This window comes from Enterococcus sp. DIV0901a (assembly GCF_051711525.1).
Classification (GTDB): domain Bacteria; phylum Bacillota; class Bacilli; order Lactobacillales; family Enterococcaceae; genus Enterococcus_B; species Enterococcus_B faecium.
Window position 1 is genome coordinate 346,029 of the sequence record NZ_JBIOMW010000001.1, and the last position, 57,671, is coordinate 403,699.

General features: G+C 38.5%; 53 protein-coding genes and 1 other annotated feature (1 of these 54 only partly in view). Of the genes, 35 read left to right on the plus strand and 18 right to left on the minus strand.

Going from position 1 to position 57,671, the window contains the following annotated elements:
* Both IGL70_RS01685 and IGL70_RS01690 read left to right on the plus strand, forming a co-directional pair.
* Nucleotides 1-761: the final stretch of an endonuclease MutS2 gene (locus IGL70_RS01685; protein ID WP_104873775.1), read on the plus strand. 1,168 nt of this gene lie to the left of the window's left edge; 761 of the gene's 1,929 nt are visible here — the last part of the coding sequence; the start codon falls outside the window, past its left edge; its stop codon occupies nt 759-761.
* 125 nt (nt 762-886) lie between these two features.
* The gene (locus IGL70_RS01690) at nt 887-1,441 is read left to right on the plus strand and encodes a CDP-alcohol phosphatidyltransferase family protein (RefSeq protein WP_104857907.1); all 555 of its coding nucleotides are present in this window, start codon (nt 887-889) and stop codon (nt 1,439-1,441) included.
* A gap of 729 nt (nt 1,442-2,170) precedes the next feature.
* Here IGL70_RS01690 and IGL70_RS01695 read toward each other — a convergent pair.
* Together IGL70_RS01695 and IGL70_RS01700 are read right to left on the minus strand one after the other, a co-directional pair.
* The gene (locus tag IGL70_RS01695; RefSeq protein WP_002321527.1) at nt 2,171-2,485 is read right to left on the minus strand and encodes a DsrE family protein; all 315 of its coding nucleotides are present in this window, start codon (nt 2,483-2,485) and stop codon (nt 2,171-2,173) included.
* Nucleotides 2,486-2,498: 13 nt separating this feature from the next.
* Nucleotides 2,499-2,759, minus strand: coding sequence for a metal-sensitive transcriptional regulator (locus IGL70_RS01700; protein WP_002294653.1), 261 nt, complete (start codon nt 2,757-2,759; stop codon nt 2,499-2,501).
* 168 nt (nt 2,760-2,927) lie between these two features.
* Between IGL70_RS01700 and IGL70_RS01705 the strand changes: the two genes are divergently transcribed.
* From IGL70_RS01705 to IGL70_RS01730, 6 genes are all read left to right on the plus strand, one after another.
* On the plus strand, nt 2,928-3,242 hold the full coding sequence (locus tag IGL70_RS01705) for a rhodanese-like domain-containing protein (RefSeq protein WP_002294651.1): 315 nt from the start codon (nt 2,928-2,930) through the stop codon (nt 3,240-3,242).
* Nucleotide 3,243: 1 nt separating this feature from the next.
* Nucleotides 3,244-4,899 carry an FAD-dependent oxidoreductase gene (locus IGL70_RS01710; RefSeq protein ID WP_104857623.1) on the plus strand — a complete coding sequence of 552 codons (1,656 nt, stop codon included), beginning with the start codon at nt 3,244-3,246 and terminating at the stop codon, nt 4,897-4,899.
* 81 nt (nt 4,900-4,980) lie between these two features.
* Nucleotides 4,981-7,116, plus strand: coding sequence for a HelD family protein (locus IGL70_RS01715; protein ID WP_104873864.1), 2,136 nt, complete (start codon nt 4,981-4,983; stop codon nt 7,114-7,116).
* 174 nt (nt 7,117-7,290) lie between these two features.
* On the plus strand, nt 7,291-7,800 hold the full coding sequence (locus IGL70_RS01720; RefSeq protein ID WP_002294644.1) for a hypothetical protein: 510 nt from the start codon (nt 7,291-7,293) through the stop codon (nt 7,798-7,800).
* Nucleotides 7,797-9,101 carry a glycosyltransferase family 2 protein gene (locus tag IGL70_RS01725; protein WP_002294643.1) on the plus strand — a complete coding sequence of 435 codons (1,305 nt, stop codon included), beginning with the start codon at nt 7,797-7,799 and terminating at the stop codon, nt 9,099-9,101. Before IGL70_RS01720 ends, IGL70_RS01725 begins: the two co-directional genes overlap by 4 nt.
* Before the next feature lie 107 nt (nt 9,102-9,208).
* Nucleotides 9,209-10,066, plus strand: coding sequence for an LPXTG cell wall anchor domain-containing protein (locus tag IGL70_RS01730; protein ID WP_240186776.1), 858 nt, complete (start codon nt 9,209-9,211; stop codon nt 10,064-10,066).
* 111 nt (nt 10,067-10,177) lie between these two features.
* On the opposite strand, the gene IGL70_RS01735 is transcribed toward IGL70_RS01730, so the two are convergent.
* Nucleotides 10,178-10,498 (minus strand): heavy metal-binding domain-containing protein, encoded by a 321-nt coding sequence (locus tag IGL70_RS01735; protein WP_002289297.1) that lies wholly within the window; start codon nt 10,496-10,498, stop codon nt 10,178-10,180.
* Between the two features lie 153 nt (nt 10,499-10,651).
* Between IGL70_RS01735 and dhaM the strand changes: the two genes are divergently transcribed.
* The 5 genes from dhaM to IGL70_RS01760 all read left to right on the plus strand — a co-directional run bounded on the left by dhaM (nt 10,652) and on the right by IGL70_RS01760 (nt 14,419).
* On the plus strand, nt 10,652-11,047 hold the full coding sequence (gene dhaM, locus IGL70_RS01740) for a dihydroxyacetone kinase phosphoryl donor subunit DhaM (RefSeq protein WP_002304157.1): 396 nt from the start codon (nt 10,652-10,654) through the stop codon (nt 11,045-11,047).
* On the plus strand, nt 11,022-12,032 hold the full coding sequence (gene dhaK / locus IGL70_RS01745) for a dihydroxyacetone kinase subunit DhaK (RefSeq protein WP_179189797.1): 1,011 nt from the start codon (nt 11,022-11,024) through the stop codon (nt 12,030-12,032). Before dhaM ends, dhaK begins: the two co-directional genes overlap by 26 nt.
* Nucleotides 12,033-12,059: 27 nt before the next feature.
* Nucleotides 12,060-12,665 (plus strand): dihydroxyacetone kinase subunit DhaL, encoded by a 606-nt coding sequence (gene dhaL, locus IGL70_RS01750; protein ID WP_081156502.1) that lies wholly within the window; start codon nt 12,060-12,062, stop codon nt 12,663-12,665.
* Nucleotides 12,666-12,811: 146 nt separating this feature from the next.
* Nucleotides 12,812-13,477 (plus strand): glucose-6-phosphate 1-dehydrogenase family protein, encoded by a 666-nt coding sequence (locus IGL70_RS01755; protein ID WP_002289292.1) that lies wholly within the window; start codon nt 12,812-12,814, stop codon nt 13,475-13,477.
* 282 nt (nt 13,478-13,759) lie between these two features.
* The gene (locus IGL70_RS01760; protein WP_010718011.1) at nt 13,760-14,419 is read left to right on the plus strand and encodes a Crp/Fnr family transcriptional regulator; all 660 of its coding nucleotides are present in this window, start codon (nt 13,760-13,762) and stop codon (nt 14,417-14,419) included.
* A 76-nt stretch (nt 14,420-14,495) separates the two neighbouring features.
* Here IGL70_RS01760 and IGL70_RS01765 read toward each other — a convergent pair whose 3' ends face one another.
* Nucleotides 14,496-16,106: an ABC transporter permease gene (locus tag IGL70_RS01765; RefSeq protein ID WP_104857619.1), complete on the minus strand. Its 1,611-nt coding sequence runs from the start codon at nt 16,104-16,106 to the stop codon at nt 14,496-14,498.
* 12 nt (nt 16,107-16,118) lie between these two features.
* Complete coding sequence (locus tag IGL70_RS01770) at nt 16,119-17,000, minus strand: ABC transporter ATP-binding protein (protein WP_002294635.1); 882 nt, start codon at nt 16,998-17,000, stop codon at nt 16,119-16,121.
* A 253-nt stretch (nt 17,001-17,253) separates the two neighbouring features.
* Here IGL70_RS01770 and IGL70_RS01775 point away from each other — a divergent pair, with 253 nt between their 5' ends.
* Nucleotides 17,254-17,853, plus strand: coding sequence for a TetR/AcrR family transcriptional regulator (locus IGL70_RS01775; RefSeq protein WP_002294634.1), 600 nt, complete (start codon nt 17,254-17,256; stop codon nt 17,851-17,853).
* 68 nt (nt 17,854-17,921) lie between these two features.
* Here IGL70_RS01775 and IGL70_RS01780 read toward each other — a convergent pair whose 3' ends face one another.
* Entirely contained in the window at nt 17,922-19,223 is a 1,302-nt protein-coding gene (locus IGL70_RS01780; protein ID WP_002296829.1) for a polysaccharide deacetylase family protein, read from the minus strand.
* Nucleotides 19,224-19,485: 262 nt separating this feature from the next.
* Nucleotides 19,486-19,691: a binding site (T-box leader), on the plus strand.
* 111 nt (nt 19,692-19,802) lie between these two features.
* On the opposite strand from IGL70_RS01780, the gene tyrS reads away from it, so the two are divergent.
* From tyrS to nhaC, 4 genes are all read left to right on the plus strand, one after another.
* On the plus strand, nt 19,803-21,059 hold the full coding sequence (gene tyrS / locus IGL70_RS01785) for a tyrosine--tRNA ligase (protein WP_002286405.1): 1,257 nt from the start codon (nt 19,803-19,805) through the stop codon (nt 21,057-21,059).
* Between the two features lie 290 nt (nt 21,060-21,349).
* Entirely contained in the window at nt 21,350-23,227 is a 1,878-nt protein-coding gene (gene tdc, locus IGL70_RS01790) for a tyrosine decarboxylase (protein ID WP_002286400.1), read from the plus strand.
* Nucleotides 23,228-23,493: 266 nt separating this feature from the next.
* Nucleotides 23,494-24,891, plus strand: coding sequence for a tyrosine-tyramine antiporter (gene tyrP / locus IGL70_RS01795; protein WP_002316652.1), 1,398 nt, complete (start codon nt 23,494-23,496; stop codon nt 24,889-24,891).
* A 108-nt stretch (nt 24,892-24,999) separates the two neighbouring features.
* Complete coding sequence (gene nhaC / locus IGL70_RS01800) at nt 25,000-26,367, plus strand: Na+/H+ antiporter NhaC (RefSeq protein ID WP_002286385.1); 1,368 nt, start codon at nt 25,000-25,002, stop codon at nt 26,365-26,367.
* 280 nt (nt 26,368-26,647) lie between these two features.
* On the opposite strand, the gene IGL70_RS01805 is transcribed toward nhaC, so the two are convergent.
* The 4 genes from IGL70_RS01805 to IGL70_RS01820 are packed head-to-tail and all read right to left on the minus strand — an operon-like array spanning nt 26,648 to nt 31,641.
* Entirely contained in the window at nt 26,648-27,667 is a 1,020-nt protein-coding gene (locus IGL70_RS01805; RefSeq protein ID WP_002294628.1) for a LacI family DNA-binding transcriptional regulator, read from the minus strand.
* A 21-nt stretch (nt 27,668-27,688) separates the two neighbouring features.
* The gene (locus IGL70_RS01810) at nt 27,689-28,696 is read right to left on the minus strand and encodes an aldose epimerase family protein (RefSeq protein WP_002328285.1); all 1,008 of its coding nucleotides are present in this window, start codon (nt 28,694-28,696) and stop codon (nt 27,689-27,691) included.
* A complete protein-coding gene (pgmB, locus tag IGL70_RS01815; RefSeq protein ID WP_002307916.1) occupies nt 28,689-29,354 on the minus strand; it encodes a beta-phosphoglucomutase in 666 nt (221 codons plus the stop codon). Before pgmB ends, IGL70_RS01810 begins: the two co-directional genes overlap by 8 nt.
* A complete protein-coding gene (locus tag IGL70_RS01820; protein WP_002286373.1) occupies nt 29,347-31,641 on the minus strand; it encodes a glycoside hydrolase family 65 protein in 2,295 nt (764 codons plus the stop codon). The genes pgmB and IGL70_RS01820 overlap by 8 nt, the downstream gene beginning before the upstream one ends.
* A gap of 259 nt (nt 31,642-31,900) precedes the next feature.
* On the opposite strand from IGL70_RS01820, the gene IGL70_RS01825 reads away from it, so the two are divergent.
* Both IGL70_RS01825 and IGL70_RS01830 read left to right on the plus strand, forming a co-directional pair.
* Nucleotides 31,901-34,066 carry a PTS transporter subunit IIBC gene (locus IGL70_RS01825; RefSeq protein ID WP_002286368.1) on the plus strand — a complete coding sequence of 722 codons (2,166 nt, stop codon included), beginning with the start codon at nt 31,901-31,903 and terminating at the stop codon, nt 34,064-34,066.
* 427 nt (nt 34,067-34,493) lie between these two features.
* Complete coding sequence (locus IGL70_RS01830; protein WP_002297417.1) at nt 34,494-35,327, plus strand: endonuclease/exonuclease/phosphatase family protein; 834 nt, start codon at nt 34,494-34,496, stop codon at nt 35,325-35,327.
* Between the two features lie 101 nt (nt 35,328-35,428).
* Here the strand turns inward: IGL70_RS01830 and IGL70_RS01835 are convergent, their stop codons facing one another.
* On the minus strand, nt 35,429-37,129 hold the full coding sequence (locus tag IGL70_RS01835) for a hypothetical protein (RefSeq protein ID WP_002322202.1): 1,701 nt from the start codon (nt 37,127-37,129) through the stop codon (nt 35,429-35,431).
* Between the two features lie 506 nt (nt 37,130-37,635).
* Between IGL70_RS01835 and IGL70_RS01840 the strand changes: the two genes are divergently transcribed.
* Together IGL70_RS01840 and IGL70_RS01845 are read left to right on the plus strand one after the other, a co-directional pair.
* Entirely contained in the window at nt 37,636-38,796 is a 1,161-nt protein-coding gene (locus IGL70_RS01840; protein ID WP_002286364.1) for a class C sortase, read from the plus strand.
* A gap of 15 nt (nt 38,797-38,811) precedes the next feature.
* Nucleotides 38,812-39,255 carry a GNAT family N-acetyltransferase gene (locus IGL70_RS01845; RefSeq protein ID WP_002286361.1) on the plus strand — a complete coding sequence of 148 codons (444 nt, stop codon included), beginning with the start codon at nt 38,812-38,814 and terminating at the stop codon, nt 39,253-39,255.
* A 482-nt stretch (nt 39,256-39,737) separates the two neighbouring features.
* On the opposite strand, the gene IGL70_RS01850 is transcribed toward IGL70_RS01845, so the two are convergent.
* Nucleotides 39,738-40,268 carry a phenolic acid decarboxylase gene (locus tag IGL70_RS01850; protein WP_002286355.1) on the minus strand — a complete coding sequence of 177 codons (531 nt, stop codon included), beginning with the start codon at nt 40,266-40,268 and terminating at the stop codon, nt 39,738-39,740.
* A 104-nt stretch (nt 40,269-40,372) separates the two neighbouring features.
* Here IGL70_RS01850 and IGL70_RS01855 point away from each other — a divergent pair, with 104 nt between their 5' ends.
* Nucleotides 40,373-40,924 (plus strand): PadR family transcriptional regulator, encoded by a 552-nt coding sequence (locus IGL70_RS01855; RefSeq protein WP_002286354.1) that lies wholly within the window; start codon nt 40,373-40,375, stop codon nt 40,922-40,924.
* Nucleotides 40,925-41,076: 152 nt separating this feature from the next.
* On the opposite strand, the gene IGL70_RS01860 is transcribed toward IGL70_RS01855, so the two are convergent.
* Complete coding sequence (locus IGL70_RS01860) at nt 41,077-41,550, minus strand: MerR family transcriptional regulator (protein WP_002286344.1); 474 nt, start codon at nt 41,548-41,550, stop codon at nt 41,077-41,079.
* A 137-nt stretch (nt 41,551-41,687) separates the two neighbouring features.
* Here IGL70_RS01860 and IGL70_RS01865 point away from each other — a divergent pair, with 137 nt between their 5' ends.
* The 3 genes from IGL70_RS01865 (at nt 41,688) to IGL70_RS01875 (ending at nt 44,503) form a co-directional block, all read left to right on the plus strand.
* Complete coding sequence (locus tag IGL70_RS01865; protein ID WP_002293204.1) at nt 41,688-43,160, plus strand: MDR family MFS transporter; 1,473 nt, start codon at nt 41,688-41,690, stop codon at nt 43,158-43,160.
* Nucleotides 43,157-43,867 (plus strand): DUF4811 domain-containing protein, encoded by a 711-nt coding sequence (locus IGL70_RS01870; protein WP_002286342.1) that lies wholly within the window; start codon nt 43,157-43,159, stop codon nt 43,865-43,867. The genes IGL70_RS01865 and IGL70_RS01870 overlap by 4 nt, the downstream gene beginning before the upstream one ends.
* Nucleotides 43,868-44,218: 351 nt before the next feature.
* On the plus strand, nt 44,219-44,503 hold the full coding sequence (locus tag IGL70_RS01875; RefSeq protein WP_002286335.1) for a DUF1905 domain-containing protein: 285 nt from the start codon (nt 44,219-44,221) through the stop codon (nt 44,501-44,503).
* A 280-nt stretch (nt 44,504-44,783) separates the two neighbouring features.
* Here the strand turns inward: IGL70_RS01875 and IGL70_RS01880 are convergent, their stop codons facing one another.
* From IGL70_RS01880 to IGL70_RS01890, 3 genes are read right to left on the minus strand one after another with little or no spacing between them, the layout of a single operon-like run.
* Nucleotides 44,784-45,203 carry a hypothetical protein gene (locus tag IGL70_RS01880; protein WP_002286333.1) on the minus strand — a complete coding sequence of 140 codons (420 nt, stop codon included), beginning with the start codon at nt 45,201-45,203 and terminating at the stop codon, nt 44,784-44,786.
* A 1-nt stretch (nt 45,204) separates the two neighbouring features.
* The gene (locus tag IGL70_RS01885) at nt 45,205-45,789 is read right to left on the minus strand and encodes a UbiX family flavin prenyltransferase (protein ID WP_002297414.1); all 585 of its coding nucleotides are present in this window, start codon (nt 45,787-45,789) and stop codon (nt 45,205-45,207) included.
* A 46-nt stretch (nt 45,790-45,835) separates the two neighbouring features.
* Nucleotides 45,836-47,311 carry a UbiD family decarboxylase gene (locus IGL70_RS01890; RefSeq protein ID WP_104873862.1) on the minus strand — a complete coding sequence of 492 codons (1,476 nt, stop codon included), beginning with the start codon at nt 47,309-47,311 and terminating at the stop codon, nt 45,836-45,838.
* Nucleotides 47,312-47,490: 179 nt separating this feature from the next.
* Here IGL70_RS01890 and IGL70_RS01895 point away from each other — a divergent pair, with 179 nt between their 5' ends.
* Nucleotides 47,491-47,802, plus strand: coding sequence for a hypothetical protein (locus tag IGL70_RS01895; RefSeq protein WP_002296825.1), 312 nt, complete (start codon nt 47,491-47,493; stop codon nt 47,800-47,802).
* 114 nt (nt 47,803-47,916) lie between these two features.
* Here the strand turns inward: IGL70_RS01895 and IGL70_RS01900 are convergent, their stop codons facing one another.
* Nucleotides 47,917-50,253, minus strand: a complete 2,337-nt coding sequence (locus tag IGL70_RS01900; RefSeq protein WP_002297413.1) for an ABC transporter ATP-binding protein/permease — start codon at nt 50,251-50,253, stop codon at nt 47,917-47,919.
* Between the two features lie 141 nt (nt 50,254-50,394).
* Between IGL70_RS01900 and IGL70_RS01905 the strand changes: the two genes are divergently transcribed.
* Both IGL70_RS01905 and IGL70_RS01910 read left to right on the plus strand, forming a co-directional pair.
* Nucleotides 50,395-51,063 (plus strand): response regulator transcription factor, encoded by a 669-nt coding sequence (locus IGL70_RS01905; protein WP_002297412.1) that lies wholly within the window; start codon nt 50,395-50,397, stop codon nt 51,061-51,063.
* A gap of 2 nt (nt 51,064-51,065) precedes the next feature.
* Entirely contained in the window at nt 51,066-52,109 is a 1,044-nt protein-coding gene (locus tag IGL70_RS01910; RefSeq protein WP_002294614.1) for a HAMP domain-containing sensor histidine kinase, read from the plus strand.
* A gap of 230 nt (nt 52,110-52,339) precedes the next feature.
* On the opposite strand, the gene IGL70_RS01915 is transcribed toward IGL70_RS01910, so the two are convergent.
* Nucleotides 52,340-53,221 carry a LysR family transcriptional regulator gene (locus IGL70_RS01915; RefSeq protein ID WP_002297410.1) on the minus strand — a complete coding sequence of 294 codons (882 nt, stop codon included), beginning with the start codon at nt 53,219-53,221 and terminating at the stop codon, nt 52,340-52,342.
* A 158-nt stretch (nt 53,222-53,379) separates the two neighbouring features.
* On the opposite strand from IGL70_RS01915, the gene IGL70_RS01920 reads away from it, so the two are divergent.
* The 6 genes from IGL70_RS01920 to IGL70_RS01945 all read left to right on the plus strand — a co-directional run bounded on the left by IGL70_RS01920 (nt 53,380) and on the right by IGL70_RS01945 (nt 57,578).
* Nucleotides 53,380-54,108, plus strand: a complete 729-nt coding sequence (locus IGL70_RS01920; protein WP_002294613.1) for a DUF554 domain-containing protein — start codon at nt 53,380-53,382, stop codon at nt 54,106-54,108.
* A gap of 156 nt (nt 54,109-54,264) precedes the next feature.
* A complete protein-coding gene (locus IGL70_RS01925; RefSeq protein ID WP_002286315.1) occupies nt 54,265-54,582 on the plus strand; it encodes a PadR family transcriptional regulator in 318 nt (105 codons plus the stop codon).
* On the plus strand, nt 54,575-55,183 hold the full coding sequence (locus IGL70_RS01930) for a DUF1700 domain-containing protein (protein ID WP_002297408.1): 609 nt from the start codon (nt 54,575-54,577) through the stop codon (nt 55,181-55,183). Before IGL70_RS01925 ends, IGL70_RS01930 begins: the two co-directional genes overlap by 8 nt.
* Nucleotides 55,184-55,237: 54 nt before the next feature.
* Nucleotides 55,238-56,029, plus strand: coding sequence for a DUF4097 family beta strand repeat-containing protein (locus IGL70_RS01935; protein WP_002322196.1), 792 nt, complete (start codon nt 55,238-55,240; stop codon nt 56,027-56,029).
* Between the two features lie 137 nt (nt 56,030-56,166).
* Entirely contained in the window at nt 56,167-56,655 is a 489-nt protein-coding gene (locus IGL70_RS01940) for a DUF5348 domain-containing protein (RefSeq protein ID WP_002297406.1), read from the plus strand.
* A 50-nt stretch (nt 56,656-56,705) separates the two neighbouring features.
* A complete protein-coding gene (locus IGL70_RS01945; RefSeq protein ID WP_104873861.1) occupies nt 56,706-57,578 on the plus strand; it encodes an SPFH domain-containing protein in 873 nt (290 codons plus the stop codon).
* The last annotated feature ends 93 nt before the right edge of the window (nt 57,579-57,671 follow it).

Genomic DNA, 57,671 nt, shown 5'->3' on the forward strand with positions numbered 1-57,671 from the left:
ATATGCAAAACATCGCTGCTATTTTGAAAAAGATAAAAAGGAATACATTGGTACTTTTGGATGAGATTGGTAGTGGAACAGAGCCAAATGAAGGGGCTGCACTAGCTATCGCAATCATGGAATCTATGTATGAGCAAGGGGCATTGATCATTGCCACGACCCATTATGGAGAAATCAAGAAATTCGCCGGAGATCATGAAGATTTTGTGCCGGCTGCTATGGCTTTCGATCGGGAAGCACTTCAGCCTAAATATCAATTGCGGGTTGGAGAAACAGGAGAAAGCCAGGCATTATGGATTGCTCATAAAATGGATATGTCTATAAAATTGATCCAGCAAGCAGAGCGTTACTTGGCGGAAAAAGCCTATCGGACACAGAAAAAAGAATTTCCTCCTAAGACAGCAGTTACAAATAGGAAGGAGAATAAAAAAGAACGCCAGCTCTTTGCAAAAGGTGATCGGATATTTGTCAATGAATACCAAAAAGAAGCGTTAGTTTATGAAGATATAGGTGAAGATACGATTGATGTATATTTAGACAAAAAAATAATCCACGTGCCTCGTCAGCGTGTTCGTCTGGTGTGTTCAGCAGAAGATCTGTACCCGACAGGTTACGATTTAGACAGTCTGTTTATCGATTATAAAACACGTAAACGGCAGCGTGACCTAGAGCGAGGATCAAAAAAAGCTCATAAAGTACTAGTAAAAGAAATGCGCAAACGACAGGAAGAAAGAAGAGTAAACGATGAAAACAGCAAGTGATTATCTCAAATTAGCTCATAATATCAGTGGCTGTAAAGAAAAATAAAAACAGTGAAATCATTGGTTTTATTCCCCGTGTAAGCTAAAATAAAAAGAAAAGAGTGCTGAGGAGGTGGGGCGATAAAATGAAATTAAGCACAGACTGGCGTAAAGAAATACAAACGATTCCGAATCTTTTATCGATATTCCGTATTTTTTTGCTGCCGATTTATCTTTATTTTGTGCTGAGACAGTCATTTTATATAGCAGGAGCGGTCATTGTTGTCTCAGGTTTGTCTGATTATCTAGATGGGGTCATTGCTCGGAGATATAATCAGGTAACAGACTTAGGGAAGGTGCTTGATCCGTTTGCAGATAAATTGACACAACTTTTTCTGATTTTGTCTATGGCATGGTATCGACCGTGGCTTTGGCTGTTGTTTGGTCTATTCTTGATAAAAGAAGGCTTTATGTTTGTAGCTGGATTAATCGGGCTATCTAAAAATATCAAATTAAGTGGAGCGAAGTGGTATGGCAAAGTAGCGACTGCTGTCATCTATGTTGGCATGATCCTTTTGCTGCTTTTCCCAGAATTACCAATGCTGTGGGTGAGAGTCATTTTTGCCGTCATCACTTACGGTTTTTTACAATCTTTTGTCTTGTATGCTGTCGAGTACCGAAAGATGTTTCAAAGAAAATAAAAAAGGGGTGTGACCTATGTCGCACTCCTTTTTTTGATAAATAGACTCCCAGTAGCTACTTCTCGATAATAAGCCAACCAAACCAAAAACAGGAGAAGTTATTTTTGAAATTATTTCTTGTGATTCGGAGTTAAATGGTAGGCTCACAACCTCTTGGTAAACGGTGTTCAATCAGCTGACCTTCGGTATTAGCTCAAAAAACGGCAAAATATGAGCAGCTATTTTTCCGTTTGTTTCTCTAATACTCAGGTCAAACCGCTGATTTTACAACCTCTTCCTTAAACGGTATTCAAAAGCTAGTTTCTCGGTATTAAGCCAAATTTATGCAAAAATGTAGAAAGCCATTTTCACAAAATTTTTCTTAATACTCGAAACTAAGCGACTTTTTCACAATCTCTTCCTTAAACGGTGTTCAATCAGCTGACCTTCGGTATTAGCTCAAAAAACGGCAAAATATGAGGAGCTATTTTCCCGTTTTTTTCTCTAATACTTAGGTCAAACCGCTGATTTCACAACCTCTTCCTTAAACGGTGTTCAAAAGCTTGCATCTGCGGTAATAAGCCCAACCAAACGAAAAATATGAGAAGCTATTTTTGTTTGGCTGTTCTTATTACTTGATGCAGGACAGCTTTTTCACAACCTTTGATTCACGGTTTTCCAGAAGTAGCTTCTTCGAAAAATAAGCCGAAATTTCTTGAAGCTGATCACTTCTGTCGCAACCTCTACTGACTAAGGCTTGATATAAGCATAACCTTGGGATTGCAGTTCAACTAAATCAAGGACACCTGCTGGTACAACGATTACTTGTTCAGGTAAAGAACTTTCTGAAATATGATTAGCACGCATAGCATTGGCGCAAGCGTGAAAAACGACTCCTTGCAAATCTAAGAATTCTGCATTGGCAGAGTCTAGATAACCGGTAATCGCGATGCCATTTACAGATACGACAATCGTCGTTTCTGGAGAAGCTTTTATCAGGTTTTTTACGTTTTTCCCTGTTTCTGACCATTTTTCTAATTCATCAATATGGAAAACGACTTTCATTGAAATCATTCCTTTACTTTTTAATAATCATCTTGATCGCTTGCTCTAGTTTAGCCGCTTGTTCTTCTGGATTACTATCAGGTTTCTCAAAGCAATTTTTCAGATTATCTGCAACGATCATGCCCATTACGCGATCAATACTAGAACGAACAGCGCTTAATTGAGTGATGACATCCATACATTCTTTTTCGTCTTCGATCATTTTTTGGATACCACGAATTTGTCCCTCTGTACGTTTCAAACGGTTCAGGATATTTTTATTATCAATCTCCATAACACATTCTCCTCTATTTTTATAATTAGATAATACCCCTTATCGGTATTTTATGCAAATATAAAAAGTAGTGAAAAAAATGAAGAGTCATTCTGGTTGACATATTAATAAAGCTCCTGTTTAATATACCCCATGAGGTATTTATAAAAATGTAATGAGGTGCAGAAAATGAATTTGCTATTTCAATCAATAAAATCGATAACAGTCCCAGAATTAAAGGAAAAGCTTTTGGAAAATCCAGCGTTACTTGATGTTAGAACACCTGCAGAATACCGGGGTGGGCATATAAAAGGAGCTAAAAATGTTCCATTACAAAGTATAAACAGATATGATGGAGACAAAGAAAAGACCGTCTATGTGATTTGTCAATCAGGGATGAGGAGTAAACAAGCAGCTAAAGAATTAAAGAAATCTGGTTATGATGTAGTGAATGTACGTGGTGGCATGAATCAATGGTTTGATCGAACAGTAGGAGGGAAATAAGATGAAAATCGTTATTGTCGGAGGTGTAGCAGGTGGAATGTCTGCTGCTACACGGCTTCGCCGATTAATGGAAGATGCAGAAATCGTTGTTTTTGAAAAAGGACCGTATGTTTCTTTTGCAAATTGCGGCTTGCCTTATTATCTTTCGGGAGAAATCAGTGAACGGGAAAATCTTCTTGTCCAAACGCCAGAATCATTATCCGCTCGTTTTTGTTTAGATGTGCGTCCAAATCATGAAGTGACAGCCATCTTTCCCGAAAACAAAACGGTAGAAGTCGTACATGAGGGTCAAAAACACATTGAACAGTACGATGCATTGGTTTTATCTCCTGGTGCAAAACCAGTTGTTCCATCGATTCCAGGGATAACAGAAGCCGACAATGTTTTTTCTATTAGAAATGTACCAGATATCGATAAAGTGATGCATGCATTAGAAAAACAGCCAAAGCGTGCCGTGATCGTTGGTGCAGGATTCATCGGATTGGAAATGGCAGAAAACCTAAAAAGAATAGGTTTAGAAGTCATGGTGATCGAACAAGCACCACATATTCTTCCGACACTGGATGAAGAAATGGCAGCTTTTATAGAAAAAGAATTGTCTCATCAAGGAGTAGAAGTGATTACTTCTCATGCTGTCGCTGGATTTGAAGACCACGGGAAACGATTGCGACTGGATGATGGGCATACCATCCCTGCTGATTTAGTTATTTTATCCATTGGTGTTCGTCCTGATAACCAGCTAGCAGTGACTGCTGGAATCGAATTAGGTATACGCGGGGGTATCCTAGTAGACGAACGATATCAAACGAATATTCCTGATATTTATGCGGTGGGGGATGCTATCGTTGTAAAACAGCAAATCACTGGAAAAGATGCACTTATTTCTCTTGCTTCACCAGCCAATCGTCAAGGTAGACAAGTTGCGGACACGATTTCCGGAATTTCTCGAAGAAATCAAGGCGGTATTGGAACAGCAATTATACGAACGTTTGGAATGACTGCCGCATCCACCGGATTAAGTGAAAGAACAGCCAAAGAAAACGAGCTGTCTTTTGAAGTCGTTCATGTGTCAGGAAAAGATCATGCAAGCTATTATCCAGAAGCAACAGATATTTTACTGAAGTTGATCTTCCATCCAGAGACTGGCGAGATTTATGGTGCACAAGGTGTTGGGGCAAAAGGTGTGGATAAACGGATCGATATTTTAGCAACAGCAATCAAAGGGCATTTGACGATCTTCGATTTACCGGAATTAGAATTGACGTATGCACCGCCATTTGGCTCAGCCAAAGATCCAGTAAACATGCTAGGATATGCAGCAATGAATATTGCAGAAGGGCTTAGTGAAACCGTACAATGGCATGAATTGCCGACAGAATTAGCAAAAGGAAAAATTTTATTAGATGTGCGAACAGCAGAAGAATTGGAAAAAGGCAAATTCAAGGAAGCCAAACATATCCCTTTGAATGAACTTCGGGACCGATTAGATGAATTAGACAGCCAGCAAGAATATATCGTCAGCTGTCATAGTGGATTACGTAGCTATCTAGCGGAAAGAATCTTGAAGCAGTCTGGCTACCACGTAAAAAACCTTGATGGTGCATTTTCTTTATATCAAACTGTCCGACCAGAAGAACTGATATATCCTAACAAATAATACTCGTTAAAAAGCTTGCATTCGACTCTTAAAAGAGGTAGACTAATCGGTTCCACCACTTTAAAAAAGAGGAGAATGTGTATGGTCAACACACAAAAGCAGTTAGAAGAAGCATATCTGAAGAACGTGTATCAAAAGTTACTCGATAAAAAAAACGAACTGCGTGAATCGATGGATACGGCAAAAATAGAAGGAAACCAGTCGCTGAAAGAAATGGCTGGCGATCTTCGATTGAATTTTGACAGTTATTTAGATAATTTGGATACTTTTTCGATGATTGAAATGAAAAATAGAGAAATCGATCAGATGAATATCAAACAGAAAAACGCAGAAAATCAGCTGGCAAAGATCGAACGTTTGTTGAAAAGTCCCTACTTTGGAAAAGTCGTTGTAGACTTTCTGGATAATGAGCCAAAAGAATCCTTTTATATCGGTACAGCAAATTTCACAGATGATGCAGATGAAAATCTTGTTTATGATTGGCGTTCACCAATTGCCGAACTTTTTTACAATAACATGATTGGTCCGTCTTCTTATACGGTTCGGCAAAATAAAATCGATACGGTTATCAAAGAAAGACGACAATTTATTTTGGAAAGAGATCGTTTGGTCAAGTTTTTTGATACGTCTGTAGCTATCCAAGACGATGTGTTATTAGAAGTGTTAGGTCAAGATGAGACCAATGAAATGAAGGCTATCACTGCTACGATCCAATCGGAACAAAACACAATCATTCGGGATGTGAAAAGTCAAAATATCTTGGTAAATGGCGTAGCAGGAAGTGGTAAAACCTCTGCTATCATGCAGCGTATTGCGTATCTGCTCTATTTATATCGAGATACGATGACATCCGATGACTTGCTGATTCTATCACCTAATCATCGGTTTATCGACTATATTTCGAATGTCCTACCATCATTAGGTGAAAGAAATCCACTGAATCTAACCATCATACAGCTGGTTTCACAGCTTTCAGCAGAGGAAATAGAAGGTGAAGAGGCTTATTTCAAACGTATCACGGGAGAAAATGTATCGGAGCAGACAGAACGTTTGCGTAGCAAAAAGTTTATCGATAATCTAAAACAATCAGATCCTTTGTTTTTAGATCATCCGAATTTTATCCGTGGACTTACTAAAAATGGAAAAACAGTCCTTTCTAAAAAAACGATCGAAAAAATATATGAGAAAGTTCCTGCTCATCCTAAATTGATCGATAGGCTTCAAGCAACGAAAAAGGCACTGATGAGCGAATGGAAGAATCATCTTTTGAAACAAGCAAAAAGTCCTGCTGTGCAGAATCAGGTACTCTCGTTGACAGAAGATAGGCAGTTGGAATTATTCGGTAAATTGATTTCTGATGATTCGGAACAAAGTATTGCAGCTTATGCAAGGAAACTTTTACAAAAAAAATATCGAAAAATAACCAGACAAATCGAAGAAATGGCATGGGTGGCTGAGCACCAGTTGTTTGAAAGAATTTATGAAAAGCGATATGGCTCAGCTTATGCTTGGCAACCCACACGTACTGTTGATGAAGCAGTCATTATATTAGCTATTCGTCATTTACTTGTTGAAAAGGTAAATGTACCAGCATTTCGCTATCTATTGATTGATGAAGTACAAGATTATACCCTGGCACAATTAGGTCTATTGATCGAATTATTTCCAAAAACTCACTTTACTTTAGTAGGTGACGAGAATCAGGCAATCTTTAATTCTTCCACTACTTTTGCTGATATTATGCGTTGTTTCGACGACTACCATCTGCCGATCCATCGGTATGATCTTAGAAATAGTTACCGTTCTAGCGGAGCAATCACAGAGCTTTTCAAAACCTATGCTGTGGATCAAGAGAAGATCGACATCGTATCGATCCGACCGCAAGGAAAAGAACCCGAATACCGCTCTTTTCGATCCTCTGAAGAATTGTTGAAAATACTAGCTGAGATTTTGGTTTCTCTAAAAGGAGAAAAAGCGGCAGTTATCACCCAAACAGAAGAGGAAACCCAAACGCTACAAGAATCGATTAAAAAAAATTCATATGGATTAGAAAACTGCCAAATCATTCCTTTGAGTCTAGCAAAAGGACTGGAATTTGATCATGTAATCTTATATCCATTTGAAAACGATGGAGATGAGCAAAGAAGACGCAGACAAATGTACACGGCGATATCTAGAGGAATGAAAAGCATTGTCGTATTGGAAAGAGCAACATAATTAAGAGATAAAAAATAAAAAGAACAACTGATAAAAAGAACAAAATATTTTTCATTTGCTGATGAGAAATGTTTTGTTCTTTTTCTTAGGAAAAATTTAGGAACACTTTATGTGAAAAGAAATGAAATGTATGGTAAACTCCTACGTCGTAACAAAAAAACGTGAGGTGAGGATATGAAAAAAGTAACAAGAGAAGAAGTTGCATCAATTTTGGTGAAAGATAAGTATTTTTCAAAAGGTAATTACTGGTTAAAGATTTGGCAAACGTTAGTGGCTCTTTTAGGATGGATGATCGTTGTTCTTCCTTTTATATGGGTGTTTTTCCCATTAACGAGACCAGAAAGAGCCAAGGATTTTTCCTTGTACGCTTTTTTATCAGAAAAGAAAATGCTGTATTTCTTAATCGGCTTTTTTGTATTGATTTTTTTCAGTTTCCTGATTACCTCATTTGTATTGACTAGGTGGAACAATCGAAATCTATACAAAAAAGTAAATAAATCTTTTGAATATGAAGATGAAAAATTGAAAAAAAGACAAGAATTACTTGAAGAAGTGTATACGGAACGTTTTGGAACAAAAGAAGAGAGAGAAACGGTCCGTTTTTATTCTGTCTCCGAAGAGAAAAATCTAGATACGACATTCATTGCAGATTTGTATAAAGAAAATGGGGTGGAACTGAAATGATCTCAATCACCCATACAGGTAATTTATTCTTAGATACTTGTTTGTCTATTATGTATTTTTTTCTCGTTTCTTATCCGATTTTAGGCGGATTTGTATGGTTTATTGGTGTCTGGTGTTATGTGTTTTTATACAAACATAAGCAAAAAGAATGGGTAGATGTTCCCTTGAGTGTCGAACCGTTCATCACGATCATGGTGCCAGCCCATAATGAAGAAATTGTGATCGAAGATACAATCGAGTATTTGATGACGAAATTGAATTATCACAACTATGAGGTATTAGTGACAGACGATGGTTCAACGGACCAAACACCAGAAATATTAGCTAGACTGATGAAAAAATACGCTAATCTTCGTGTGGTTCGGATCGAAAAAAATAAAGGAAAAGCCCACGCGTTTAATATCGGACTTGCCTTTGCAAAAGGGAAATTGATTTTAAGCAATGATGCAGACACGGTACCGGAGCCAGATGCACTGATTAGGTATGTGAATTATTTCATTCGCCCTGGTGCAAGACATATTGCTGCGGTCACTGCAAATATGGATGTCCAAAATCGTACCAAATTGATTGCAAAATCTCAAACGGTTGAATTCTCAAGTATCGTGGGCATCATTAAACGAACACAGTCAGCTGTTTTCGGTGGTCTTTATGCGTACAGTGGAGCAAATACGATGTATCGAAAAGAAGCCTTGATCGATGTGGGCGGATTCAGACAAGATCGAGCGACGGAAGACATCAGTATTGCTTGGGATCATCAGTTAAATGACTGGTTATCTGTTTTTGCTCCTGAGATTATCTTTTTCATGGAAGTACCTGTGACGTTGAAGATGCTATATCGACAAAGAAAACGTTGGGCAAAAGGTGGAACAGAAGTCTGGCTGACGAATTTCAAAAAAGTGATGCTCCATCCTTTTAAACATATTGGAAGAACGATCATCTTCATTGATCAAACATTGAGTATTGTCTGGTCAATATTCTTTTGTATTTCCGTAGTTCTTTTTGCTGGATTAATCGGGCATTATGTATATCAAGGAAACTACGAACAGATTTATATTACTTTTACATTCAGTTTTGTGTTCATCTGCTTTGAAATGGTCGCAGGATTTTTCCAGTTGCTAGCTTCGCTGATTGTAGATGATCGACGAAGAAAATTGAAATACCTTCTTTTCGCACCACTATATATGCTTTTGTTCTGGATAGTGAACGCGATAACGATCGTGACGACTTTCATTCCAGCAGTCAAAACGATTTTAGGTTATGGAAGCGGGACATGGAAAAGTCCGGAACGTACAAAAAAATAAAAGATGCACCGTTTTTTAGACAAACAGCCTGTTGTGTTTATGGTTCTTCCAGACATTTTTGCTTATAATAAGAAATTAGTTAAAAAGTAGTAAGGATGGGAAAAGTGATGAAAAAAAGAATGAAGCCGTTAATCTGGCCGATTGCTGTTTCCGGTATTTTCTTCTTCGGACACACAGCTTTTGCAGAAACTTCTGAACCTGCTCAAACAGAGCCTTCAACAACTATAAGCTCTTCTGGTGCTGAGAACGGTGCCTCGGAAACAGAAATGACTTCCAATGTACCGACAGATAATTCAGGAGAAACGATTTCGTCTTCAGAAGATACATCAACGAATAGTTCTACCTCTTCTGACCCAATCGATCATTTGCAAGACTTGGAAAATAAAAGAAAAGAACTCGAAGAAGCATTAGAGGCTGCAAAAAACAAATTGAAAGAAGACCAAGCAGCAATCGATCAAGATTTAGCTGATCTTAAAAATAAAGCGGGAAATGACCGTGCACAACTTGAGAAAAAGCTTGCTGAAGCGAAAGCAAAAGCGGAAGCTGTCCAAACAGATCTTGACGGGAAGATCCAACAAGCAAAAGAATTCAATCAACAATTAGATCAGGTTGCTCAAACAGCTTCTGGAAAGCTAAGTCAAACTCAAGCGGATATCACAGCGGCCAGTCAAGCGATCCATGGAAAGATCAGCGAAGCGCAAACAGTTGCTAATGATTTTGAAGCAAAAAAAGCTGACTTAGCAGCTAGTTTCCAACGAATAAAAGATATTTTGCATTCGGCAGGAGAAAAATCAGTGACCTCTGGAAGCACGACAGAAACAGTTCAGCAAACGACAGAGCCATCCAAATCAACAAGTCAGACTTTGCCAAAAACAAATGAAAAAACAGCTTCTGTCAGTTATTCCTTAGCAGGGGCGGGTGTGTTAGTCGCAGCAGCTTACGGAATCATCCGCAAAAAGAAATAAAAAAGAGAGGATGGGAAGGTAGAGTACCTCGAAGTTAGACTGAAAAATCTAATTCTTGAGTGCCACTACATGTCCCATCTCTCTTTAGTTATTAAAACAGCTGTCCCCTACTTATCTCGTGGAGACAGCTGTTCCACTACATGTGACCATCAGCATGCCATTGTCGCTGCCTAATACTTCATAGTCCATTTTTACGCCAATGATCGCATCAGCTCCTAATGCTTTTGCACGTTCGGCCATTTCGGCAAGTGCTTCTTCTCTTGCACCCATTAGTTCGTTTTCATAGCTTTTTGAGCGGCCGCCAAAGATATTTCGCAACCCCGCCTCCAAGTCTTTAAATGCATGGATCCCAGTAATGACCTCACCAAAAACGATCCCTTTATAAGCTACTACGGCTTTTCCCTCTACACTGTTCGTTGTTGTTGTAATCATTCGATCACTCCTCTCTTTTAATTAAAGTATAACAAACTTCAAGAAGCACTACACATATTTTCCCAAAATTAGAAATTTATTATATACTTGAATTGTTCATTGATGAAAGCGAAACCAATCGTTAGCAACTATGTAAAAGAAAGGAAGATTCTTGTGAAAAAAAGTATTTTGCTTATTTCTCATAGTCAAAAAGTAACAGATGGTATTAAAGAAATGATTGAGCAGATGCAAAAATCCGAAGAGGTGCAAATTTTTTCTCTCGGCGGAATAAATGGCGAGATCGGATCAGACCCGATGAAAATCGTAGAAGCTGTCAATGAATCAAGTGATGCAGCTAGTTATTTTGTTTTTGCGGATATCGGCAGCGCGGTATTGAATTCGGAACTGGCAAAAGACATGTTGGAAGAAGAACAGCAGCAACGTTATCATCTGGTGGATGCGCCTTTAGTGGAAGGAGCTTTTGCAGCAGCCATCACTGCTGGTATAACAGATGATACTCAGCAAATCTTAACAGAAGCACAAAATGCCGGAAAGAAAGGATGGGAATAAATTGAAAAAAATCATGAATGATCCAAGCAATATTGTCGAAGAAATGCTGGAAGGATTAGTAAAAAGCTATCCAGAACTTGTTCATCGTGTAGAATCTTCCCGTGTTGTAGCCAAGAATCAGAAAGCGGAACAAGTTGGTTTGGTTTCTGGTGGAGGAAGCGGACATGAACCATCCCATGCCGGGTTTGTAGGGGAAGGGATGTTAAGTGCAGCAGTGCTTGGTGATGTGTTTACTTCTCCAACTCCAGATCAGATTCAAACGGCTATCAAGGAAGCGGATAGTGGAAAAGGAGTTTTGCTGATCGTTAAGAATTATACAGGGGATGCATTGAACTTCGATATGGCAAAGGAATTAGCTGCTATGGACGATATTGAAGTAGAAAGTGTGATCGTAGATGATGATATCGCCGTTGAAAATAGTACGTATACTGCCGGAAAACGCGGAGTCGCAGGTACTGTTCTTGTACACAAAATCGTGGGCGATGCAGCAAGAAACGGTGCTTCCCTAGCAGAGTTGAAAGAACTGGGAGAAAAGGTCGTACAGGCAACTAAGACGATCGGTGTAGCGCTTCGAGCAGCAACTGTACCAGAAGTAGGGAAACCAGGATTCGAACTGGGAGAAGATGAGATTGAGTACGGTGTTGGTATCCACGGTGAGCCAGGCTATCGTCGAGAAAAGATGCAGCCTTCTAAAGTACTGGCAAAGGAACTTGTTACTAAGATTTTAGATGATTACTCGAATTTACCAAAAGAAGCAGGTGTACTAGTCAACGGAATGGGCGGGACGCCTTTGATGGAACAGTTCGTGTTCATGAATGATGTTTTAGCTCTGTTGGAAGAAAGAGGCGTCAATGTAGTTTTCCGAAAAGTCGGTAATTTTATGACCTCACTAGATATGCAAGGTCTTTCTCTAACACTGATCGACTTGACGGAGACACAATGGAAAGATTCTTTAGAAAGCAATGTACAGACGATTTCATGGTAAAAAATCTCAAGATAAAAGGGTGATAATATGAAACTAACCGTTCAAGAAATCCAAGAATGGCTCACGCAATTTGCAGAGGCAATCAATCAGAACAAACAATATCTCAGTGATCTAGATACCCCGATTGGCGATGGAGACCATGGAAATAACATGGGAAGAGGGGTTTTAGCTTATGAAGAAGCTTTTCAAGCCGATCATCCTGAAACAATCAGCGATACATTCAAAGTATTCTCTATGGCGATGATATCGAAAGTCGGTGGGGCTTCTGGTCCGTTATACGGATCTGCATTCATGAACATGATGAAAGCGACAAAAGAGGTCGATTCTATTGATTCTCAAGAAAAATTAGGAGAAGTGATCGAGCAGGGAACAGCGGGTATTCAAAGCCGAGGAAAGGCAGAAGCTGACGATAAAACGATGTTAGATGTTTGGCTGCCAGTCACAGAGGCATTGAAGGCAGGGAATTTAACAAAAGAAATCATTGACCAGGCAAAAGAACACACCAAAGACTTGGTAGCTAAAAAAGGACGAGCTTCCTATCTAGGAGAGCGTGCAATCGGACATATCGACCCAGGAGCTGCTTCTAGTGCCATTTTATTTTCAACGCTTTTAGATGTGATCAATCAACCTTAAGTTCAATAAAACTGCGGTGATGCTCATCGCAGTTTTTTGTTTGGCTGTTCTTATGACTTGATGCAGAACAGCTTTTTCACAACCTCTATTTGTCCATATCGCAAAATTCAGGTAGAATACAAAAGATAACGGAAAGAGGCGAAACAATGGAGCTTGGAAAATCAGATTATCAGTTGTTTGATCGACCAATCTACGCATTCAAACAGCTCAAAGAGAGCCATCCAACAGATAAGATCGAACAAATCAAGAAAGAATATAAAGAACACTGGCAAAAATGGAAAGAGATTCAGCTCCAGACAGCTGCACTTTTGCCTGATATGTACGGCATGAGCAAACCTAAAATCGAAAGCTGGACGAATGGCTGGAATTTACGCAGTCATTTTTGGAGCGCGTACCGAAGCGAATCTCGTCAAGACGAGAATGCCTGTCTAGCAGTTTTGTTGAATCAAAAACAATACCAAATCTATTTGATGTACCAACATTATAAAAGCGAAGAACGATATGGTAGCATTGCAGCGTATAACCAGTTGCTTGCGATACTGAAAGAGTGGAGCAAAACAGTCGATATCAAGGATTATTACATATGGCCGCAACCAGAACATGAACTTGACGACCACTTAGCTTTGTCTGACTATTTGTCCGATACAAAGAAACAAGAAGAGTTGAAAAAAGCGATGAGAGACCGAACCTTTCAAATGGGTAAACTATTCTTCTATCCGCAAGAAATCGAACACGTTGAGCAAATAACCGCTGAAACCTTACAAGAACTAGCACCACTATATCAAAAGCTAGGTGCGGAAAAATTTCAATAGGCAACACGAAATAAGCAATGCGAAAAACAAACCTTACTCTCGGCTTGCGAGTGAAGGTTTGTTTTTGATTATTCAAAAAGTAAATATTTAAAAAATTGATAGGAATCAATTACTTAAGGTCTCAAAAGAAGGAAAATAAAGCAAGGGACAAAAAGAAATCCACTCTATTTGCTGGTATCTGGTTCGCTTGACGTTTATGCTATGATAAAAGAAAATTATCAGTTGGAATAAGGGAAGTTATGTTTCTTTATTAGAAATAGCTGTTTAGAAGGAGGAGAGATTATGAGTCATGATCATTTATGTGTTTCATTTGTTCCTTTGTTCAATCACTTAGTACAGCAAGATCAAGAAAAAGTACACGCACTTGTCAAACATCACTATGTGGAAAAAGGAGAACAGATTCTTGCGCCGAATGGAGAACCTCAATTAGTGATCGTGGCCTCCGGCAGTATGAAAGTGTATCAATTATCTGCTAGCGGAAAGGAACAGCTTTTACGAGTAATAGAGCCGGGCGGATATGAGGGAGAGAGCCAGTTGCTAGGCGTTCCAAATGAGTCTTTATTTGGCGAAGCACTAGAAAAAACGGAAATTTGCGTATTGAGACAAAAAGATTTCTCGGAACTCTTACTGCATTATCCCGCCCTTAGTCTGAAACTTTTAGCAATCAACGTTGAGAAATTAACAAAAGTACAGCAGCAGACAACTTTTTTGATGATGGAAAAAGTAGAAGAACGAGTCGCTGTCTATCTGCTTGACTTAGCTAAAGCGACAGGGAAGGATCACTTTTTCCTGCCAATGAAAATGAAAGAACTTGCTGCATTTATCGGTACGACCCCCGAAACTTTATCTAGAAAATTTAAATTATTAGAGGAGAATGGTTATGTAAAAAGAAAGAATCGAGAAGTCTGGATCATTGATAAAGAGCAGTTAGAAGACTTGTAAATAAAAAAATGACCTCCAAATGTTGGATTTTTGACCCAGATTTGGAGGCTAGCATGAAATTGTACATGCTTTTTTATTATCCTTCTAGTAAGTCTCTTCGCCTATAACCAATAGAACCAAGGACGAACAGTGCAAGGCTGATACATGATAACGTAAGGAACACGGAAAGATCAAAAGAATCGTTTGGCATCCGTGGAACCCAGCTAGGGACAGCTGTTTTGGAAAACCATTCTGGTAAATCCAAAATTCCGCCAAAGTAATTGAGTGCAAAGGAGTAAGCTAAGTAGATATAAGCAAGTTTACCCATTCGAGGAAGCCATCCGAATAGAAAGCCACTAATTCCGATAAACACTAAAACGGCAGGCAGGAAATTGAACCCGGCTTTAAGAAACATCAATAGATCCATGTCTTTCGCATCCTTCATCGAAGCCAAAGCAGAAAGCCCTAGTGCACCAGAACTAATCAGGATTGCCAATATAGCAAATAGAATAGCTAGTAACATATTGGTCCAATAAAGTTGGTTCCTAGAAATTTTTGTTGCGAACAGCTGATTCATACGTCCGTGGGTTTCTTCTGTAAATAAACGATTGATGCTAGCAATTGGTAAAATAGCAGCTAGACAAATCAAGACGACCATGATCGTGCTTGTAAAGTTTTTTTCAATTGAGACGCCAGATTGGATAAACATCTGTTTCATTAAGTCGTTACTTTCTAAAAACTGTTGCATATTCCCGTAGATAGAGCCGTATGCCGCCCCCATCAAACCAAAAGTGATAAGCCAACTGATTGTCATCCCTTTATTTAGATAGAATAATAAACCACGCAAGGATAAAAGAGAACGTTTAGCATACGGTTTTCCTTCACGTTCGGGGATATAGCCGGTGTTCAAGTCTCGATGTTCCTCTAAAACAAATGAACTGATTATCAAGATTAGACTGAACAAAAACAAATAAAGCAAAGGAATCCAGTTGTTAGATGTAAATGGATAGGTCAAATAAGACCAGCCTAAAGGATTCCACATCGAAAGGGAGGAATCAGCTACATCTGTTATTGCTCGTAGAAGGTAAAGTCCACCTAAAAACGCTAAAGACAGACCATTCGAACTGGCTGAACTTGGCATCAGTTGTGCAGCAAACAGTGCAACGGCACTCCCCAAAATCCCCATACTACCTACAGATAGCCCAAAAAGCCAAGCACCTTCTGCAGTGATCGAATCTGCTTGGAAAAAAATCATCGTACAGCTGATCGATATTGCTAAAAGCAAATTGATCAGAATACTTTCAGCGATGACAGCTAAAGAGTTTGCTTGACGTCCGACTCGAAAGGAACGAATAAGTTCAATCAGACCAAGTTCTTCTTTTTTTCTCGTTTGGCTCACCACGTGTAAAACAGAGATCACAGCAGCAAACAAACTGCAAAAAAGCAACATTTCATTTGCATACATCGCTCCTAAAGTATACTCAGCAGCATTCGAAGCTGGAGTTGGTCCGACCATTGCAATCATTGCTGGATTTTGCAAGGTTTCGTATAATCCAGCTAATCCTTGTCCGGAAGTCAATTCTTCAAATGCGGGGACAAAGCCACCAGAAAAAGCAGTGACTCCGACTAGCCATATCAGGATCTTTTTCCAGTCACGGCTAAGGTTTTGAGAAAAAAGGGTGGACCAGCGTGAAAATTTATCAGTCATTTCGCTTCCTCCTCATCCTTCATAATGTCTCATGAATAAATCCTCAAGAGTCGGTGGAATAGATTCAAATTTTTTCACACCTAATTTAGACGCTTCAGCTAAAATCACATCGAAAGCTTCGTTATCAGCAGCAAATTGAGCGAGGTGACCTTTTTGCACAAAGTCATGGACACCGTTCAATTGTGCTAAGTGACTATTCTCTGCTTCTGTTTCTATAGTGATGGTCGAACGAGTCAAATGACGCAATTCATCGAGTGTTCCTTCTTCTACGACTGTTCCTTCGCGTATGATCACGACTTTATCCGCTAGTCGCTCGACTTCACTGAGAATATGAGAAGAAAGTAGGATGGATTTGCCCTGTTCTTTCAATTTTTCAACTTCTTCTTGGAAAATCGTTTCCATCAAAGGATCTAAACCAGAAGTAGGCTCATCAAATAAATAGAGATCCGAATCAACAGCCAAAGCAGCAATCAAGCCCACTTTTTGGCGATTTCCTTTTGAATAGTTTTTTGCTTTTTTCTTAGGATCAAGAGAGAAACGTTGAATCAGTTCATCTTTTTTTTGAGCACTCCCTTTTCCATGAAGCTTCATGAAGAGATCGATGATCGCTCCTCCAGTCAAATTTCCCCACAAAGAGATATCGCCTGGAACATAAGAAAGACGTTCATGGATAGATAAACTATCTTCCCATACATCTTGCCCAAAAATCGTTGCCGTTCCGCCGTCTTTTTTTATAATCCCTAAAAGTGTCCGAATCGTCGTGGATTTTCCAGAACCATTTGGTCCGATAAATCCAACGACTTCACCTGAATGTACGGTGAAAGAGACATCTTTTAAAGCTTCGAAACGACCAAAGCTCTTTTTCAAATGTGTGACTTTGACGATTTCTGCCATAAAAACCCCACTCCTTTTTCTAAAAATATATACTAAACAAGATTAAATAGTTTAATAAAAAGGTTTTATACCTTTTTATAAAACTTTTTTTATTATTTTAGTACATAATATTCTTTTTATAAATTTCTGTCAATGAATTCATAAACAAGGAATTGCTAGCTTGATACTTTCTCAATAGATAGTTATAATAAACCTCAGAATAAATTTGAACTATATATATTATAAAAGTTTAAAATTACGGGAGGCTCTACAAATGAACGGTTTTGAAAAGAGAGCACAAGAGAAAAAGAAGGAGATTTTACAAGCAGCTTTTGACTTGATGAACACAGACATAGGAACCGCTGGAGTGACAATGGATAAGGTAGCTGAGAACGCTCAGGTAAGTAAAGCGACGATTTTTAAATATTTTGGCAGCAAGGAAGGGCTGATTTATGAAGTATTTTTTGCATTTATGAATGATTTAGGGCAAGAAGCGAAAGCGTTGATTGCGGAAAATCTTCCATTTGAAGAAACACTGATTGCCATGAGTGAAAACAAAATCCGTTATCTCAATCGAGTGAACAAACAATTTTATATCGATTTGATGACATACTATACAAAAAAAGAAAAAAAAGAATTTTCTGACGCGATGGATGCGTATACGCAAGAAAGTTTCAGTATCATGCTTGATCTTTTCCATCGAGGGCGGAAAGAAGGAAAAGTGGATTTGAAATATTCGGATGAGTTCTTGATCCTCTATTTTCAAGCAATGGTAGAAGGAATTTCTAAGCCGGAGATATACGCAAAACTGCTTCCATATACAGCAGAATGGACAGAAGTCCTGATCAAGGGAATCGCACCGAAGAAGAAATAAAGCATAAAAAAGCCGAAACTGACGATAAAATGTCAGTTCGGCTTTTTTGGTTCATAAATGACGTAAAATCAAGCAGATTCGCGTGCTTCTTTGTCATAGACATCATGGACATTGATGAATGGATCAAGAATAGGATTTTTTCCGTCTAAATCAGATTGAAAACGAATGCCATCGATATTGATCCGAGCATTTCGATAGAAATCCGTACCTAATTGTCCCCAAGCTGGTGTAGAAGCATCGACATTACAGAAAATATCGAAACCTTGACTCTTCAAGTAAGCAAATTTTTGATTTTCTGCTGAATAAGGCTGCCAGTCGCTGATGTCTGCACCAAATGGATAAATCAGAATATTTGTTTTTCCTAGGATAGGTGCAACTTCTTGCTGCCACAATTCATTGTCTTTTTTTACATCTTCTAGTGAAGCTTGAGTCATATTCAAGTGACCCCATGTATGGGAAGCAAAGCTCCAGCCGTCTTTCTTCAACTGTTCCGCCACTTTTTTAGCTTCTTTAATCTCTTTTTTTGTTTTTTCATTGTCTCCATATTGAGATTTTGATGTTCGATAACCTAAAACTCCGTTGTAACCTGTCAGGGCCAAGGTACCTTTTGCGCCTCGATAAGAAAAATCAGGATGTTTCTTGACAAAGGCATCGATCAGAGGAACCATGTCAAAGTCACCGATTTCTTCTTTATCTTTCTCTTTATAGACATTTTTGATTTCATTGTTATTTGATACGACCAATCGGCTAGGAAAACCGGAATTATCCATATATTCATAATAGCTGACATCATCTTGTGAAAGAACCAATGGTTTTTTTCCTTCAGGTAGCGCAAGCCCGTTAAAGGAAAGATTTCCTTGTTCGTCTTTTTGGATCAAATCATTCAAATTAACTAAAACAAAATCATTTTGATAAAGTTGTTCGATCGAACGGTTGAATTCTTCAACAGTCACCATATAATCTTTGTATCCTTGTGCCTGTTGAGAGTGGAAGGCTTTTTGCGGGTCCACGATCAAGCTGTGGAAAAAGACATGAGAGATCTGAGTAGGATCAGACCAGTCGATCAGTTGTTCTTTCTCCTTTTTTAGTGTTTGAAGAAGCTGTTGTGTTTCAGTAGATCCGTTCTTACTATCTTTTTCCAATAACGCAATCGCTTGGTCATAATCGTAGCTTTGAGCCAGATTTTTTGCTTGAGTAACTAGTTGTTGCTTATCATCTGTCGGTTCTTTTGCTTTTTCTGTTATTTTTTTTTCAGGAATGATTGGTTCTTTTTTTGTAGATGATCGGATGACAAAAAACAAACTTAGAATTAAAATAACGATAGTTAAAGCAGAAGTGGCTCCTAAAATAATTTTTTGCTTTTTTTCCATATACCTCGTCCCTTGCTTTTTCATTTTTTTACTTGTCCCATTCCTTATTGTAACGAAGAAAGAATAAGAGGCAAAGTAAAGTGACTTCTCGATAAATTGCAGAAAAAATACAGAAAAAGTTATTTCTTTTAACAATAATTGAAAATAAAATGTTCGGAATTAGAGCGGATTCAAAAAAGAAAAAATGAGGAATTTAAAAAAAATATCCTTTTTCTGTTGACAAAGAAAAAGTTGCGCTCTATGATAGACACATATTAATAATAACAAGACGAAGATCGAAACGAAGTAGTTGTTAAAGCCAATGTTTCAGAAAGCTGGTGGTCGCTGCAAACCAGTACATGCTTTAAAACGAATTACATTTCAGGAGTCTTTGGCAGTGATTGCCACGCGACAGCGTTAAATGTTCGAGAGGTATGTTGGATATCTAGACATACAAATTGGGTGGTACCGCGAGATTTCGTCCCTTGGCTTATATGCCAAGGGACTTTTTTTATTTCCTATCCTATCCTGAAGAAATAATTAATTACACATGCTAGCAGGTTCCTGCTTTCATAAAAAAACTACACGGAGGTCAGTAAAATGAATATTATTGATGAATTAACTTGGCGCGACGCCATTAATCAGCAAACAAACGAAGAAAGACTTCGCGAGCTCGTTGAAGAAAAGAGCATTTCACTTTATTGCGGCGTTGATCCAACTGGTGATTCGATGCATATCGGACATTTGATTCCATTTATGATGATGAAAAGATTCCAATTGGCAGGCCATCATCCATATATTCTGATTGGCGGCGGAACAGGAACGATCGGCGACCCAAGCGGCCGCAAAACAGAACGTGTGTTGCAAACGATGGAACAAGTGCAACATAACGTGGACGCACTTTCCAATCAAATGAGAAAATTGTTTGGTAAAGATGCAAATATCACATTTGTGAACAACTACGACTGGTTGTCAAAAATCTCTTTACTTGAATTTTTGAGAGACTACGGTAAAAACTTCAACATCAACACGATGTTAGCAAAAGATATCGTTGCCAGCCGTTTGGAAGTAGGAATCTCATTTACAGAGTTTACTTACCAAATCCTGCAATCTATCGACTTTTTGCATCTGCATAAAACATACGATGTGCAATTGCAAATCGGTGGAGCAGACCAATGGGGAAATATCACAGCTGGATTAGACCTAATCCGAAAATTAGAAGGACCAGAAGCAGAAGCGTTCGGTTTAACGATCCCATTGATGCTGAAGGCTGACGGAACGAAATTCGGAAAAACTGCAGGCGGTGCCGTTTGGCTTGATCCGAAGAAAACTTCACCATTTGAGTTCTACCAATTCTGGTTGAATCAAGATGATCGCGATGTAGTGAAATACTTGAAATTCTTTACTTTCTTGTCTCAAGAAGAAATCGAAGACTTAGCGAAAAAAGTAGAGACAGAACCTGAGAAACGTGAAGCACAACGCCGTTTGGCAGAAGAAGTTACAAGATTTGTGCATAGTGAAGAAGACTTGAAAGAAGCGCAAAAAATAACGCAAGCATTGTTCTCTGGAAATATTAAAGAACTAAATGCGGAAGAAATCGCGCAAGGATTCGGTAAAATGCCGAACGTTGAAATTTCAAGCACACCTGAAAATATCGTGGAACTGCTTGTTTCCACAAAAATTGAACCATCTAAACGTCAAGCACGTGAAGATGTTTCAAACGGAGCTATAAGTATTAACGGTGACCGCGTTACCGATTTAAATTTTGTCATAAATCCATCCGATGAATTCGATGGTAAGTTTGTGGTTATTCGAAAAGGTAAGAAAAATTACTTTTTGGCCAAAGTAATTGATTAGAATTTAGTAAGTTTTTACCTTGAAAAAGGGAAATACTATTACAACATTCCAATTTTGAAACCCATCCTAAAATAGAACGCTGGTTGTCGTTAATACAATCTTTGCGAGGGAGTTTACATTTGTAAATTCCCTCGTTTTTTTTAATTATTTCAAAAGTGTGAACAATTCGGATAATTGATACATATTAAAATATGATTAAAAATCAGGCCAAAACTTAGTTTACAGAATAGAAGAACAGGTGTAATGTAGGGCTCGACAAAATTTAAATATTTTTTTAGGAGGGTTTCACTATGAGTGAATCATTGTCGAAAGATCTAAACCTAAATGCCCTATTCATTGGGGACAAAGCTGAGAACGGCCAAATCTATAAAGCTTTGTTGAATGAATTGGTGGATGAACATTTAGGCTGGCGTCAAAACTACATGCCTCAAGACATGCCTATTATTACGCCAGAAGAAAAAAGCAGTGCTAGTTTTGAACACACTGTGAATAAAACAAAGGATGTTCTATCAGAAATTTCAGCGCGGATGCGTACCCATTCCGTTCCTTGGCATAATGCCGGACGTTACTGGGGTCATATGAACTCTGAAACATTGATGCCATCTTTACTAGCGTACAATTTTGCTATGCTATGGAATGGTAATAACGTTGCCTATGAATCTTCTCCTGCAACAAGCCAAATGGAAGAAGAAGTAGGAATGGAATTTGCAAAATTAATGAGCTATAAAGATGGCTGGGGCCACATCGTTGCTGATGGTTCTTTAGCAAACTTAGAAGGACTTTGGTATGCCCGCAACATCAAATCATTGCCGCTTGCAATGAAAGAAGTGACACCTGAACTAGTTGCTGGAAAAAGTGATTGGGAATTAATGAACTTGTCAACAGAAGAAATCATGAATCTGTTAGACAGCGTCCCAGAAAAAATCGACGAAATCAAAGCTCACTCAGCACGTAGCGGAAAACATTTAGAAAAATTAGGAAAATGGTTGGTTCCACAAACTAAACACTATTCATGGCTAAAAGCTGCCGACATCATCGGTATCGGTTTAGACCAAGTGATTCCAGTGCCAGTTGACCACAACTATCGCATGGACATCAACGAACTTGAAAAAATCGTTCGTGGTCTAGCAGCTGAAAAAACACCAATCCTAGGTGTAGTCGGTGTTGTAGGATCAACAGAAGAAGGAGCAATCGACGGTATCGATAAAATCGTTGCATTGCGTCGCGTATTAGAAAAAGACGGTATTTACTTCTACTTACACGTAGATGCTGCTTATGGCGGATACGGCCGTGCGATTTTCTTAGACGAAGACAACAACTTCATTCCATTTGAAGATTTAAAAGATGTTCATTACAAATACAATGTCTTTACAGAAAACAAAGATTATATCTTAGAAGAAGTACACAGTGCATATAAAGCAATCGAAGAAGCAGAATCTGTAACGATTGACCCACATAAAATGGGCTATGTTCCATATTCTGCCGGTGGTATCGTCATCAAAGATATCCGCATGAGAGACGTTATCTCTTACTTTGCGACATATGTATTTGAAAAAGGCGCAGATATCCCAGCATTACTTGGGGCTTATATCTTGGAAGGTTCAAAAGCAGGGGCAACAGCAGCCAGCGTTTGGGCAGCACACCATGTCTTACCTTTGAATGTCACAGGATATGGTAAATTAATGGGTGCATCAATCGAAGGTGCACATCGTTTCTACAACTTCTTGAATGACTTGTCATTTAAAGTAGGAGACAAAGAAATCGAAGTTCATCCATTAACTTATCCAGATTTCAATATGGTAGACTATGTATTCAAAGAAAAAGGCAACGATGACTTAGTTGCAATGAATAAATTGAACCATGACGTATATGATTATTCTTCATACGTGAAAGGAAGCATTTACGGTAATGAGTTCTTAACTTCACATACTGACTTTGCTATCCCAGACTATGGCAACAGCCCATTACAATTTGTGAACCAACTAGGATTCTCAGATGAAGAATGGAACCGTGCCGGAAAAGTAACTGTATTGCGTGCCAGCGTAATGACACCATACATGAACAAAGAAGAACACTTTGAAGAATATGCTGAAAAAATCAAAGCAGCTCTTCAAGAAAAATTGGAAAAAATCTACGCAGACCAATTATTGGCAAGCGAAGCAAAATAAGCAAGGTAATCATGTTAGAAAACAGCTTGAATACTAACTGTTTCTGACGCATGTTTGGATCTGAAGAGCAAGGGGAGACCTAAGCTCTTCGATCCCTTTGTTTTGAGGTTGTCTTTGAAGAAACCCTTCAAGCAATAGACTCAAAGAATCCCCTCAAATATTCGCTGAATTGTTTCGTTTATTGCTGAAACTACTTCAAAGACACCGTTATTTTATCCAAAAAATCAAGGAGAGTGTCAACGGTGAGTAAATCTGAAGTAAGTAAAATGGGTCTTGGGACCTTTATCGGTCTGACAATGGCACTGTGTGCAACGGTTCGGAGTATTCCTACGTTAGCCGCAGTCGGTTGGACATTGATTTTTTATTCAATTTTTGCAGTTTTGTTTTTTGCCGGTCCGATATCAATGGTTTCCGGTGAGCTTTCAACGATGCTTCCTCAAGAAGGCGGTCCTCAGTTATGGGTAAAAACAGCACTGGGCAGCAAATGGGGATTTGTCGTTGCATGGCTATTATGGGTGCAAATGTTCCCAGGTATGGTAATGGTCGCTTCTACTTTAGGACCATTGTTAGGAAACACATTTGGTAATGTAGAACTTGGCAATAATCACTGGTTCGTTTTAGGTTGTATTTTAGTTATCTACTGGATCATCACGATCTTGAACTTGAAATTCGATATGGCAAAAGTCGGCGGGAACATCGGTGTATGGCTAGGGGTATATATCCCAGTAGTCATCATGTTCGTTTTAGGTGTTTTGGCAGCCTTCAAAGTCGGACTAGTCTCAAACGGCTATCTAGGTGACTTTTCATGGTCAAAAGCTTTCCCTGACTTGGAACATATTGATTCATTGAAATACTTAGCTGGTATCACATTTATTTTTGTTGGGATCGAAATGAGTTCTGTTTACATGCCTCGTTTGAAAGACGCAACAAAAAATTATACAAAAGGCGTATTTATCGCTTTGATCGGATTAGTTTTATTGAATGTCATCAATGCGATGCTTGTAGCAAATGTCGTACCAGATGGAAAAATGGAATTAGCAAATATCACACAGCCTATCTTGATTGACTGTCAAATCCTAGGCTTACCAGAAGTGATCGGAAATATCTTCAGCTTCATGGTATTTATTGGTGTGCTTTTACAATTATCAGCTTGGGTTACTGGACCATCAAAAACAATCATCCAAGTAGCTCGTGAAGGATTCCTTCCACCAAAATTCGGATTCCATAAAGAAAACAAATACGGCGTATCTAGAAATGTCGTTCTAACACAATCAATCGTTATTTCATTATTTGCTTTGCTTTATGGTGTAATGGATGACGTAAGTGCTGTATTCTTGACACTTACAAATGCTACGACTGTTATTTATTGTATCGTGTACATTTTGATTGCTGTTTCATTGCTTAAAATGCGTAAGAAACATCCAGAATTCGAACGTCCTTACCGAATTGGTAAAAACGGAAACGGATTAGCTTGGGTAGTCAGCTGCATGCTGATCTTCTCTATCATCGTTGTCGTATTTGCTACATTAGGTACAGCGACATTGAGTGATGCATTATTAGTAGCAGCTATCACAGTGGTCATGTTCGTTATTCCATTGATCATCAATCACTTCAAGAAAGATTCTTGGGGGATTGAGGTAGAAAAAAGTTTAGAAGAAAAATAAAAAAATAAGTCTTTCAGCCGACGTTTTGTCGCTGATTTAGTAGGAGGTCCTGCCAAGTGAATAGTTTTTTCATGGCAGGGCCTTTTCATTTGAAATAGGAGATCGACGATGAATAAAAATATTTCTTTAAAAGAAAGTATCGCTGTATTGATCGTGTTGTTGGCACTCCTAGGAGTACTGATCATCGGATTCCAGCTCTCGCCACATATCCCGATCCTTGCAGCTTTCATGTGTTTGTTGTTTTATGGCAGATTTAAAAAGTTCACATGGGATGAGATCCATGACGGGATCATCAAAGGAATCACTCCAGGGATCATTCCAATCCTGATTTTTCTTTTGATTGGTGTCTTAGTTGCTTCATGGATTTTATCTGGAACCATCCCTACGATTATGGTTTATGGATTTAAACTTGTTTCTGTGCGTTTCTTTTTACCGACAGCATTTCTTGTTTGTGCAATTGTCGGAGTGACTGTCGGCAGTTCATTTACAACGATTTCGACGATTGGAATTGCTTTTTTGGGGATCGGTCATTTACTTGGATTCAATGATGCAATGACTACAGGCGCAGTCGTTTCCGGTGCCTTTTTAGGGAATAACTGCTCGCCTTTATCAGATACGACCAACTTGGCAGCGGGTATTGGAGGAGTTAATCTATTCGAACATATCGCTGGTATGCGTTATACGGATTTCCCAGCATTCGTCCTTTCGTTGATTTTTTATACGATATTAGGACATAACAGTCATTCAGCCGATCTAGCTAGTATCAATGAAATGATCCAAAACATGAAAGCGAGCTTTTGGATCTCTCCTTGGACATTGATTCCACTAGTTATTTTATTTGGGGGGGCAATCAAAAAAATTCCAGCTATCCCTACATTACTAGCGGGATCGACAGCTGCTCTCGTTCTTTCTTTTATCCATGAGAAAAGTTTGACGGTCGGAAAAGCAGCAGACATCTTGATGAATGGTTATGTCGCAAATACACCTGATCCAAAGCTAGATGAACTGCTTTCTCGAGGCGGGATCATGAGTATGTTAGGTTCTGCTAGTTTGATTTTACTTGCATTGGCATTAGGTGGGTTACTGATCAAATATCTGATCGTTGATACCATCGTTCAAGAATTAAAAGAAAAGATGGACCGACCTTCTCGTTTAGTCGGGTTTACTGCCTTGAGCTGTATCGGAATCAATCTGATCGTTGGAGAACAGTATCTGTCCATCATTCTTCCAGGAGAAACATTCAAGCGTTCTTTTGATGACGTTGGCTTATCAAAAACCTATTTGACACGAACACTAGCGGATTCAGGTGCGACCGTCAATTCTCTCGTACCGTGGGGAGTCAGCGGCACATTCATTATGGGAACGATGAAAGTTAGCGCGTTGCATTACTTGCCATTCGCCTTTTTCTCGATTCTTGCACCTGTCTTTACAATATTAGGCGGTTTTTTATTGAATCGTCGACGTGTAAAAAATTGAAGGAAGGAAAAAAGAGGCTGGGACAGAAGCGTTTAACTCCAAGAAATAAGAAGAAACTCAAGAAAATTGCTTTTTAAATTTTTGTGAATTTCAGCTTATTTCCGAAGGAGTTGCTTCTGCTTCCGCCGTTTATACGTGTTTAGAGCGTGAGACAAAAGTGTTCTTTACTTTTGTCCCACGCTCTTTTTTACAGATAAACAATGTGTTAGAAGTAGTATCTTCTTTTACATAAAAAGCTGACCATAGGATAAATGGTCAGCGTATTTAGTGAGTCAGCTATTTAGTATGGGTTTTCTAAAGGAACGACTGTCTCTCTTTTGATCAAGCGATGAGGGATGACCAAACGTACGCCACTGCTCAATTCTTCATGGATCAATTCGCGCAGCTTTTGCATAGCGACACGTCCTAATTCGGAGATATCGATATCGATACTTGTAAGGTAAGGGTGTGTTAATGTTGAGAAGATCGAGTTGTTGAAGCTAATGACGGAGAGTGTCTCTGGAATGACATAGCCGTACATTTGCGCCAACTGCATCGTGCGAAGGGCGAAGATATCGTCAATGACCACCAATGCTGTGGCTTCGTTTTCTTTCAACGTTTTCTCAAAGGACAGATAATCCTCCGGATGCTCTAGTACTACACTGGATAACGCAGGAAGACCAGCCATCATCATTGCTTTTTGATAACCGAAATATCGTTCGAAATACAAACTTTCATGAGTCGTGTTTGTCACAAACAGGATATTCTTATGTCCATTCTGGATCAAAAATTCTGTTGCTTGTTTACCTAGAAGCTGGTTATCATTATCTACATAAACGATTTCGTTCTCATGATGATAAGGCTGTCCGATCAAAGTGAAAGGGATGTGGTTTTGGTATAAATAATCAATGACAGGATCTTGACTATCTGAATACACTAGAATAAAACCATCTACTTGTTTTTGTAAATGCATACGCTGGACGTTCTCTAACAGCAATTCAAAATTTTTAGCAGTAGCGATTGCTGTAGTCATATCATAATTCCGCGCTTCTTCGTTGATTGCTTCCATGATCTCAAGATAAAATGGGTTACCGATCCGCTCTTTTGAATCAAGAGGGGGTAAGATTACGCCGATGGCACTGGAAATGCGTTTTCCTAGATTGCGGGCAGTCATGTTAGGAACATAACCTAGTTCATCCATAATTTTTCGGACTTTCTTCTTTGTTGTCTCGGAAATACTAGGATGATCGTTGATGACACGAGAGACGGTCGAGGTGGCAACACCGGCTTTTTTCGCCACATCTTTTACGGTAATAGCCATGATAAAAACACCTTTCTCTTGTTATTGTGCAGAGAACCGATAAATCGTCTGACTGATCCGTTCTTGACCAGGATGGAGGTTGATCGATCCAAATTTGGGGAAATGAACGATATCAGGGATTTCTTGCGGTTCGATTGCTAATCCGTAGTTTGAATGCATCTGTTTTCCATTGACAGAGAAATCAGCTTCGAATCCAGTCGTAGAAAATAATACCATACTTTTATTAGAAGTTGCTATAGTCATTTGGCGACCAGAATGCTTCTCGAATAATTGTAAGGAAGTTTTGGAAAGCCTAGGATGATGCAAAAGAAATACATCATCTAGTCCATCTGGATAACATGCAAGGATCTCTTGCAGTGTTGGGGATTTTCTAAAGTCGATTGGCAGTTCTTCTTTTTTTGTCCAATTTCCAGTAGGCAGTTTTTCTTGATCTAATTCAAGCACACCATCTAAAAAGACCGTTAACTGATGTTCATAGATGTCTCTTGTTCCATTTCCTGAAAGGTTGAAGTAGGCATGGTTGGTCGGATTGCAGATGGTTTCAACAAGGCTACTAGCAGAGGTTGTCATCTCTAATTCGTTTTTTGTTAAACGGTAAGTGATCGTAGCAGTGATTGGTCCTGGATAGGTAGAAAATTCATCTTTTAAGTAAAAGACCACACCTATTGATGATGGAGTTTTGAAAACTTCTACTTCCCAAAATTGGAAAGACCAGCCTTTCGTGCCACCGTGGATATGGTGTGATCCGCAGTTTTTCTCCAATCTATGCTCACCCCAAGAAGCATCCCGGATCCTTCCGGCTACAGGTCCGACAGTTGCTCCAAAAAAGCTTTTGTCTGTTAGAACATCTTCGAAACGATCGTAAGACAATAAAACATTTTCTGATTTTCCTTCTTTGTCTGGTGCGAAGATTTGGTGCAGGCGGGCACCGTAATTGAGAAGAACGACTTCTAAGTAGTCGTTCTTCAATGTGATTTTCTTTATTTCAGTCTCTGGAACTGGTACGACGGAGATTTCTGGATTATCCATGGTCATGCCACTTTTCTTTCAAGTAATCGATCGTAAGAAAAGTCGTATCAGGGACAAGCGGGATCTCCTCTCCAAGGTCTTCAGCACGTCCCACGCCAATTGGTTGAGCGCCACTTGAGAGGATGGCTTGGATACCGGCTTGCGCGTCTTCGATCCCGATACATTCTTCTGCTTTTAGTCCGACAGCTTTTGCTGCAAGGAGGAAGATATCTGGCGCAGGTTTTCCGTTTGTTGCTTCTGCCGGGTCGGCAATAGCATCAAAGTAGGGTGTAAGACCCATTTTTTCAAGTAGGAATGGCCCGTTTTTACTTGCAGAAGCAAGAGCAATCTTGATTTTTTCTTCTTTTAAAGAATCCAGTAAAGGCACGACTCCGGGGAAGACATCTTTTGGTTCGATCGTCTGGATCATCTCTAAATAATAATCGTTTTTTCTTTTCGCTAATTCTGCAAATTCTTCCTTTGAAAAAGAGTGTTCTTTTCCGCCATAAGCTAAAAGCAAAGAGAGTGAGTCTTCTCGGCTGACGCCTTTTAGCTGTTCGTTGAATGTACGATCGATCGTAATGCCGATTTCCTGACCAAGCTTTCGCCAAGCACGATAATGGAATTCAGCAGTATCGGTAATGACACCGTCTAAATCAAACAATACCCCTTTAAACATTTGCTTCCTCCTTTCTTAGCGTTATTTCTAGACGATCCGCTAAAGAATAAGACTGTTCATAGACGTAAATTTCTAGAGGAGAACCTTCTAATAACTCGAAAGTAACTTGTTCATCTGTGACTGAGATGAACAATAAACGTCCGCGATAATTGATATGGAAAGAATAAGCTTTCCAAGTTTTTGGCAGAAATGGTGCGAATCTCAACTGATCATGGGCAGTTTTCATTTGAGCAAACCCTTGGACGATCGACAACCAGCTACCAGTCATGGAAGTGATGTGCAAGCCGTCTTCTGTGTCGTTATTGTAATTATCCAAATCCAAGCGAGCTGTTCGCTGGTACATTTCTACAGCTTTGCTTTCCATTCCTAATTCTGCTGCTAAAATCGAATGGATACTTGGCGAAAGGGAAGACTCATGGACAGTCATTGGTTCATAGAAATCAAAGTTTTTTTGCTTTTCTTCTTTTGTAAAAGTATCATTGAAGAAATAAATCCCCTGTAGTACATCTGCCTGCTTGATGAAGCAAGATCTAAGGATTTTGTCCCAAGACCAATGCTGATTCAGAGGAAGATCGCTTGTGGGAATATCGGATACAGGCATGAGATCTTTATCTAAGAATGTGTCATGCTGGACAAAGATTCCTAATTCTTCGTCAACTGGGAAGTACATGTTCTCTGCGATATCTTTCCATTTGGCTAGTTCTTCTTCGCTGATAGTGATAGCAGCTTCTTTTTGATAAGTTAAATAATTTTCTCGCGTGTAACGCAAGACCCAAGCTGCGATCGTATTTGTATACCAATTGTTATTGATATTGTTCTCATATTCGTTTGGGCCGGTCACACCGTGGATCATGTATTTATTTGCTCGTTTTGAAAAATGGACACGGTCTGCCCAGAAGCGTGCGATTTCTGCTAAAACTTCCAGTCCTTCATTTTTCAAATATTCCGTATCGCCGGTGTAATTCGTATAATTGTAGATTGCATAGGCAATCGCGCCATTTCGGTGAATCTCCTCGAATGTGATTTCCCACTCGTTATGGCATTCGACACCAGTGAAGGTGACCATAGGATAAAGCGCGCCTTTTAATCCTTGTTGCTGAGCGTTGTGGATTGCTTGCGGCAGTTGATTATGCCGATATTTCAGCAGATTCTTAGTTACTTCAGGTTTGGCTAAAGCAAGATAAAGAGGGACAGCATACGCTTCTGTATCCCAGTAAGTGGCTCCGCCGTATTTTTCTCCTGTGAATCCTTTGGGGCCGATATTCAATCGTTCATCTTCGCCGTAGTAAGTAGAGAATAGTTGGAACAAATTGAATCGAATACCTTGTTGTGCTTCTTCGTCTCCTTCGATGACCACATCGGCAAGCTTCCATCGTTCTGCCCAAGCCGCTGTTTGCTCTTCTTTTGCTTGGATATAATTGTTTGTCTGGTTCGTTAATTCTGAGACAGCTTTTTCTGCTTGCTGCGCTTCTGGAATATCTCTACTAGTAAGAACGATAATTTCTTTTTCCACTGACCATGTCTCACCTTGAGATAATTCTGCAGACAAGCAACCATGTAATGCTAAAGTATCTTCGTGATAGTCAGGGATGACTGATTTTCCATTAACGAAATGGCGCATTGCTGCAGTAACAGTAAATTGTTCAATCCCAAAGTTGTTTGGAATAGTTTTAGTCGTCAAATAGCCGATTTCTTCTATAGTTCCACGATCAATCTCATTCCAAAAATGTTCATCATAGTTGCTGTCTTCGTTTTGAACATTTCCATCCAATTTTGATACGAGTTTGACTGTTCCGCTACCTTCAAGCATTTCTATAGTTAAATAGATATAAGCTGATTCTTTTTTGACAATGCTCAGAAAACGTTCGAAGGAAATGCGTACTTTATTAGTAGAAGTAGTGATTGTGAATGTACGAGATAATACACCATTTTTCATATCTAATTCCCAGTAAAAGTCTTCTGGTTCCAAAGAAGCCAAGTCGATCAGCTGATCGTTGATCGAAATATCTATCGCGATAAAGTTCAAGGCGTTGATCACTTTTCCAAAGTATTCTGGATAACCATTTTTCCACCAGCCGACACGTGTCTTATCGGGATACCAGACACCCGCCAAATAAGTACCTTGATGGTGGTCCCCTGAGTAAGTTTCTTCAAAGTTCCCGCGCATCCCCATATAACCGTTTCCAATACTTGTTAAAGATTCTTGCAGTCGAAGATTTTTTTTATCTAATTGTGTCGTGCTGATTTTCCATGGATCAATAGCAAATAGTCGTTTGATCTGTTTCATTTTTCTCCTCCTAATGAGCTGTTTTATACGTTCATAATAAACGCAACCGATTGCACAAGTCAATAGACAAAAGAAAATATTTCATAGAAAAAAGCTTAAAAAAATAAATTTTTAGGAGAAAATTATAGAAGGGAACACACGTATTATAGGTTTTATAGAATGGTATAGACAGAAAAATAAAAAATAAAGCATTTACAAAAAAGAAAACGCACGCTATAATACGTTTAACGAAACCGATTGCGTAAAGGAGCTAAACGGAATGAAAAAGATATTTAGTTTTGAGTTTTGGCAAAAATTTGGAAAGGCTTTAATGGTTGTGGTAGCAGTTATGCCGGCAGCTGGGTTGATGATCAGTATAGGGAAATCAATTCCCTTGATCAATCCTGATTGGACGCCGCTTGTCACAACGGGCGGAGTAATTGAAAATATTGGTTGGGCAATTATTGGTAATCTTCATATTTTATTTGCTTTAGCAATAGGAGGAAGTTGGGCAAAAGAAAGAGCAGGCGGAGCATTTGCAGCTGGGATCTCATTTATTTTAATCAATCGGATCACTGGGGCTATCTTTGGTGTCACAAGTGACATGCTTGCGAATGAAGATGCATTTACCCACACTCTGTTCGGTACGAAGATCATGGTTAAAGGATTTTTTACAAGTGTATTGGAAGCACCAGCTTTGAATATGGGAGTATTCGTAGGGATCATCGCTGGATTTGTCGGGGCAATGGCTTATAATAAGTACTATAATTATAGAAAATTGCCGGATGCTTTGTCATTTTTCAATGGAAAGCGCTTTGTTCCGTTTGTTGTTATCTTATGGTCAACAATCGTGGCATTGATTCTTGCTGTGGTGTGGCCAAACGTACAGGCTGGAATCAATAATTTTGGTTTATGGATTGCAGAATCACAAGAAAGCGCACCGATTCTAGCACCGTTTTTATTTGGAACATTAGAACGTTTACTATTGCCATTTGGATTGCATCATATGCTGACGATTCCTATCAACTATACACAGCTTGGCGGATCGTATGAGATTTTATCAGGCGCACAGGCGGGGACACAAGTATTTGGGCAAGATCCGTTATGGTTGGCTTGGGCCACTGATTTAGTGAATCTTAAAGGTGCAGGGGATATGTCGCAATATGAGTTTGTGTTGCATAACTGGACGCCGGCTCGTTTCAAAGTAGGACAAATGATTGGTTCTTCAGGTATCTTGATGGGAATGGCTTTTGCGATGTATCGTAATGTCGATCCTGATAAGAAAGCAAGATATAAATCAATGTATTTTTCAGCAGCGTTGGCTGTCTTTCTAACAGGTGTAACAGAACCATTGGAGTTCATGTTTATGTTTGCTGCTGTGCCATTATATGTCATTTATTCAGTGATCCAAGGGGCTGCATTTGCGATGGCAGATATCTTGCCATTGCGGGTCCATTCATTTGGGAATATCGAATTGCTGACTCGGACACCGTTAGCTATCAAAGCGGGTCTAGGTGGAGATCTTATCAACTTCGTGTTGTGTGTGATCGCTTTTGGTGTTGTTACGTATTTCTTAGCAAATTTCTTGATCAAAAAATTCAACTTTGCTACACCGGGACGTAACGGAAATTACGACAATGACAGTGAAGAAACCGTTGTATCTAACAGCGGAACAGGAACAGCAGATCAGCAAGTGGTCCAGATCATTCATTTGCTGGGAGGAAAAGAAAATATCAAAGATGTCGATGCTTGTATGACTCGGTTACGCGTAAGTGTAAATGATCGAGAAAAAGTAGGGACTGAAGAAGCCTGGAAACGAGCAGGGGCGATGGGATTGATCGTCAAAGACAATGGAGTCCAAGCAGTTTATGGACCAAAAGCAGATGTCTTGAAATCAGATATCGAAGATCTGTTGCAATCAGGAGCAGAGATTCCAGAGCCAGAAATGGTTTCTACAGGAAATGGACAAGCAGGTAGTAAGCAATACTTAGGTATAGAACAAGAACTAGTTTCCGCAGCTTCTGGAGAAGTGATTCCTTTATCTGAAGTAAAAGATCCGGTATTCTCACAAAAAATGATGGGTGACGGCTTTGCTGTTATTCCAACATCAAGAGAAGTTGTTGCGCCGATCGCTGGAAAAGTGACAAGTATTTTCCCTAGCAAACATGCAATTGGGCTGGAAACGAAAGATGGTATCGAAGTTTTGATCCATATGGGAATCGATACAGTCCAAATGAATCAGCCAGCTTTTGAGATTGCTGTCAAAGAAGGCCAAGAAGTAGGAACAGGAACGAAATTAGCTGAGATGGATCTTGATGTGATCCAAAACGAAGAAAAAGATCCAACGATCATGATCGTATTTACAAACGATAAAGTAGAAGAAGTAGTGATCAAGCAATTAGGTACAGTGACAGCTGGTAAAGTGATCGGCTCCATTAAAATGTAAGGAGAGGTTGTGAAAAAGCTGTCCTGCATCAAGTAATAAGAACAGCCAAACAAAAATAGCTCCTCCTATTTTTCGTTTGGTTGGGCTTATTACCGCAGATGCAAGCTTTTGAACACCGTTTAAGGAAGAGGTTGTGAAAACTGCGTTATGCATTGAGTAATAAGAGCGCTAGTCAGAAAATAGCTTTTCATATTTTCTAGGCTAGTGAGCTTATTACCGAGAAGCAGCAGTTTGAATACTGTTTAGTGGAGAGGTCGTGAAAAAGCTGCCCTGCACCAAGTGATAAAAACAGCCAAACAAAAAATAGCTCCTGGTCCATTGAGCTTATTACTGAGGAGTTAGCAGGAGAACACTATTTGCTGGAGAGGTTGTGACAAAAATTTTGTCACAACCCTTTTGTTTCGAAATGAAGACAAGGAGAAAACCAATGAAATTCATGACACTCAACACGCATAGCTGGCTTGAGCCAGAACCAGAGAAAAAATTGCAAGAATTAGCAGATAAGATCCTGTTAGAAGATTATGAAGTGATTGCTTTACAAGAAATCAACCAATTACTGGAATCTGAAGAAGTAGAACCTGCGAAGCTAATGAAGTTCTGTCCGGTAAAGAATCAAGTACCTATCCGTAAAGATAATTTTGCCTACCGTTTAGTTCAGCTTTTAAAGGAACACGGAAAAGAGTATTTTTGGAGTTGGGAAATGAGCCACATCGGTTATGATAAATATGAAGAAGGAAATGCACTGCTTACGAAAAAAACATTGGAAAGTCAGGTCCTTACCGTCTCCCAATCTCAAAAGAAAGAAGATTATCAGACACGCAAGATCTTGATTGGGAAAACAAAGATAGATGATCAGGACATTTTTGTCTCGAGCTGCCACTTTTCTTGGTGGACAGATAAAAAAAGTGGCTTTTATTTTGAGTGGAAAAACTTGGAAAACTACTTTTTGGAAACTCGCGTACCACTTTTTTTCCTAGGTGATTTCAATAATCCAGTAGACTCTCAAGGTTATTATACTGTAAGAGAAAGTTGCCTTCTTCTTCAAGATTCGTATGTTGTCGCGAATGAAAAAGGAAAAGCAGCTACTGTGGAAAAGAAAATCGATGGTTGGGAACAAAATACAGAAAAATTGCGTATAGATTTTATTTTCGTCCCTGAAGGAATGCAGGTTAAAAAATATCAACGGATTTTTGATGGGATCGATAGTCCAATCATCAGTGATCACTACGGGGTGGAAATCGAATTAGATGTGAACGAATAAAAAATATAACATATAACATAAAAAAACTGATTAAAATAAAACTCTCCAAACGATTATACCGTTTGGAGAGTTTTTTGATCGGATGTATTTATCCCTTTTGCCTAAGCACGTAAAAGCTTGTATCTATGATAAATAAATAAACATAGCAAGGTAAACCAGCCAATCAAAGTAAGAGAAAGAATGAAATAGAAATAGATTGGCGTTTGATAATGAAGCGTGAGCTCGTTGATTCCTTTTTGCTGCTTCACGATTGGGGTCCCGATATCTGTTACTTCATAATCAGTCAATGTTTTTCCATTTTGCTGTAGCACAGTCCGATCGTAGACGATAACAGGGATATGAACAGTTTTGTCCCCAGTGTTTTTCCACTTGATTGTCAAAAGACCGCCTGGATGTGTTTTTATAAAAGTTGTTTCGTTTTCTAGTATTTCTTCGTTATACCGGTCGTATTTATTGTCTTTTGTCTCCTTATAGATTGGCAGATAGTCAGGTGTGGTTTTTTGGAAAACGAACAAGCTGGTAGACATATCTTTGCTGAAGAATGTTTTCCTTGCTTCTTCCGGCGTATCGAATAGATAAGTATGTCGACTGACAAATGTTTCATTTTCCCACTTTTCCAGATGCTGGTATAAGTTCTGGATCGTCTGTGCTGAAAAAATAAGAATGCCAAATATACTTAAAAGACGGAACCACTTTTGTTCAGACCACTGGTTCAGTGAAAGGGCAAGGTAAAGTAGAAGCAATAGCGTAAATGGCACGAAAAATCGAAATGGAAACTGGATCAAACTAATAAAAGGCACATTTTTTTCGATCAATGTCGTCCATGGAATCAAGCTAGTAGAAAGAAAAAAGAAAACAAGACTTGTGTACAACACGATTTTTTGGAATAAGGTGTTCTTTTGTTGAAAGAAAATAAAAAGCAAAAAACCTGATAATATCAATATAGGAAAGGCCTTAGGGTAATGGAGCCAATAACTGCCATCCAGATCTATCGCCTTTTGACTCATTTCTCTGTTAACAAAGGGAGGAAGAATCTTATTCCCACTGTAAACAATAGCTAATCCTGCCCAAATATTTGCTGTCAGAACAAAATAAAGCAAGACCGACTTAATCAGTTGAAGCAGTGCTTTTCCTTTTTCAGTCTGGTTAAAAAAGTAATAAAGATAAAAAGGGATATACATCAAAGCTAACATGATCGAAGACAGTAAATGGATCTGTGTCATAAGTCCCACTGAGACAGCGACTTTGATAACAGGGAACTTTTTATGAAGGACGAAATCAGCAATAGGGATCATACATAAAGGATAAAAACAAGTCCCCCAGCTAGTGAATCCTTGGTTGATAGACCAGTATTGAATAGAATACGTACTCATGAATAAAACGGCTACTGGTACACTTACCCAATTTCGAACATTGACATATCTCAGTAAAATCAGCATAGAAAATCCTGAAATAAGATAAAGAATGAAATTTGAAAGAATCTGATAATGAAACCAGCTACCTGCAAGCAACACGATCAATCCTTGTAAATAAGCGAAAAATGGGCCGTAAACGGCATTCACGATCCTGCCACTTTGCTGGAATCCATAAAGGGAAGGAAAATAATGGAAATCCCCATATTTAATTTGTTGCGCGGCATCATAGAACCGATTGTAATGGAATGGGGCATCAGCACCCAAAATTAGTTTATGTGTGAATAAATGAGGCATGAGAAATGCCAAAGCAATGAAAAAAATTGCTAAAAATGGGCCATATTTTTTCAATTGTCGAACTCCTTTGCAAACTTTAGATAAATTCATCATATATCCTATGCGAGAGGTAGGCAAGAAATTAGAAAATTCATGAAAATATTTATGAATTTTACAAGAAAAACATAAGTGAAAGTTCTAAGGAGAGAGGATGCGACATAAGTTTTGTTGCATCTCCTTGTTTTGAAACAGAATTTTTCTTAATACTCGAAACAAAGTAGCTTTTTCATGACCTCTCGGTAAACGGTGTTCAATCAGCTGCTTCTCGGTAATAAGCTCACTAGCCTAGAAAATATGAGAAGCTATTTTCTGACTAGCGCTCTTATTACTCAAAGCATAACGCAGTTTTCACAACCTCTTCCTTAAACGGTGTTCAAAAGCTTGCATCTGCGGTAATAAGCCCAACCCAACAAAAAATATGAGTAGCTATTTTTTTGGGCTGTACTTATTACTTGATGCAGGACAGCTTTTTCACAACCTCATCGGCTTTCATTTTCTATTTTTTTCCTGAACCCATATAATAAAAGAAAGAACAAAAAAACTTGCAAGGGAGGACACATGTGAAGCAGAGTAAGCAAAAACAGTCTCGTCGACTTTTGTTTCGTTTGTTTTTATTAATATGTATCGTCGTAGGGTTACTGATCGCTTTATATCCATTTTATGTGGATTCTTTAAATAGTTTTATTGATCAAAAACGTATCGAACAAGTACAAAAACGGACCGCAGCTGAAATTGAAGTGCAGCGAAAGAAAATGGAGGAGAAAAACCAACGATTAACTGACCAAGGATTCAATCCTGGTACTGATCCTTTCAATGAAAAGAACAGAAATGAAAGTACAACATCCAGCCAATTAGAGGAATGGCTGATCGGAAGTATCAATATACCTAAGATCCAATTAAATATTTCACTTTATGATCGGCTCAATGGTAGGATCCTTGAAAATGGAGCAGGCGTCTTGCAAGGAACCTCTTTCCCGCTTGGTGGAAATTCGACGCATTCAGTGATCTCTGCTCACAGCGGTTTACCTAATCGACGGTTATTTACCGAATTAGATCGTTTAGAAAACGGAGACACGTTTATTTTGACTGTTTTGGGGGAGAAATTGGCTTATCAAGTTAAAAATATACAAGTGGTACTGCCAGATGACACGTCTGTTCTAACGATTTCAGAAGGAGAAGACTTAGTTACCTTGCTTACATGTACGCCGTATATGATCAACACGCATCGTTTGCTAGTGACAGGACATCGGATTCCTTATAACGAATCGGTAAAAAAAGAAGAAGGAAAAGGAAATCAGGAAAGAACCATGCGGCAATGGTTTATTCTTGCAGGAACGATAATAGCTGTAGTCATACTGTTAGTGTTTATCGGACGACTAATCTATCAGTATAGATTAAGTAAAAAAGTGCTTGATTTTTCATTTATTATTAGTGATTCGTCAGGGAAACCGGTAAATGGTAGTTCATTCATTTTGAAACATAAGAAAAAAACACTTACTAGAAATGGTGTGCCGTTTTCAGTACAAAGCGACCATCATGGGAAAGTCAAGCTGGATCAATTGCCTGGTGGAACTTATCGAATCGTTTCAGCTGATGATCCTAAAGTTGCTGTTTCTTTTGGTATTAGAAAAGTAAAACAAGAGAAGATATACTTTTTTGAGGGGCGAAAACTTGTAAAAGAGCTTCAAAAAAATGGTTTTTATTTTAAAATCAATGAATAAGTAAGGAGAGAAAAAATGATCCGCACAACAACAAAATTGTCTGCCAAAGAACTGGAATCTGTTCTATCGATTTGGCTGCATGCTAACTTGGATTCTCATGAATTCATTCCATCAACTTATTGGGAGAATCAAGTAGAATCTGTTAGGAAAGCTTTACCAGATGCAGTGATTTACTTAGCAGAAATAGATCAAGAAATTATTGGTTTTGCTGGGGTGATTGATCAGTTTATCGCAGGAATCTTTGTGAAAAGGGAATACCGGCAACAAAGAATCGGTACGCAACTAATGAAAAAAATAAAAGAAACCAATAAAACACTGACTTTGACAGTCTATCAAAAAAATCAATCAGCTATTCATTTCTATCTTTCACAAGGTTTTACAATTCAAACACAGCAAAAAGATGAAGCAGTAAATGAGGAGGAACTTGTGATGAAATGGAATCAAAACGCTGATTTTTGATGAACAGAATAACGAAATAATGCTCCCAGCCTAATTTTTTGCTGGGAGCATTATTTCATTTTGAAGTCACTAATTTAACTGTGTGAATATGCAGTTGTTACAATCTTTGATAAACGGTGTTCAATCAGCTGACCCTCGGTATTAGCTCAAAAAACGGCAAAATATGAGGAACTATTTTTCCGTTTCTTTCTCTAATACTCAGGTCAGAACGCTGATTTCACAACCTCTTGATAAACGGTGTTCAAACGGCTGCTTCTCGGTAATAAGCCCAACCAAACAAAAAATATGAGGAGCTATTTTTATTTGGCTGTTCTTATTACTTGATGCAGAACAGCTTTTTCACAACCTCTTGATAAACGGTGTTCAATCAGCTGACCCTCGGTATTAGCTCAAAAAACGGCAAAACATGAGGAACTATTTTTCCGTTTCTTTCTCTAATACTCAGGTCAGAACGCTGATTTCACAACCTCTCTTTCACAACCTTATTTTACTCGTTTATAATTTTCATCGAAATATTTTCCGCTACGGATATCATCTGGCATTCCATCATATGGTTCTTCGCTAATAACATCTTCATTATCTATACCTGCATCACCCATATAAGTGATCGTAGCAAATTCAGGAACAAGTAATTTTGGATAAGTTTCATATTTTTCACGTGCTGCTTCCATTTCTGCGATATGTTCGTTTTGGAAAGTAACAGTGATTTCTGGATGTTCTTCAACCCATTTAGGGAAAAAGATCATTCCGTGAAGTTTCTTTTCATTTGGCATAAAGTCCAATGCCACGTCTGTCCCTGTTGGCTCTGTCCAAGTGATTTTGAATACGCCGTCCGTCAATTTAACGATATCAGCTTCTTGGTCTTTTACCCAACGGCCTTTGACCATTCCGCCATGGATACGGTAATCAACAGTATGGTCATTTTTGGCATACCATTCATATTCCCAACCATTGTCATACGTATAGATAAAGTGAGTTCCAATAAAATCTTCCAATTCTTTAAATTCTTTCATGTTTAAGCATCTCCTTATAAATTAAAACATGTAATAAACTACATGTTTTCGATTACTCATTTATGATAGAATGGATTTAAAGATTTGTCAAGGAGGGAAAACTGATGGCAAGAAAAAATACACTTCGATATATTTTGTTAGGGTTATTAAGTAAGAAGAAGATGACAGGATATGAATTGAATCAATCGTTCAAAAATGAAATAGGAGAATTTTGGCAAGCAAAACATAGTCAGATTTATCCTGAACTTGCAAAAATGGAAGAGCAAGGAATCATTCAGCATCAAGTAGAGATCACAGGTGAAAAATTGGAAAAGAAAGTTTATGAATTAACAGAAGAAGGGAAGGAACAATTGGCAGAGTGGATTCATACACCCACCAATGAACTACCGGTTAATCGAGACGAATTTGTTCTGAAATTGTATTTCGTCAAAGACGTGAATGATCCGGCATTAGTAGAAATTATTCAGCAGCAGCGTGACCTTCATGAAGAAAAACGACTTCATCTATTAGAGCGAAAAAAAACGATCTTTCCTACTGAAAAAGAAAAACATGAAAATTACGGACACTACCTGATTTTAGCGCATGCGATCAATCGGGAAACAGAATATGCAAATTGGCTAACAGATGTATTAGAAGAAAGTAACCGAAAAAAATAAAAAAATATCCGAACAGTGATGGAGAATTCCTTTCTATATGAAAGAAACGCAGATCACCGTTCGGATATTCTTATGTTCAAACAGGCCTTTTTTCAAGTATTTATGTAGCATCTACTTATTAAAAAGCTTGGTACTTAGGAGATTAGTGGCGTTTAGAGTTCTTTTAACAGCTGTTCGTAGTCAGCTTTTTCATCGACAGGAAGGAGCTTGTAAGTTAATTCGTCTGTCTCGTTGTCATGAATGATGTACATCTTAGCATTCTCTTCTTTGAAGTTACCGATTTGTAAAATCGTATAGCGTTCGTCGATCAATTCGATATCTTTGATTGCTTTTGAAAAAACTTTACGGACATGGTGCATTTTCTTTTGGCGGATTTCTGCCTTTTCTGCAGCTTTTGACAAAGTAAATCCGTCATCTAAATATTTTTTGATCAGTTCTACTTTTATGACTGTAGGTAAACGATATTTTCTAGGACAATTCGCATCAGCTTCGATCGAACGAATGAATCCCTTTTGTTCCCAATACCTTAATTGACGTGGAGACACACCTACGATATCACTTAATTCACTGATGCCAACAACCAATTGATCATTTTCCAACAAACGTTTAAGGGAAGCCCCAACCATTTTTGTCACTCCTTTTGTCCTCTTGCTTCCCTTAATTATATCCGTATTAACTTGTGTGTCAAGTAGGTTGACAAATAGCGAATTTAGGACTAAAGTATTCTAGTAGTTTCAGAAAAAATTCAGAAAGAAGGAGAAATATGAGTAACAACCAACCCGTAGATATTTACGGAAAACCATATAATCGGACACTTTTAGTTGTTGTCTTATTAATTGGTACATTTTGTACCGTTTTGAATCAGACCTTATTGACGACAGCTTTTCCTACATTGATGAAAGCTTTCGATATTTCAGCGTCTGATGTGCAATGGTTAACGACTGGTTTCTTGCTAGTCAACGGGATCATGATCCCAATAACAGCATGGCTGATCAATAAATTCAGTTCAAGAAATTTATATCTTTCTGCCATGACGATCTTTTTGATCGGAACAATTACTTGCTTTACAGCACCTAATTTTAGTACATTACTAATCGGTCGCTTGATCCAAGCTTGCGGTGTGGGAGTATCGATGCCATTATTGCAAAATATCATGCTATCTATTTTCCCGCCAGAAAAAAGAGGATCAGCAATGGGGATGTCAGGGATCGTTATTGGACTTGCTCCTGCTTTAGGCCCTACATTATCTGGTTATATCATTGATAACTACCATTGGCGTGACTTGTTTGGTATGGTACTGCCAATCGTTGTTCTTGTCTTGGTTTTAGCATTCTTCCTAATGAAGAGCGTTATTCCATTGTCAAATCCTAGCATTGATATTTTATCCGCTATTTTATCAACGATTGGATTCGGTAGTTTGCTTTACGGATTTTCTAGTGTAGGAGATGACGGCTGGGGAAGCTTGAAAGTAATTGGTTTCTTAGTTGTTGGTGTGATTTTCATCGCATTGTTTTCATGGCGTCAATTACATTTGGAACATCCATTCTTGGAACTTCGCGTATTCAAATCATCTACATTCACGATTGCCGCTGTTTTAGCTGGTGTAACAAATATGGCGATGGTAGGGGCAGAAATGGTCGTACCATTGTATATTCAAAATATTCGTGGAGAATCAGCATTCCATTCTGGCTTGATGTTGTTGCCGGGTGCATTGATCATGGGGGCTATGATGCCTGTTACGGGTGCGATTTTCGATAAATATGGCGCGAAACGTTTAGCCATCACAGGGATGTTCATTTTGACAGCCGCAACTGCACCATTTGCTTTCTTGACAAAAACGACTCCAGTTTTATATATCGTGATCCTTTATGCGATCCGTATGTTTGGGATCTCCATGGTCATGATGCCGGTAACGACTTCTGGTATGAATGCATTGCCAAATAACTTGATCAGTCACGGGACAGCGGTAAATAATACATTCCGTCAAATCGCAAGCTCGATTGGTACAGCTATTTTGATCAGTGTGTTGACGAATGTGACAAAAGCAAATATCCCAAGCAAATCTGTATTGGATAATACACCATTAGCTTATAAAGATCAGGCAATCAATGCCACACTGTCAGGTTACCATGCCGCCTTTATCGTAGCGATCATCTTTGGGATCCTTGGCTTTATTATTGCCTTTTTATTGAAGAAAAAAGAACCTGTTCTAACGAAAGCGGGGGATAATGCATGATTATTGGAGTTTTGATTGTCAGCTTGCTTGCTTTTGCTTTAACGAACGTGTTCGCTAAAAAAACATGGCAAACCTTTTTATCTTTGATTTTCGGACTAATCTTCGTCGCTTCACTAAGTTTGATCGTCGCTAATTTGTCCAATCACTTTGGAATGGAAAAAGTAACGGAAACAAAAACAGAAAAAATTGTTTCCAGTGCTGATTCCCAAGGAGCAGATATGCTTTTGTATAAAGCTTTAGGGAATGGAAAAGAAAAAGTGTATCTTTACCGAACAAATGAAAAACAAGAAAAACCAAAAGCAACTGGTACGGATAACGAAACAAATAAAGTAGAAAAGACAGACGGCGATGCTGAAAAAGTGACGAAAACTACTTATTGGGAATACAAAAACGACATGTATAAATTCTGGTTCAATATTGCTGATAACAATCACGAATATGACAGCCGAGTGAATACATTCAAAATCCCAGAGACATGGGTAGAATTAAGTACGGACCAAGCAGCCAAGTTAGCTGAATTAGTGAAGAAACAGCAAAGTACGATGGAAAGTGAAGCAAAAGCTTATGTTCAAGACGGTATGGTAAAAGCAATGACTGAAAATCCAAAAATGAGCAAAGCAGAGCAAGAACAACGTACGAAAGCCTTAGCTGCTGAATTCCAACAACAAGCATTCGCAAAATTAGTGAAAGAAGCAAAAGGCGAATAATATTTTGAACACCGTGTAGGAGGTTGTGAAAAAGCTGCTCTGCATCAAGCAGTAAGAACAATCAGATAAAAATAGCACTCCATATTTTTCATCTGATTGGGGTTAGTGCCGTAGATGCAAGCTTTTGAACACCGTTTAAGGAAGAGGTTGTGAGCCTGCCGTTTAACTCTGAGTCACAAGGAGCAATTTCAAAAAACAGCTTCTCATGTTTGTTGACTATTGTGACTTGTGACCGAGGAGTTGGCAGGAGAACACCGTTTATTCGAAAAAAGGAACTGCGACAAGACTTTTGTCACAGTTCCTTCTTTTTTTTGCTATGCTATACTAGATGTAAAAAATAGGAGAAATAAAATGAGGGAAATTTATTCTTTTGAATCAAAAATCTATGCTTCCGAAGTCGGCAAGGGCGGGGCATATATTATTTTTCCGTATGATATAAGAAAAGAATTCGGTGCTGGAAGAGTTAAAGTCCAAGCAACTTTTGACAATGTGCCGTATGAAGGCAGTATCGTGAATATGGGTGTGAAAAATCCAGATGGTTCAGTCTGCTACATCCTTGGACTACGAAAAGATATTCGTAAAAACATCGGTAAAGAAATCGGTGATATTGTAGCAGTTACAGTGAAGCAAAAATAAAAGAGGTTGTGACAAAAGACGTGTCACAACCTCTTGATAAACGGTGTTCAAAAGCCAGTTTCTCGGTAGTAAGTCAAATTTATGCAAAAATGTGGAAACCCATGTTTACAAAATTTTTCTTACTACTCGAAACGAAGCGGCTTTATCACAACCTCTTGATAAACGGCGTTCAATCAGCTGTCCCTCGGTATTAGCTCAAAAACGGCAAAATATGAGAAGCTATTTTTCCATTTTTTTCTCTCATACTCAGGTCATAACGCTGATTTCACAACCTCTTCTTTCATAATGGTTTTTCACCATCTTTATAATAAACTGGTTCTTTGATATGGAAATCTATTTTTTCCAACCAATCTAAAATCTTGTAACCTAACTCTTCTGACATCGGAAAAGAGGCGTTGATTTGTGCATTGGAGATATGGTCAACATGGATACCGGAAGTGATCGTACAACTTCCCGGAACGGCAGTTTTGATGATCACAGCTATTTTTTCGGCTAAGACATCGTCTTTATGGAACCGACCATCGTGGCTAGGGAAACGTACAGTTTGCATCTCTGTATCACGAGAAAATGTAGTGACTGTTCCGATATGTGGTGTATCTCCGCCTGTTAAAGTGATCAATAAGTCTTTACCGATTACTTTAACAGCAGCTTGGATCGTGAAACCTAGTTTGGTTACTTCAACTATCGTTTCTTTTTCCATATTAATCACCCTGCCAACGTTTTGAATGCTCATTTACAATTCCAAATTGATCCAAAAGTTTCATTGTATGGTGATTAACAAGATCTTGGATCGTTTGAGGCTGATTATAAAAAGCAGGAATTGGTGGTATGATTTGCACACCTAGTCGTGCTAATTTAGTCAAGTTTTCCAAGTGAATGGCATTTAATGGCGTTTCACGAGGAACAATGACTAACTTTCGTTGCTCCTTCATTGTTACATCAGCAGCACGTGCAATCAGGTTGTCGCCTAAACCAACAGAGATACCTGCGACTGTTTTCATACTTGCCGGTACGATGATCATTCCATCGGTCAAAAATGATCCGCTGGCGACAGCAGCACCTAAATCTTTGTTTGAATAATGGTAATCAAACAGGCTTTCGAATTCAGTTAGTGATAAGTCGGATTCCAGCTTTAAGTTCTGTTTTGCCCATGGACTGATGATTCCGTGTGTTTCTATCATCGGATATTCTTTTAGTTTCTTCACTAGGTTGATGGCATAAATGGTGCCTGAAGCGCCACTTACACCAATCACGATTTTTTTCTTCCGTTGTGCCAATTGTTCCATTTTCCGCACTCCTTTTTATGATGTCAAAACAGTTGCAGATCATTCATTATTTCAAATATTTTTCCCAATCTTTTACTTCTTGGAATTTTGCACGTACAAAATGTTCTTTCATATCGAAAGGAACTGTACCGTCAAAGATAGTTTTTGCACTCATCCCACGGAAACGAATAGAGCCAGGATTATATTCTGGTAATTCTGATGGGTCCAATGGATGGTTTCTCATTCCTGGGATCACAATGACGTCTTTATCTCCTTGGAAACGAGTGTTGAAAGTCCAAACTACATCGTTCATGTCGAAAATATCAACATCTTCATCGACTAAAATGACTGTCTTCAATTCTTTGAAGGCTGATAAAGCAAGAATAGCTGCTTGGCGTTGAATACCTTCATCCGCTTCGTTTTCTTTACGGATCTGCATGATGGTCATCAATTTACCGCCACCTGCAGGAGGATTGTAGACATTTACTACTTTTCCTGGAATAGCTTTATCAACCAAGGCAAGAATACTTGCTTCTGTAGGAATACCGGCCATAGATACGTGTTCTTCACTAGGACCAATCGTTGTTTGCATGATTGGATTGTCTTTTCGGTGAGTAACTGCTTTGACTTTCACTACTTGTACAGCTGGATTAGCATCCCCAGTATAGCCAGGAAATTCTGGCATTGCTTTTCCTGAGTTCGTGTTGATATCTTCTTGCATTGTTTCATTTGGCATGATTTCTGCTTCAATGATGAATTCAGCACGAGCAATACCCACTTCATCGACTGCTACACCATCAACGATTTGAATAGGTTCGTTACGCAAAGCTCCTGCACACCATAGTTCGTTGTAGCCAAGTGGAGTGGTAGGTGGTTCGAAAGTCGTACCAATGGCAATTGCTGGATCTAAACCAATATTGATAGTGATAGGCATTGGTTTATTCAATGCTTCAAATTGTTTTTGGAAGTGACCAATGTGGCGCCCACCAGGCATGATGTACATACCGATCGTATCTTTGTCTTCTAGAACCATACGATGGATCGTTACATCGCTCATTGTTTTTTCTGGATCTGATCCTAAAACTACACCCATCGTGATGTATGGACCTGCATCTTCAGGAGTATTTGTAGGTGCAGGCAAAATGTTGCGAATATCGAAGTCTGCATCGGTAGCTAGATGAACGACTTCTTGTGCTGGAGCGTCTGCTTTGTCTACTTTCACAGGTTTGATTGGATTTTCTACAGCGTCTTTCAAGAAACGACCAAGTGTTCGATAATCATGGTGCAAAATTTCACCTACACGTTTACGACTGGCCATTGTTCCGATGTTCACACGTGTGCCGGGGAAACCTTTGATATTGTTGAAAGTCATAGCTGGTCCTTCTTGAGTCGGACGTTTTACTGTACCGCCAGCACCGATATAACGGTAAACACCAGATAATTCTGCTTCAGGATCGATTTCAATATCTGTTTCGTGATATTGACCTGGAAGTGTTTTTAGTTCTTCGATGACTTTTCTTAAATCATACGGTTGATCTGTCATGAGAGATTCCTCCTTAGTTGTCTTTACCTATCTATAGTAAAAGGTGAAAAAGAGGAAAACAATTCAACTTGTTCGGTAAAGTATTCTACAATGGAATGGATGCGTTTTTTGATAATAGAATAAACTATGATATACTTATCACTAAAAGAAAGCGCATACTTAGTGTTGGAGGAAGGAAAGTGAAAAAAATGGAGGAGTCATTTCCTAAAGCAGTAAAAGTGGAAAATATAGCGAATATTTTGAAAGTTACATTTGAAAACGGAGAAGTAAAATACGTGAAATCTCATTGGACAGAAGAGATAACCGATGCCTTGCAATTTGGAAAAAAAGGAAGAGGAAAAAGAAAAAATCTTCTCGCACTTTCTCGTAATATGTGGATTGGGACTGAAGTAACGATTGAAGCAGATGGAACAGTATTCATAAATGGAAAAGACAGGTATACGCCAGAAGAGTTGTGGTACAAAGGAAAGAAAAGTATACCAGAATTATAAAAAATAATTAAAAAAAACAGCGCGAAACAAGGAACATATTACTTCCTCGTTTCTTGCTGTTTTCTACTATTTCAGCGCTCTTATGACTCAAATCTAAATGTGGTTGTCACAACCTTATTCTGCACGCAAAGCGATAGCGGCGTCTTTTTTCGCTGCCATTCGTGCAGGAAGATGACCGCCAAGCATCGTCAATATAGTAGAGACGATCACTAGAATAATCGCATGGACAGGATTTAGTTGAGCAACATTTTTTAGATCCGTCATGTTGTATAAGATGCTATTGATAGGGAACGTAGCTAGCCATGCAATAAACACACCTAATATCCCAGAAGAAATACCTAAAATACACGTTTCTGCGTCAAATACGCGAGTGATGTCTTTTTTACGTGCACCTAAAGCTTTTAGTACACCGATTTCTTTTGTCCGTTCAATCACAGATGTATAAGTAATGATACTGATCATGATCATACTTGTTACTAAAGAGATCCCTGCAAAAGCAATAAGGACATAAGTGATAGCATCCATCAATCCGCCAGTCAGTTCAGTCATCGTTCCAGCTAAATCAGTATAAATGATTTTATCTTCATCTGATTTGCCTTTATTGTAATCATCTAGATAATCCAAGATCTTTTCTTTGTCTTCAAAATTGTTCGGATAAATCATGATACTTGAAGGCAAGCTGTCTCCACCTAAATAACTAAGCAATGTTTGTTTGGCATTTTCGTCAACTTTTTCAGTAGTTAAGACATTTACATCACTGTCTCTTTGAGCTTTGACGATTTCTGATTCTTTGTTTTCGTTGACGATTTGAGTCGTTAATTGATCGCTATAAGCGATTCCTGGAGATAAGAGATTCATTGTAGAAGAAGATTTCACGCGTAGGATCCCCGAGATCTTCAATTCATCAGAAGCATTCTGATACATCGCATCATAATCTGTATTAGGGATAAAATTCCCAGTTGGAAGTTTTGTATAGTAAGTATTGTTGTTTACTAATTTGAATGTTGTACCAACGATATCATCAAAATCAAGTTTTTCGTCTTCTTTCACATCAAATCCAAGATTCTTCAATGCGTTGATATTAGTATTATTATTGCCGTCTACGATCAGCACGACATCTGTTGCTGAGGCTGGATAACTTCCGGCAAGTAAAGAATAATTGTCTTTTAAAAAGTTTTCTTTGCTAGTGTCAAGCTGTGTAGGGAAACTTGACACTCCCACACCTGTCATTGCTGACATCGTACTAGATAAAGAAAGAGATTCCGTATCAGGATTTTGATTCGAGAAGCTGACAGGCTGTACTTTGCCATTTACATCACGTAAAAGATTGATTCCTGTAGTACGGGTAAATCCGATATTATTACTTAAGTTAGGATCGATGTCTGTTACGTAATCGACGTATGTTTGATCAATCTTATTCGTGTGCTGTGCTTTATCTTCTTCGCTGACTTTTGCAGTAATCGTTTTGCTGTCTGGATAATCCGCTTTGCTTGCACCCAATCCGGCATCGTCACGAGTCTGGTTAGTCGTTACCTTAGAAATAGTAATCGGAAATTTCGCCATCGTTTCAGCTTGCGTGTTATCGATTTGTTTTTGGAATCCAGAAGAAAGGGACAGAACGATCGCGATTCCGATGATCCCAATACTGGAAGCAAAGGAGGTCAAGAAAGTACGTCCTTTTTTTGTTCGGATATTGTTGAAGGAAAGCTTCAACGCTGTCCAAAAACTCATCTTTGTTCTGCGTAAGTTAAATTGATCATCTTTTGGTCGTTCGATGTGAGGATGGGAATCTGTTAAGATCTTACCATCAGAAAATTCAATGATCCGATCTGCGTATTGATGGGCCAGTTCAGGATTATGTGTGACCATGATCACTAATTTTTCTTTCGATAACTCTTGGATCAATTCCATGATCTGGATACTTGTTTCTGTATCTAACGCTCCGGTTGGTTCATCGCACAAAAGGATATCTGGGTCATTGGCTAGTGCTCGAGCGATGGCCACTCGCTGCATTTGTCCACCAGATAACTGATTTGGCTTTTTATGCATATGATCTGTCAAGCCGACCCGGTGCAATGCATCTTCTGCCCGTTTTCGTTTTTCGTCTTTAGAAACACCACTTAATGTCATCCCAAGTTCAACGTTTTCAATAATGCCTAGATGACCAATCAAGTTGTAACTTTGAAAAATGAAACCGATAGAGTTGTTTCGGTAGGCATCCCAGTCACTGTCCTTAAAGTCTTTAGTAGACTTTCCGTTGATTACCATATCACCGGAATCATAATTATCTAGTCCACCAATCACATTCAGCATAGTCGTTTTACCAGAACCACTAGGACCTAAAATCGCTACGAATTCTTTTTGTCTGAAAGCGACAGACACACCATCCAATGCTTTGGTGGTGGTTTCGCCGACTTTATAATATTTTTTTATATCTTTTAATTGAAGCATAATCACCCTTCTCCCGTATTGAAATATTCGGTATACTAATAAGTATATCAGAACAATGATCGTAGTATACGAAATAAATGTTAACTGAAGATGAACTACAAGAAAAAATCTAGAAATTTTTCAAAAAACAGAGGGAGATCAATGAATCGTATTTTAGTAGTAGAAGATGATCCGCAATTACAGTTGCTTTACCGTTCTGTGTTGGAACGAGCGGGCTTTTCAGTCATCACCGCACTGAATGGAGAGGATGCGCTGAAAAAACTAGAAGCGACACATATAGAATTGATCATTACAGATGTCATGATGCCTGAAATGGATGGCTATGACTTGGTAGGATCATTACGTAACGCCAGATTCGACATGCCAGTTCTGATGATTACAGCAAAGGCTGATTTCGAGGACAAGAAACGTGGGTTCAAATTAGGTGCAGATGATTATATGACAAAACCCATCGATGTCAATGAAATGATCCTGCGTGTGGAAGCATTGCTTCGACGTTCAAAAATCAATTACAGCAGTATCTTGACGATTGGGCAAACAAAATTAGAGCTGGATACTTATACTGTGGTACAAAATCAGCATTCTTTTATTCTGCCTCAAAAAGAATTTCTGCTTCTGTATAAATTACTGTCTTATCCAAACAAGATTTTCACTCGCCAGCAGTTGATGGACGATATTTGGGGATTAGACACGAATACAGAAGAACGAACGATCGATGTACATATCAAACGTTTAAGGACCCGTTTTGAAAAGACAGAAGATTTTCAAATCATCACAGTACGGGGACTAGGCTATAAGGCGGTTATTTAAAGATGAAAAAGAAGCTATTTTCACAATTATGGATCTATTTTGCTAGTATCGTATTTATTTCGATCTTAGTAACACTGCTGTGTTTTCTTGGTTTTATTTTCTTATTGTCTCGACATTCTATCTCGCCTGCTGAATCGGCTGGAAAACCAACGTTATACCCGTTATTCGTCTTTGCGGGGTTCAGTATGGTCGTGGGTACAGGAATATCGATTTTTGTTGGGCGGCGTATCCTGCATCCAATCAGTGCGCTAGGGACAAATATGAGTCTGGTAGCAACGGGAGATTTTTCGATTCGAATGGATGAACAGCAGAAAGTAGCAGAAGTACAGCAACTGTATAAAGATTTCAATGTTATGGTCCAAGAACTCAATAGTATCGAAACATTGAGGAATGATTTTGTGTCCAGTGTATCCCATGAATTCAAAACACCATTAGCAACGATCCAAGGATATGTACAATTGTTACAAGCCCCAAATCTCTCTGACGAAGAACGCCAAATATTTTTATATCGGATTATCGAAAGTATCACGCAGCTTTCACAATTAACAGAGAACATCTTAAAATTGAACAAACTGGAAAACCAGCGTATCCAACTGGAAAAGAAAGAGTACCGATTAGATGAACAAATTCGAGAAGTAATCGTTTTTTTGCAGCCTAAATGGGAGAAAGAACAGCTAGAATTGGATATCGAACTTGCTGCAGTAAATTACACAGGCAATGAAGAGTTTTTGTACCAAGTGTGGTTGAATATCATGGATAACGCCATAAAGTACAATCAAATCAATGGACAGATTCATATCAAACTATTTGAGACAGCCACAGAGATTGTACTGGAAGTGACCGATTCAGGTGTAGGAATGAATGAAGAGACCAGAGATCGAATGTTTGAAAAATTTTATCAAGGAGATACAAGTCGTCAAATTTCTGGGAATGGGCTAGGACTTTCACTGGTTAAAAAAATTCTAGAACTGCATGATGGACGTATTGATTATAGTAGTATCGAAGGAGTAGGAACGACAGCAATGATACGGTTAAGTAAACAATAGGAAAAAGAATAAAACCCCTAAAAATTCTATTGAAGGTTTTTAGGGGTTTTTAGTCGTTTTTTTGTGATTAGGGAAATGTTCTTACGGTTCTTTTGGCATAAAAATCGCTGCTTTCTTATTGAACTACGAGAAATGTTAGAGGTGTCATTGAAACAAGGACATGATGCAAGAAAGAGAGCGAAAGTCATGAGTCGCTCTCTTTTTTGATGGATAGATAGAAAATGAAGGGCTTAGTTCTCTTCTTGTCTCAAATACTCCCAAAATGTGTCTGAAGCCAAAGAATGTTCACCGATTTTACGCGTAAATGCGAGATAACTTTCTTTTGTTGGAGAGATGGGGAGGATCACAGTATTTTCTTTTAACAGATTTTTGACTGTTTTTTCCATAACAATAGCAATCCCCATGTCATTTGCAATCATATTGATGATCAAGTCGATCCTTGATCCTTTATAAGAGATTCTCGGTTCAAATCCAGCTTCGCGACACAAGTCCAGCACAGGTTGATACAAGTTCGTAGTAGGGCCAAGAACCAAAAAATTCTCCTTTTTCAGTTCGCTTAGATCCAATTTCTTTTTACTAGCTAAAGGATGATTTTTAGGTAGAACTGCTACAAAATCGTCTGTTTCAGTAGGCAACCACTCAATCGAACTTGGTGGGGCCTGAAAGCTTCTGGCAAAGTGGATCGTATCACTATGTTCATTTGTATCGTCATAAGTCAGTTCGATACTTTCCACTTCTTTCAACTGGACCGTAAATTCAGGATGGCGTTTCAAAAATTCGGTAATTTTGGAAAAGCCTTGGTAATTGATCATGGTTGGTATCGTTAAGATATTTAATGAAAGATTGTTTTCTTGCGTATAGGTTTCAAGCACTTCTTGCATGGCATGGTATTGTTCTACGACATTTTTTACATAAGGGAGCAACAAGCTTCCAGCTTCGGTCAACTCGATTTTTCTATGGGCACGTTCGAATAATTTGACGTCTAGTTCTGTTTCTAACGAAAGAATCTGTTTAGAAATGTTTCCTTGGGTGGTGAATTGTCGTTCAGCAGTTTTGGTGAAATTCATTGTTTCGGCTAAATCAAGAAAAACTTCAAATTTATGGATATCCATCATATTCCTCCTACTTATTCCAATAAAGAATACTTTAACACAAAAAATGAATTGGTGTAACCTACTCTGTCTGGTACAATCTTTCTTGCAGCGAAAGCAATAATTACAGAAATTTTTCTGATTTTTTTCGCTTCGTAGAAAAAGAGAGGAGTTTTTTGATGCCAACTGGAGTTTTGATCAATGTAGGTTCCGTTTTGCTTGGCGGACTAATTGGCGGATTAGTAGGAAATAAATTAAGTGAACATTTTAAAGCACAGCTGACGATGGTTTTTGGTGTGTGTTCGATGGGGATGGGAATCTATTCCATTGCGCCGATGAAAAATATGCCGGCTGTTATTTTTGCTTTAGTGATAGGAACAGCGATTGGTCTGATTGTTCATTTAGGTAATGGGATAAATAAGGGGGCTGCGCTGATGCAAGTACCTATTTCTAAAATCTTCCCTAGTGAAAAGCTTGGTATGACCCACGATGAATTTATCAGTACATTAGTGACGGTCATTGTTCTATTTTGTGCAAGTGGTACGGGGATCTATGGAAGTTTAGATTCTGGGATGACAGGAGACAGTACGATTTTGATTTCTAAATCTGTCCTTGATTTTTTCACAGCAGCTATTTTTGCGTGTAATTTAGGGTATGTCGTTTCTGTGATAGCAATTCCCCAATTCATTATTTTTTATATTTTGTTCTTATTGGCAAAATTTATTTATCCATTGACTACACCAGACATGATCTTAGATTTTAAAGCTTGCGGCGGATTCTTGATGGTCGCTACCGGTTTTAGAATGATCAACGTGAAAATGTTCCCAGTAGCTGACATGATACCTGCAATGATCGTTATCATGCCACTGAGCTGGATGTGGACAAATTGGATTATGCCACTGTTATAATAAAAATCAAAGAGAAGCCATTTTTTTGCTGACTAAAAAGGATCAAATCTTTTAGTCAGTTTTTTTGTATTTGACAAACTGATTTTGAAACTATATTATATGTTGTATAATATAGATTGAAATAAAATATTACACTTGAGAATAGAAGGTGACGTAATGCACATCCAGATTCCAACTGTTCTTCTTGATGGTACTGTGCTAGCAGCATTAAGCAAGGAAGATATGTATGGGTATGCCTTAACAAAAATCGTACAAGAAAGTCTCTCTGTCAGTGAATCTACACTATATCCGGTTTTGAGAAGATTGAAAAAAGAAGGATATCTTGAGACCTATGATGAACCTTTTGAAGGCAGAAACCGTCGATATTACTCGTTGACACCAATGGGAAGTCGTCATTTAGAAGAAATTATTGATGAATGGATTGTTTTTCGAGATTCTTTAGACCGGTTATTGGAGGAGAGCACAAATGAATGAATATTTGAATGAAGTTGTGGATCATCTTCAAGAAATTCCTGAAGACGATCGTTTTGATTTGATCCAGTATTATGAGGAATATTTTTTAGATTCTGGAAAAACATTAGATCAGATCATTGATGAATATGGTACACCAAAGCAGTTTGCCTTAAAATTAAAAATCAGTTACTTTTCAGAAGAAGAACAAGCAGAAAACGAGTTAGTGAAAAATCCAAAAAGACAAATTCGCCTGATTTGGTTAATCATTATCGGTTTATTTGCTTCTCCTGTCCTCATTCCACTAGCACTGGGGTTTATATTGGTTATTGGGGGACTATTGGTTGCTTTACTAGCGCTCATTTTTAGTATCTATGTTTTATGTATCAGTATCTTAGGTGTTGGCCTATTCATGATCATATCAGGAATAAGTGTGTTTGGACAATCGATTCTGAGTGGATTATTCTTTATCGGTGTCGGTCTGTTCGCCACAGGAAGCGCAGTATTTATTTCGCCACTGTTGCTGAAAGGAACAAAAGGGCTTTTTTATGTCATGATGAACTTTGTTAAATGGATGGGACGACGTTTTATTACAAAAAGAGAACTGCATTCAGCGGGCGTTTGAAGGAGGACACATAAATTGAGATTGAAACATTTTTTGATTACCGGTATTGGTCTGATGCTTACTGGTGGCCTCCTAGCAGGTGCAACTTATACATTAGGCGCTCAAAAAAGTCTGACTTGGGATAATGGTCCTCGGTTGATCGATATGGTTACTGAGACAAAAAAAATCAAGGATGCAAACAAAATCGTCATCCATGCAGAAAATCAAACAGTTTCGGTCATACGCGGATTGGATTTTGAGATAAAAACGACTTATGATAAGACAGAAAAGCCAGAAATAAAGGAGAAAAATGGCGTGTTGACTGTGAATGCAGTCAAAAAATCAACAGGTGCAATCATTAGTTTAGAAGACACAAGTGCACAAATCACTATTGTTGTCCCTGCAGATCATGAATTATCTGAATTGACAATCGAAGGGAATAATAGTGCAATTGATATCAACGAAGTATCAATCAAAAAAGTGAATACTAAGACACATGATGGCTGGGTATCGTTCAATGAATTTACAGGAGGAACAATAACTGCGAAAGATGAATTAGGCTCACTTCGACTAGATGAGGCCAATGTGGATAACTTGATCGTCACAGGTGAAAACAGCAACTTCCATCTAGAAGACAGTTTGATCAGCAAAGAAGGAAAAGTCATCCTAAACGGTGGTAATTTATCTTTGCATGAGATGGAAAACAGTGGCTATACTATCCAAACGTCTGGTGAATCTTATATTGAAAAAGACTACCAGCCAATAACAAATACTTTGTTAGAACAAGGACAGAAAAAGCTAAAGATCACTGCTAAAGACACATCGATCAATATTACGACGGATCAAGAGGACAATGAAACAGATTGATCCTGTACTCAACTGGATATTTTAAGAAAAAACAGCAAAGATCCTTCCAATCTTTGCTGTTTTTCATCGCTTAACGCACATAACTATAGTAAAATAAGAAAGAAAATATCTAAAAAGAAAACAGGGTGAAAGAGTATATGAAGGTAGAAGAAGGTCAAAGAGAAAAGTTAAAGACAGAAATGGAAAGATTACATACTTATATCACTCAACTAAGCCAAACCTTCTATGATCCAGACAAAGAAAAAGTGATGGTTAATTACCCGAACAATTCAGAAGGTCGTCAATTAGAGCAAGTATACCATGAAGTTTTCAAACATTTATTGACGGTGAAGAAAGAGCTGGATTATTATTCTTTACCGATTATCGATACAGGAATATTGAAGTATGATGGGAAGAAGGAACGATTTATCTTTAAATCTGTTCGGGAAGATTTGCCTCTTTCAGCAGGGATGGATCTAGAGATCTTGGTAGAAGACTATTTTACAGAAGAAAAGCACTGGGTTCGAACAAAATTGGATTATTTACCGCAGGCAGCCGGAGGGACACAGGCAAGCGGTTGGTACATCACTGAAGACAAAGAGTTAGAACTAGAAGGTGTAATGGCGCGTATTCGAAAAAAAAATTAAAAAAGTAACATTAGATATTTATTGAAGGATAAAGGAGCGCAGGAAGTAGCATGAGAGAAAAAAGAGCATTTTATATCAATGGCTATGCAGGGATTGTCGGATTGGTCGTATTAGCTTTAGTTGGATTGTTTTTCTTCTATTTAGGCATGTGGCAAGCGAAAGTTTGGGCACTTTTTTTAAGTATTTTTCTTTGGTTGATCACGTTATTGTTGTTAAGTTCGGCAACTGTAGTCAGTCCTAATCAAGCAAAAGTAATTTTGTTTTTTGGACAATATTTAGGTACGATTCGAGAAAATGGCTTTTTCCTTACGATACCTTTGGCACAAAAAATGACTGTTTCGTTGAAAGTTCGGAATTTCAATAGTTCTGTTTTAAAAGTCAATGATTTGGATGGAAACCCCATCGAAATCTCAGCAGTAGTAGTCTTTAAAGTCGTTGATACAGCAAAGGCATTATTCGATGTAGCGTATTATCAAGATTTTGTAGAAATCCAAAGTGAGACAGCCATTCGGCATATCGCTAGCCAATACCCGTATGATACATTCAATGAGCATGATTTGACGCTTCGAGGAAACACGACGGCAGTGTCTGACGAGTTGCAAAAAGAGCTGCAAGAGCGTTTAGCAGTAGCAGGTGTCGAAGTAATCGAAACACGCTTGAACCATTTAGCCTATGCAACAGAAATCGCTAGTGCCATGCTCCAACGTCAACAAGCAAAAGCCATTTTGTCTGCTCGACAAACCATTGTTGAAGGAGCTGTCACAATCACTCAAATGGCCTTAGAGCAAATCGAAGATGGACAAGAAATCAATTTCACCGATGATCGGAAAGTCCAATTGATCAATAATTTACTTGTCTCAATCATTACAGACAAAGGAACGCAACCTGTTATCAATACAGGCGACATGAAAGACCGTAAGTGACATACTTTTTGTAAGATAGGAAGAAGGAGTTTAGGACGGATTATTGTCTTGAACTCTTTTTTTAGTTGTTTTAAAGAAAATGACAAAATTGAA

What these genes read in the sequence shown, in the direction of transcription:
- IGL70_RS01855 (WP_002286354.1), top strand. Translation starts at nt 40,373, where the DNA reads ATGGCAAGAAAAAATACACTTCGATATATTTTGTTAGGGTTATTAAGT.
- IGL70_RS01735 (WP_002289297.1), bottom strand. Translation starts at nt 10,498, where the DNA reads ATGATTACAACAACAACGAACAGTGTAGAGGGAAAAGCCGTAGTAGCT.
- IGL70_RS01890 (WP_104873862.1), bottom strand. Translation starts at nt 47,311, where the DNA reads ATGACAGATCAACCGTATGATTTAAGAAAAGTCATCGAAGAACTAAAA.
- IGL70_RS01915 (WP_002297410.1), bottom strand. Translation starts at nt 53,221, where the DNA reads ATGGATATCCATAAATTTGAAGTTTTTCTTGATTTAGCCGAAACAATG.
- pgmB (WP_002307916.1), bottom strand. Translation starts at nt 29,354, where the DNA reads ATGTTTAAAGGGGTATTGTTTGATTTAGACGGTGTCATTACCGATACT.
- IGL70_RS01765 (WP_104857619.1), bottom strand. Translation starts at nt 16,106, where the DNA reads ATGACTGATAAATTTTCACGCTGGTCCACCCTTTTTTCTCAAAACCTT.
- IGL70_RS01730 (WP_240186776.1), top strand. Translation starts at nt 9,209, where the DNA reads ATGAAAAAAAGAATGAAGCCGTTAATCTGGCCGATTGCTGTTTCCGGT.
- IGL70_RS01780 (WP_002296829.1), bottom strand. Translation starts at nt 19,223, where the DNA reads ATGGAAAAAAAGCAAAAAATTATTTTAGGAGCCACTTCTGCTTTAACT.
- IGL70_RS01690 (WP_104857907.1), top strand. Translation starts at nt 887, where the DNA reads ATGAAATTAAGCACAGACTGGCGTAAAGAAATACAAACGATTCCGAAT.
- IGL70_RS01820 (WP_002286373.1), bottom strand. Translation starts at nt 31,641, where the DNA reads ATGAAACAGATCAAACGACTATTTGCTATTGATCCATGGAAAATCAGC.
- IGL70_RS01760 (WP_010718011.1), top strand. Translation starts at nt 13,760, where the DNA reads ATGAGTCATGATCATTTATGTGTTTCATTTGTTCCTTTGTTCAATCAC.
- IGL70_RS01935 (WP_002322196.1), top strand. Translation starts at nt 55,238, where the DNA reads ATGCTTACTGGTGGCCTCCTAGCAGGTGCAACTTATACATTAGGCGCT.
- IGL70_RS01715 (WP_104873864.1), top strand. Translation starts at nt 4,981, where the DNA reads ATGGTCAACACACAAAAGCAGTTAGAAGAAGCATATCTGAAGAACGTG.
- IGL70_RS01850 (WP_002286355.1), bottom strand. Translation starts at nt 40,268, where the DNA reads ATGAAAGAATTTAAAGAATTGGAAGATTTTATTGGAACTCACTTTATC.
- tdc (WP_002286400.1), top strand. Translation starts at nt 21,350, where the DNA reads ATGAGTGAATCATTGTCGAAAGATCTAAACCTAAATGCCCTATTCATT.
- IGL70_RS01705 (WP_002294651.1), top strand. Translation starts at nt 2,928, where the DNA reads ATGAATTTGCTATTTCAATCAATAAAATCGATAACAGTCCCAGAATTA.
- IGL70_RS01770 (WP_002294635.1), bottom strand. Translation starts at nt 17,000, where the DNA reads ATGGCAGAAATCGTCAAAGTCACACATTTGAAAAAGAGCTTTGGTCGT.
- IGL70_RS01865 (WP_002293204.1), top strand. Translation starts at nt 41,688, where the DNA reads ATGAGTAACAACCAACCCGTAGATATTTACGGAAAACCATATAATCGG.
- IGL70_RS01870 (WP_002286342.1), top strand. Translation starts at nt 43,157, where the DNA reads ATGATTATTGGAGTTTTGATTGTCAGCTTGCTTGCTTTTGCTTTAACG.
- tyrS (WP_002286405.1), top strand. Translation starts at nt 19,803, where the DNA reads ATGAATATTATTGATGAATTAACTTGGCGCGACGCCATTAATCAGCAA.
- IGL70_RS01880 (WP_002286333.1), bottom strand. Translation starts at nt 45,203, where the DNA reads ATGGAAAAAGAAACGATAGTTGAAGTAACCAAACTAGGTTTCACGATC.
- IGL70_RS01805 (WP_002294628.1), bottom strand. Translation starts at nt 27,667, where the DNA reads ATGGCTATTACCGTAAAAGATGTGGCGAAAAAAGCCGGTGTTGCCACC.
- tyrP (WP_002316652.1), top strand. Translation starts at nt 23,494, where the DNA reads ATGGGTCTTGGGACCTTTATCGGTCTGACAATGGCACTGTGTGCAACG.
- IGL70_RS01755 (WP_002289292.1), top strand. Translation starts at nt 12,812, where the DNA reads ATGGAGCTTGGAAAATCAGATTATCAGTTGTTTGATCGACCAATCTAC.
- IGL70_RS01930 (WP_002297408.1), top strand. Translation starts at nt 54,575, where the DNA reads ATGAATGAATATTTGAATGAAGTTGTGGATCATCTTCAAGAAATTCCT.
- IGL70_RS01945 (WP_104873861.1), top strand. Translation starts at nt 56,706, where the DNA reads ATGAGAGAAAAAAGAGCATTTTATATCAATGGCTATGCAGGGATTGTC.
- IGL70_RS01720 (WP_002294644.1), top strand. Translation starts at nt 7,291, where the DNA reads ATGAAAAAAGTAACAAGAGAAGAAGTTGCATCAATTTTGGTGAAAGAT.
- IGL70_RS01695 (WP_002321527.1), bottom strand. Translation starts at nt 2,485, where the DNA reads ATGAAAGTCGTTTTCCATATTGATGAATTAGAAAAATGGTCAGAAACA.
- dhaL (WP_081156502.1), top strand. Translation starts at nt 12,060, where the DNA reads ATGAAACTAACCGTTCAAGAAATCCAAGAATGGCTCACGCAATTTGCA.
- IGL70_RS01835 (WP_002322202.1), bottom strand. Translation starts at nt 37,129, where the DNA reads ATGATGAATTTATCTAAAGTTTGCAAAGGAGTTCGACAATTGAAAAAA.
- IGL70_RS01875 (WP_002286335.1), top strand. Translation starts at nt 44,219, where the DNA reads ATGAGGGAAATTTATTCTTTTGAATCAAAAATCTATGCTTCCGAAGTC.
- IGL70_RS01725 (WP_002294643.1), top strand. Translation starts at nt 7,797, where the DNA reads ATGATCTCAATCACCCATACAGGTAATTTATTCTTAGATACTTGTTTG.
- IGL70_RS01830 (WP_002297417.1), top strand. Translation starts at nt 34,494, where the DNA reads ATGAAATTCATGACACTCAACACGCATAGCTGGCTTGAGCCAGAACCA.
- IGL70_RS01885 (WP_002297414.1), bottom strand. Translation starts at nt 45,789, where the DNA reads ATGGAACAATTGGCACAACGGAAGAAAAAAATCGTGATTGGTGTAAGT.
- IGL70_RS01900 (WP_002297413.1), bottom strand. Translation starts at nt 50,253, where the DNA reads ATGCTTCAATTAAAAGATATAAAAAAATATTATAAAGTCGGCGAAACC.
- IGL70_RS01905 (WP_002297412.1), top strand. Translation starts at nt 50,395, where the DNA reads ATGAATCGTATTTTAGTAGTAGAAGATGATCCGCAATTACAGTTGCTT.
- dhaK (WP_179189797.1), top strand. Translation starts at nt 11,022, where the DNA reads ATGCCGGAAAGAAAGGATGGGAATAAATTGAAAAAAATCATGAATGAT.
- IGL70_RS01925 (WP_002286315.1), top strand. Translation starts at nt 54,265, where the DNA reads ATGCACATCCAGATTCCAACTGTTCTTCTTGATGGTACTGTGCTAGCA.
- IGL70_RS01845 (WP_002286361.1), top strand. Translation starts at nt 38,812, where the DNA reads ATGATCCGCACAACAACAAAATTGTCTGCCAAAGAACTGGAATCTGTT.
- IGL70_RS01810 (WP_002328285.1), bottom strand. Translation starts at nt 28,696, where the DNA reads ATGGATAATCCAGAAATCTCCGTCGTACCAGTTCCAGAGACTGAAATA.
- IGL70_RS01710 (WP_104857623.1), top strand. Translation starts at nt 3,244, where the DNA reads ATGAAAATCGTTATTGTCGGAGGTGTAGCAGGTGGAATGTCTGCTGCT.
- IGL70_RS01860 (WP_002286344.1), bottom strand. Translation starts at nt 41,550, where the DNA reads ATGGTTGGGGCTTCCCTTAAACGTTTGTTGGAAAATGATCAATTGGTT.
- IGL70_RS01920 (WP_002294613.1), top strand. Translation starts at nt 53,380, where the DNA reads ATGCCAACTGGAGTTTTGATCAATGTAGGTTCCGTTTTGCTTGGCGGA.
- IGL70_RS01775 (WP_002294634.1), top strand. Translation starts at nt 17,254, where the DNA reads ATGAACGGTTTTGAAAAGAGAGCACAAGAGAAAAAGAAGGAGATTTTA.
- IGL70_RS01910 (WP_002294614.1), top strand. Translation starts at nt 51,066, where the DNA reads ATGAAAAAGAAGCTATTTTCACAATTATGGATCTATTTTGCTAGTATC.
- IGL70_RS01825 (WP_002286368.1), top strand. Translation starts at nt 31,901, where the DNA reads ATGAAAAAGATATTTAGTTTTGAGTTTTGGCAAAAATTTGGAAAGGCT.
- nhaC (WP_002286385.1), top strand. Translation starts at nt 25,000, where the DNA reads ATGAATAAAAATATTTCTTTAAAAGAAAGTATCGCTGTATTGATCGTG.
- IGL70_RS01940 (WP_002297406.1), top strand. Translation starts at nt 56,167, where the DNA reads ATGAAGGTAGAAGAAGGTCAAAGAGAAAAGTTAAAGACAGAAATGGAA.
- IGL70_RS01700 (WP_002294653.1), bottom strand. Translation starts at nt 2,759, where the DNA reads ATGGAGATTGATAATAAAAATATCCTGAACCGTTTGAAACGTACAGAG.